The sequence below is a fragment of the Flavobacterium ichthyis genome (assembly GCF_009915155.1).
Lineage (GTDB): Bacteria > Bacteroidota > Bacteroidia > Flavobacteriales > Flavobacteriaceae > Flavobacterium > Flavobacterium ichthyis.
On record NZ_JAABLM010000003.1, the window covers coordinates 173015 to 230412 of the forward strand.

Genomic DNA, 57398 nt, shown 5'->3' on the forward strand with positions numbered 1-57398 from the left:
ATGCAGGAAATTGAAGCACTTGCAGCGGGAATGAAAGCTTACACTACTTGGAATACGCGTGATACCATTCAGGAATGTCGGGAAGCTTGTGGTGGAAAGGGTTATTTGAGCGAAAACCGGTTTGATGCATTAAAAAATGACACTGAAGTTTATACCACATTTGAAGGTGACAATACGGTTTTGATGAATTTGGTTGCCAAAAATCGCTTGTCGGAATTTTCGAAACAATTTGGAGAAATGGACACTTTCGGGATGTTTAATTATGTGATGGATCAAGCCAAAACTTCAATCACTTACAAAAATCCCCTTGCCACCAGAAATACTGACGAAAAACATATTTTGGATTCAAATTTTCATCTTCATGCATTTGAATATCGCGAGAAAGAAATTTTGGCGTCAGCCGGAAAAAGAATCAAAAAATTACTGGATTCCGGAATGGATTCGTTTGACGCGTTTAATATTGTGCAACATCATTTAATTCACGTGGCACAAGCCTATCTTGAAAACATAATTTTGAAGCAATTTCACGCAGCTGTCGAAAAAATTGACGATGTAAACTTGAAAAATGTTTTGGGAAAACTGTGTAAGCTTTTTGCTTTGCACACCATTGAAAAAAATGCAAGTTGGTTTTTAGAACAAGGTTATATGGAAGGTGTGAAAACCAAAGCCGTTCGAAAAGCTGTAAACCAATTATGTTGGGAAATTAGGCAAAATGCGGTTCCGTTAGTGGAAGCCTTTGCAATTCCGGATCAATTGTTGAGTGCTCCAATAGCTATTGCGAAAAAAAATTAGAGTAAGTCAAATTCCCAGTTTTTTGCGGTATCATATTGCAAAAAACCATTTTTAACCGTTAAAGGTGATTCAAAATTATTAGTATATAATGAACCCGTTCCCAATCCTTGTGGCATAGGGTTTTGTTGTACAAAAGTAAATTGAGCAATCGCGTTCAAGCCAATGTTACTCTCCAATGCCGAGGTAATCCACCAGCCAATTCCCATTTCTTCTGCAAGGGAAATCCATTGCAAACTGCCCTGAAAACCACCTACCAAACTAGGCTTTAAAATGATATAATGCGGTTTTATTTTCTGTAATAATTTTCTTTTTTCCGAAAGCTCAAAAATGCCAATCAATTCTTCGTCTAACGCAATTGGAATTGGCGTTTCTTTACACAAATTTGCCATCAAATGTACTTGATTTTGCTTGATGGGTTGTTCAATGCTGTGAATTCTAAAAGTTGACAAGCGTTGCAATTTTTTAAGAGCTTCGTTTGCAGAAAAAGCGCCGTTGGCATCCACACGAATTTCAATTTTTTCGGGAGGATAATTTTCTCGTATGAATTGTAGCAGTTCGAGTTCTTTTTCAAATTCTATGGCGCCAATTTTCAGTTTGATGCATGAAAAATCAGATTGAATTTTTTCTTCAATTTGTTCTTTCATAAACTGTTTGTCCCCCATCCAAACCAAACCGTTAATGGGAATATTTTTTTTGGCATTTGTAAATTCCGAAGGAAAAATTTCAAAAATATTATTAGATTGAAAAGAGCGAAAAGCGGTTTCTACGCCAAATTGTATCGAAGGAAATTCGATTAAATTTTCTAAAAGCCACTCTTCTCCAGCCTCAATATTTTGGCAAACCCAATTTAATTTTTCTTCATAATCCGGACGGTCATCGATGCTCAAACCACGCAAAATGCCGCATTCTCCAATTCCCTTTTTTCCATTTTCTTCTAAAAAAAGAAAAAAAGTTTCTTTGATTGTCATAATGCCGCGAGAAGTTCCGGAAGGTTTTTTAAAATTTAAAATGTATTTTTGGTAAGATGCTTTCATAAATTAATCTTCAAGAACTTTAATAATTTTTCCCAAATCCGGAACATTTAAATTGGCATTTTTCATTTCTTCAAAATCAGACAAGGCTTTATTTTTCCAGCTTTTAGTGGCGGAAACATTTTGATTCAAATGTTCGAGATGAATTTCTTTTGCTTTGCGAAATTCTCCTGTTAACATATAATAATGTGCCAAATTGAGGTCGATGAGCAGTTCGGCATCGTCTAATTTCTGAGCTGTTTTTAAAGTTTGAAATGCTTTATCATATTGATTAGAAAATAAATAGTAATATGCTAAATTATTGTAATCTAAAGCATTAGCATTTCCTTTCTCGATAATGATATTTTTCAGAATGTCAATTGCATCTGCAAAATTCTGATTTTTAAAATGTTCGTTGCCATCGTTTCTCAAGGCTTTTAACAAGCCATTTGACGGCTTGCTGAAACATTGGTCAGCCAATTCACTGGTGATTTTATTTTGTTCGATGTTGAGCAAACTGGTAAAGTCTTTGTAGCGATACTTTTGCTGTAATTTTTCAAGAACGCACAAAGCCAATTCATTTTTGTTGATCATTTTTTTTGAAAAACTGGCTTTTCCTAATTGATTTATAACCGATTGTCGATGAGAAACATTCCATCCGCGACTTAATTCAGCATCAACCCAAGGCACGATTTCGAGCACAATTTTTTGTTTCATAATCCAGTTTTGACTTTCAAAACCAAACCAAATATTTTCACTATCGGGAGTAAAACAGTCTGATTTTTCCGCGGTAATTCGTTTGGCGTCTTTGCTAATCGCTTTATTTTGAGCGAAACAAGCATTAGTCAATTTTCCGTATTTTTCGTAATCAGTGGCATTTTTTTCTGAAGAAAATACGCCGTATTTACATTTGTCATCGCCAGAAACTTTAGACATTAAAAAAACAGCTCCTGCTCCACCTTGACTGATTCCCGACGGATCTGGAATTGATTTTAAAAGCGAAACCAAACTACTGGCGAGTTGTTGGTTATCATCTAATAACGTAATTCTATAAACGATTTCTGTGGTTCCGGTTGGTAAGTCTTCGGATTTTATGGCGATTCTGCTTCCGGCTGTTAAAACAATTTCTATTGTGGTGGCACGATCTTTATCCCAGTAACCATTTTGCTGTGAAAAACCAGCGTGAATGTTGAGAAATACAAGGAACAATAAAATTTTTTTCATGTGCGAAACAGCGAATTATTTAGAAAACAAAATTGTGAATTACTTGCGCAATTTAAAAGATTTTAATGATAGGTATTTCTGCTTTCGCAAAATTTTTAAATACTATCTAAATTTGAATACGGCAAATAGCTTGGAAATTTCCAAAAATGCCAGAATTTTTTTCCCATAGTCCGATTGAAGGTAAAAACTTTTACCACATTTTTCTTGTGGCAAAACTTGTACCGAAAAGCAGGAAAATATCCCGACGCTTCGGGAGCTGAAAATGCCTGAACTTTTGCTTCTAAAAAAAATTATAATTCGATTGACTCGCCAATTTCCAGCAACATGAGGTCTTTTCCTGCTTGAAAAAATTTGCGTTTGGCGTTGTCATGGTCGATTTCGATGTAGCCAAAAGTGTCGTAATGACAACCGAGAATTTTGTCACATTCTATGAAATCTGAGGCGATGATAGCATCGTCAATGTCCATCGTAAAATTGTCGCCAATGGGCAAAACGGCGAGGTCCAGCTTGGTGCGAAGCGGGATGAGTTTCATGTCGAATGTAAGAGCCGTGTCGCCTGCGATATAAATATTTTTGTGTTCGCCTTCGATAACGAAACCGCCGGGATTTCCGCCGTAAGTGCCGTCTGGAAATGAACTTGAGTGAATGGCGTTCACATATTTTACCTTCCCGAAATCAAATTTCCAGCTTCCGCCATGATTCATGGGATGGGTTTTGTGTCCTTTTTTTTCGTAATAACCAGCGATTTCAGCGTTGGAAACGATGGTTGCTCCGGTATTTTTGGCAATAGTATCCACGTCTAAAGTATGATCTTCGTGAGCGTGTGTGACCAAAATAAAATCGGCTTTAAGGCTATTGATATCAATGTGAGAAGCGTTCCCATTGCCTGAAATAAATGGATCAACGATGATGTTTTTTCCGGCTATTTCAATACTTAAACTATTTTGTCCGTAATAAGTGATTTTCATAATATTATTTTTAGTTAAAACTGATTGGTAGAAAAATTAAATATTTGCATCACAACATCTTGAATAAATGATATTAAATCTAATGAAAGTAAAATTGACAATAAAAATGTGGCGATTGCGAGTTTTTTAAGTTCGGGGTCGAAGTCTTTAGGATTGGTTGCTTTTTTTACCCGAAATAAATGTTTGGTAAATGGAATGTAGGCGATTAAAAACAGGTATTGGTCCAGACGGAAATCGAGCAAAAATGAAAATACAATGCACAAAACCATAGCAGAAATAACTAAGAAGTAATGATATTTTTTAGCTGCCGCTCCACCGATTTTTACGACCAATGTGTTTTTTTGCACTTTTCTATCGGAAATTTCGTCTCTCATATTGTTGAGATTTAAAACGCCAACGCTTAAAAATCCAATGGCAAACGCTGGTAAAATTAAAACCGGATCTACTTCTTTAGAATATAAAAAATTAACGCCAAGAGTACTTACCAATCCGAAAAATACAAATACAAAAAAGTCTCCGTAACCGCGATAGCCATAAGCAGTGTTTCCAACGGTGTATCGAATTGCCGACATAATTGCTAAAGTTCCTAACACAATAAAAAACACTGAATACCCGATGTATTCCACCCCAAAAGCAAAATAAATAAGTAAAAGTGAACAAATAAAAGTTAGAAAAGAAGTAATAATGATGGCGCGTTTCATGGATTTCGCGGAAATAGTTCCACTTTGCAAAGCGCGTTTTGGACCAATTCTATCATCGTTGTCTGTACCTTTTACACCATCTCCGTAATCGTTAGCAAAATTAGATAAAATTTGTAATCCTAATGTTGTAAGTAATGCAAAACCAAACAGTTGCCAATTGAAAACATCTGTTGGAGTTAGTACATTTTGAGTAGGATATGCCAAGGCAAACATACTTCCAACGATGATTCCGGATACTGAAAGTGGTAAAGTTCGCAGTCGAGCTGCTTCAACCCAATGTCTCATTTTTAGTGTTTATAATAATGTGTAAAGTTACATCCAATTTTTTTTGGAAACCTCAACTTTGTACAGCCAATAGTTAGTTAGTTTTTTAATCTCAGAAAAATTACCAAACTTAAACTGCAAGTCTCCTGCAGCCGTATGCAGGTACACATGACCAACGTTAGATTTTTTATTCCAAAAATATTGTTTTGTAGTGATCGCTTGAATTTTATACGGTTCTATAATCTCATCTTCAACGTCCCAAGCTCCGTGGGTTTTTATTACAAATTGGTCATTCACAAAAAGAGCATTATTTTGGAAACCGTAATAAATCAATGCACCAACTAAAATTAAATATACAAAAATTAATGGGAAAAATTCCTGCCAACCCGGATAAACTTTTAAGGCATAAATGCTAAAAATACTTACGGGAATAATGATGAGCTTTAAAACTTTGCCAATTAAGTAGCGGAAATTTGGACGCAGTTTTTTTCCTTTATACGGAATTTGTCCAAAAATAATTTGCAAAATATGTTGCTTTTCTTCAGAGTTACAGCCCGGAATTTCGATAAAATTTCCAAATTTATTATTTTCTTTAACTTGCTGATCAGAAGCTTGCTTGGTATTGATGTCAAAAATTTTAAGTTTCTTTTGAAAAAAATTGCGGCTTATCGATGTGATTTGAACTTTTTTAGGATTGACCAATGTATTTTTCTTAGCAAATAAACCTGAAGTGATGGCAAAAGATTGATTTTGTTGCATCATTTGAAAATCAAAATGTTTTAAAAAAGTACGAATTATGTTCACAAAAATTATTACAATGAAAAAAGCGAAAATTAAAATCCCAACTGATAGTAAACCAAAACTTCTTTCCAGAACCGAATCAACTTCGGATTCGTCAAGTTCAAAAGTTTGTACAAAATCTTTAATGCTTTGGTACAAAGTAACGAAAAAACCCACTAAAATGGCGATTGAACGACCGTAATTCGAGGTTAAACCTATTTTTAAAAGTGTTAGATTACTTAGCTTGATAAAGGGTTTTTGACTGACAATTTCTTGCGGATTTTCTTCAGAAATTTCATCGGAAACTGTTTTATTTTCAAAATCAAAGGAAAGCAATTTGGCTTTTAAGGCTTGCGCCAAATCTTCTTTTACGGCAGAAATTTTCACTTCTTTTCCATTACTTCCAGCAGTATCGATTTCTAAACTAAAAACACCAGAAATTTTTTGAATCACATTTTGGTTAATGTTTACCTGCTGAATTTTATCCAAGTTAATAGAAATAATACTTTTTTGAAAGACGCCTTTTTTGAGGATAAATTCGCGGTTACCCTCGTCTAAATAAAAAGTAAAATTTCGGTAACGCAAATATGCAATGATAGCGCCAACAATGCAACAAAGCACCACAACTCCGCCAATCAATAAATACGCTTTGGGTTCTTTTGCCTTAAATAAAAACAATGCAAGCGGAACCCACATGGCTCTCAAAAATTTTTGAAGCGTATCAGCAAACATTACCAAAATTCCGGTAACAGATTGTCTTTGTGGTATTTGAAAATTAAAATCTTCCATTGAATTTAAGCGTGATACTGAATTTGTTGCATCAACAATGATTTTATTTTTTCGGCTTCTTCTTTGGCTAAACCCGAAATTTTTAAATCGCTCGAAGTACCTCCGGCTGTAAAAATTTGGATTTGAGCCAATTTAAAAATTCTAGCAATTGCGCCTTCATGCAAAGCCACGTGCTGGATTCTATTGTACGGAATGATGGTTGTGGTGGTTGACAACACGCCACGTTGACACAAAATATCTTTTTCCCGAACGGCAAAACCTCTATTTTTGATGGCAATTGTGTACCAAATTAGTAGAAAAATTCCAAGACCTAACCATGAACACGCTGTGATAATGATAAAAGTTTGATTTTGAAAAAATTCGTCTAAAAAAAACAAGCCCACCACAACGCCAGCCAAAATCACCAGAAAAATAGCGAGATTAATTCGTGCTACTTTTTGGTAAGCAGGATCTAATTTGGAATAAACTACTTCTTCAAACTTGGGTAAATTGTTTAAATATAGGGTTTCGTTAGAAAATTCTTCCATCATAATTTCGGGGATTTATGGAATATATTTTTTCTCAAAATTCGGTTTTCTTTTTTCCAAAAATGCGTTTCGGCCTTCTTTTGCTTCGTCTGTCATGTAGGCTAAACGGGTTGCTTCGCCGGCAAAAACTTGTTGACCTACCATTCCATCATCAGTTAAATTCATGGCAAATTTTAGCATTTTGATAGAAGTTGGTGATTTTTCTAAAATTTCCTGAGCCCATTGATATGCGGTATCTTCCAACTCATCATGCGGAATCACAGCATTTACCATTCCCATTTCAAAAGCGTCTTGAGCAGAATAATTTCTTCCTAAAAAGAAAATTTCGCGGGCTTTTTTCTGTCCCACCATTTTGGCCAAATAAGCCGAACCGTAACCGCCATCAAAACTAGTAACATCGGCATCGGTTTGTTTAAATATGGCGTGTTCTTTACTTGCCAAAGTTAAATCGCAAACCACGTGAAGTGAATGTCCGCCTCCAACAGCCCATCCCGGAACCACTGCAATCACCACTTTTGGCATAAAACGAATTAATCGTTGAACTTCCAAAATATTCAAGCGGTGCATGCCATCTTCGCCAACATAACCTTGATGACCTCTCGCTTTTTGATCGCCTCCGCTACAAAAAGAATACACACCATCTTTGGAAGACGGCCCTTCGGCAGAAAGCAAAATTACGCCAATTGATGTGTCTTCTTGAGCATCATAAAAAGCTTGGTACAGTTCACTAGTGGTTTTTGGACGGAAAGCATTTCGCACATCCGGACGGTTAAACGCAATTCTGGCAACGCCATTGCATTTTTTATAGGTAATATCTTCGAAATCTTTAACAGTTTTCCAGTCTATCGCAGTCATTTTTATCTTATTTTAGCGTAAAAATACGGGATTTTTTTAAATTGTCTCGGTAATCAATTTGAATTTATAATGAAAAAACAACAATTATTTTCTATCGCATTTTTCTCTTTAGCACTTGGAATTCAGGCTCAAAAGTATGAATTTCAAACAGTTAAAAACATTGAATGTACGCCTGTAATTTCTCAAGGAAGCACGGGAACTTGCTGGAGTTTTTCGTCAACATCTTTTCTGGAAGCGGAAATTATTCGCGCAAGCGGAAAAAAAATCGATTTATCCGAAATGTACAATGTTCGCCATACTTATCCTAAAAAAGCATGGAATTATGTGATGCGGCAAGGCAAAGCGCAATTTGGCGAAGGCGGTTTGAACCATGATGTGATTGACAGCGCAAAAAATTTCGGGTTGGTTCCGTTAACAGCTTATTCCGGATTAACAGGAAATGCCGAAAAACATGACCATGGCAAAATGGTAGAAGAATTGGAAGTTGTATTGAAAAAAAATGCAGATCCGTCGAAAAAACCAGATGCTGACTGGCAAAAACAAGTGACTGATATCTTGGACAAACATATGGGAAGCGATGTGACTGAATTTGAATTTGAAGGAAAAAAATATACGCCAAAGAGTTTTCTGGAAATGACAAAATTGGATTTAGACGATTATGTAACCATCACATCTTTCATGCACGAACCTTTTTATTCAAAATTTATCTTGGACATTCCGGACAATTTTTCGTACGGAAAATTTTACAATATGCCGTTAGAAGAATTTGTGGAAAACATTGACAACGCACTTGAAAAAGGATACACTTTGGCACTTGATGCCGATGTTAGTGAAAAAACTTTTTCAGGAAGAGAAGGAATTGCCGTGATTCCGGAAAATGTTTCGGATGAAAAAACAATTTTGACAGAAATTAAACCAGAGAAAAAAATAACGCAAGAATTTCGTCAGCAAGAATTTGAAAATTTTAATACTACAGACGATCATTTGATGCACATTGTGGGCAAAGTAAAGGACCAAAAAGGCAATATGTATTACAAAGTGAAAAATTCTTGGGGAAGCAAAAATGTTGGAAACGAAGGCTTTGTGTACATGAGTGTTCCGTATTTGAAACTGAAAGCCATATCGGTTTTGGTTCACGAAGATGCGCTTTTGAGCAAAACCAAAAAATCTTTAGACCTTTAAAAGCAAAAATCGGGAAAATGTTTCCCGATTTTTATTTTTTATATAAATTTGAACATGCAAAAAACCTTTCAATCCGATAAATATTTACCCACCAACCTCTTTTTATGGGTTACGGTAATTTTCCTGATTTCTACTCCGTTTTTCACGCCAAATGATCAGCTCGACATGATTGTTCCGTTGATTATTTGCTTGGCAACAGCAGCTTTGTTAGTCTGGATTTTATTGGATACAAAGTATAAAATCAACGGATCATTTTTGCATTATTATTCGGGACCAATTCGTGGGAAGATTGATATTTTTAGAATTACAAAAATCACCAATCACGAAGGTCTTTTTGTAGGAACCACTTTGAAACCAGCTTTGGGAACCAAAGGTTTGATTATTCATTACAGTAAATTTGACGACATTTATATTTCACCAAAAAATAAACAAGCCTTTATTGATGCTTTGTTAGCGGTTAATCCGCATATTGAGGTGAAATAACTAAATGACTATTTCCCTATCATGTAAATCATTCAAAAAAATCCGAAGCCAAGCCTCGGATTTCAGAATTATTCTTTTACAAGATAAATACCATCGTCTTTTATCTCGATTAATTTTTGTTTGTAAAGCGAACCCACTGCTTTTTTAAAAGTCTTTTTGCTCATTTGCAACACCTGTTTGATATCTTCGGGATGGCTGTTGTCGTTAAGGCGAAGAAATCCACGTGAGGCATTCAATTCGTCTAAAATTTTCTGTGCATTTGGTTCAACTTTTTCATAACCAATCGCTTCAATGGCTACATCAATTTTATGATCCGGACGAATTTTTTTGATATAACCTACAAAACGATCTCCCGGACGAATATCATCATAAAAATTATCACTTGTGTGAATCAAGCCTTTGTGTTTTTCGTTGATAATCACGTTGATTCCTAATTCGGTAATGTGTGACACAATTAAATCGGCTTCGTCACCTTGTTGAACGGTGAGATTTTCATTGTCTAAAAATTGGTTGGTTTTGCTCGAAGCTGTCAAACGATTGGATTTTTCATCTAAATAAAGATAGACCAAATACCGTTTCCCTACTTCCATAGGACGGGCTTGTTCTTTAAACGGAACAAATAAATCTTTCTCCAAACCCCAATCTAAAAATGCCCCAACATTATTGACGTGATTTACTCGCAAAAGTGCAAATTCGTGCAAAATAATTGCCGGTTCTAACGTGGTTGCCACAGGTCGTTCTTCGTGATCCAAATACACAAAAACTTCAACTTCCTGACCAAATTCAAACTGTTTTGGCACATATTTATTGGGCAAAAGTACATCGTTTTCACCATCGGTTAAATACAATCCTACTTGAGTATCGCGGTCAATTTTTAGCAAATTGAATTTTCCTATTTCAATCATTTGAACGGTTTTTATTTTAGCAAAGTTACAAACAAATTTTAGCTTAACGCTTTGAAATACTGCAACAACACTTTGTCATTTACAGTTGTTGGTGTGAAAATTTCCAGAATTGATTTCTTTCCGGAAGCATAAAACGCTGATAATTGGCTACTTAAATCAATTTCATTATCCACAGAAAAATATTGAAAGCCAAACATTTTTGCCAGATGTTTTGCCGAAAGTGAATGCGAAGTTTCAAAATAGGTATTAAAAACCGGCGTTTCGTTGTGACCTGGCAAAATCCTAAAAATACCTCCTCCTCCATTATTTACCACAATAATTTTAAAATTTTCGGGAATATATTGGTTCCAAAGTGCATTGCTGTCATAGAAAAAACTGATGTCGCCCGTGATGACAAAATTATTTTTTTTGCCAAATAATGAAGCGCCGATTGCGGTTGAAGTGCTTCCGTCTATGCCGCTGGTTCCACGGTTGCAGAAAACTTCAATTTCCGGGTGAATGTCGATTAATTGTGCATATCGAATGGCAGAACTATTCCCAATTTGCAGCATTGATTCTGTTGGCAAGGATGATAAAACTTCGTCAAAAACTTTAAAATCACAATACGGAATTTCCTTTAAATAAGCATCGTGTTTTGCTTTTCGGAACATTCTTAAGGATTGCATATTTTGGTTATAATCCGAATTTTTAAATTGAATTTTAGGTAAAAAATTTTCCAAAAATAAATTGGGTTCAAACTCAAAATGATAGGTTAACGCGCCAAAAGTATTGTAGGCTCGTAAATTGTCCACGTGCCAATGTTCGGCAGGTTTGTATTTTCGGAGAAAAGCTTTGATTCGTTTTGAAACAATCATGCCTCCAAAAGTGAGCAGAATTTCGGGCTGAAAATTTTTAAAATCTTCATCGGAAAAAGGCGTGATAATCGTGTCAATATTATTTACAAATTTCGGATGGTGAAGATTTGAAGTGGTTTCCGTCATCACCACAACAGATGGATCATTTGCCAAAAGCTCAAGCCATTTTTGGTCGATTTTTTTCGGCTCATTCACCCCAACCAATATCAACTTTTTCGCAGCATGATTCCATTGTTCTGCGAAGTTTTCGAGCGAAATTTCTGTTGATTTTTTATCTTCAAAATCTACAAATTTTGGCGTAACAATTAACTGTGAAACGGTTTCATACAACGGCTCTTCAAATGGAACATTGATATGAACCGGGCCTTTATTTATTTTAGAAAGATGAATCGCCTCTTGAATTTTTGCATCATTTTCAGCCGAAGCTTCTTCGGTTAAATTAGCACTAAAAATAATATGATTTTCAAAAACGTTTCGTTGACGTATTGTTTGACCATCGCCAATATCAATTTTTTCTGCAGGACGATCGGCAGAAATTACAATCAATGGAATTTGGCTGTAAAATGCTTCGGCAACAGCAGGGTAATAATTGAGCAAAGCCGAACCCGAAGTGCAAACCAAAGCCGTTGGTTGCTCGGTTTGTTGCGCAATTCCCATGGCAAAAAATGCCGCGCAACGTTCATCGGCAATGCTGTACGTTTTAAAAAAATCATCGTTGGCGAAACCAATCGTCAACGGTGCATTTCGCGACCCTGGAGAAATAATTATTTGTGAGATTGCTTTGGATTTACAAATGCTCAAAATGCTTTGTGCCAAAGGTTTTTTAGGATAAATCATTGTGCTATTAATAGATAACAAAGGTACAAATTAAGGAGGCTTCAGCGAAAATTTAGACATAATTTCTATCTTTGAAATTAAATTTTTCGCTAACCATGATTCGAGAAGCAACAGTTGAAGATTTGCCATCAATTTTAGAAATTGTAAACTACGAAATTGCCCATTCTACATCGATTTATGATGAAGAGCCTCGAACGCTTGAATTGCAGAAAAATTGGTTTGAAGAAAAGAAAAAAGATAATTTTCCGGTTTTCGTAGCGATTATAGATGAAATTATAGTTGGTTTTGCCACTTATGGAACATTTCGGGCAAAATCCGGTTTTCGATTTACCGTGGAACATTCGGTTTACGTAAAGGGGGAATTTTCCGGAAGGGGAATTGGGAAACAACTTTTAGAAACCTTAATCATTTTTGCGAAAGCAAAAAAATTACACCGAATGATTGGCTGCATTGATGCCGAAAACCAAAGCAGTATCGCATTTCACGAAAAATTTGGGTTTAAAAAATCCGGAGTCTTGAAAGAAACCGGATTCAAATTTAACCGTTGGCTCGACCTGCAATTTATGGCTTTAGATCTTGCGTAATTATTAAGATTTTATCCAATCCACAATTTCGGGATCAGTTGGCAATGTTCTTGGCGAAATTACTTTTACCAATTCGCCATTTTCATTTAATAAATATTTTTGAAAATTCCATTCCACATTGGAATCCTGCAAGCCGTTTTGAGATTTTTGTGTGAGAAATTGATACAACGGATGCATGTCATCACCTTTTACCGATATTTTTTCCATCATAGGAAAAGTGACGCCATAATTACGCTGACAAAATTCTCCAATTTCTTCATTGGTTCCGGGTTCTTGCGCTGCAAAATTATTGGCTGGGAAACCTACGATGACAAAATTTTTGTTTTGGTATTGATCGTAAATTGCTTGTAAATCTTTGTATTGTGGTGTTAATCCACATTTTGAAGCGGTATTGACTACGAGCACTTTTTTGCCCTTTAACGAAGAAAAATCGAATTCGTTCCCTTCTAAGTCTTTTACTTTAAATTGGTGAATGGATTGTTTTGCCATTGTTGAATTTTTTTGAGCTAAAGTTTTAGTTTTTTGCTGTTGGGCTTGATTTTGCTGGCAAGCGAAGCAACTTCCTATGATTAATAGTGCGAGTATTTTTTTCATAATCATTTTTTATAAAGGTATCATTTTGCTAAAAATCCGCAAGTGAAAATATTGTTAAAAAAAAGCCTGCATATATCGCAGGCTTCTCATTAATTTTTCAAATATTTCTTTTGTTTAAAGTAAGCTAAAATTGAAATGACGATTAAAACCGCAACAGAAACAAAAACAAAATTAGGCGTTACGACTTTGTCACCCGTTGCGTAGGAATGTAAACCTGAAAGGTAAAAATTCACCCCAAAATAGGTCATCATAATGGAATAGAAAGCAAAAACACTCAAAACGTTAAAAATCCATTTTCCTTTTAATCCGGGAACTAATCTGGCGTGAATGACAAAAGCATACACCATAATACTGATTAAAGCCCAGGTTTCTTTTGGGTCCCAACCCCAGTAACGGCCCCAACTTTCATTTGCCCATTGACCTCCTAAAAAGTTTCCAATGGTTAGCATGACTAAACCTACGGTTATGGAAAGTTCTGTAATGTAGGTAATTTCTCTGATGCTCAAATCTAATTTATTGGCATTTTTTTCATTAGCAAAAATCATTAAAATTAACGACACCAAAGCTAAAATCATTCCTAACGTAAATGGCCCATAACTTCCTACAATTACGGCTACGTGAATCATCAACCAATAAGAATTTAGAACCGGTTGAAGGTTTGCAATGGCAGGATCCATCCAGTTCCAATGTGCAATCATTAAAATCATGGAAGCTACAAATGCTGTTGACGCTACGGTTAATTGAGATTTTCGTCCGAAAGCCAAACCGAAAAACATGGTAGCCCAACCTACATAAATCATCGATTCATAAGCGTCACTCCAAGGAGCATGACCCGATATGTACCATCTGGCGATTAATCCTGCGGTATGCAACACGAAGAAAAATCCTATGAGAATGTGGCAAAATTTTACCGCGAAGTTGATGAATTTATTGTTGTAGAAAATTTTCATGATGGTAAACAAAAGCATGAAAAGTCCTGCCATCATGTATAAATAAAACAATCTTTTGAAGATGTCATATTTGTTATATAAAATTTCCGAATTGATTCTTTCATCAGATGGACGAACTTCTTTTCCGTATTTTTTCTGAAAAAGTTCGATACTGCTAACCATTTCATCGGCTTGATTGTAACCTCCTGTCGTTCTGGCTTGATTAAGATAACCCAAATATGCTGGAATAGCATTTCTGGTAAAAGTGGAGTCAATTCCGGTCATTTCCGTTTCTCCAAGTTCCAAGGGTGAAATCCATTTGTTGCCCTTGTCAAACGGTATTGGAAACACACGTAATATTTTTCCGCTCAAAGCCGAACCTAAAAGCATTACTTTTTTATCGGCGTCCATGAATTCGGTCTGGTATTTATTAGGGATGGCAGCTTTGTATGCTTCTTCTAAATAAGGAGACAACTTGTAATTTCCTTCGTTATCAAAAAAGCTTCGGAACGGAACGTGATCTGACTTTAATTCAACGCCTAAAATTTTGTGTAAACTATCATTATGTTTTTTAAGATAAACAAACGGAACACTAAACCAAACCTGTGGATATTGTGTCATCGAAAGAAAAACCTGATCCGAGTTATAACCTTTATAATGGTCGCTTTTGCTTACTTTTCGCAATAATTCTGACGAGAAAGTATTCACAGGTTTCATTCGTCCTTTTTCATCCTGAATGACCAATCGACCAAATTTTTCGGCGTGTTTGGCATCCACCATTAAAATTGATAAAAGCGAATCAATTTGTTTTTCGGTTGGTTCCTGAAATTTTGTTTGAGGCGAATGTTGGTGCGTTTCTTCTTGATGATCGTGATTATGGTCGTGACTGTGATTGTGATTGTCTTGCGCAAAATTGGTCATCGTAAAAAGCAACGCCATTGCCGTGATAATAGTTTTTGCAGCCTTTTTATCTTTCTTTTTTTTCAACTTGTCCAATTGTTTGGTCACGTAACCAAAACGAGAATTTTTATCAAACAAAATCGCCATCAAGCCAATGTATAAAAGGAAATATCCAATGTAGGTAATCCAAGTTCCCCAAAAATCTTTGTTTACCGACAAGACCGTAATGTCCGGTTCAATCATTTGGCGTTTATGATCATCAGTATATTCATACGAAGCTTGGAACAATCGATAACCTTTGTGGTCGAGAACGTTGTTCATGAATATTTCGTAGTCAAAAGGTTTTTCGTCCTGAATGGTAATTTTACTCTTGAAAGCCGAAAAACTTTGCATTGAACCTGGGTATTTGTCCGCAATAAAGTCGTTCAATTTAATTTTAAATGGCAATTCATGAGCTTTGCTTCCATAAAAAAGTGTGTATTCTAAATTCCCTAATTTAAAGGATTGTGGCATTCCTACTTTTCCACGAGAACCTACCAAAGCCACTTCTTTTTTCAAACCTTCTGATTCAACAGTTACAATTAAAACATCGTCGGTAGATTTATCTTTATAATCATTGTTTGATTCGTATGCCACTTTGCCTTTCATTGCCAATTCCGGAAAAACGAATTGAGCACCACCCACGTTGTAAAGCGACCTAAACATCAATGGCTGAACCGAATCTTTTCCAACCTTGCCACGCATTTGATCAGCCATTCGCATAAATTCACCGGCAAAAGGTGTTTCAATAGTATAACTATCACCAGTTTTTGTAATATTTATCGCACCTTTTGTAGGTTGGTTAAACGCAAAAAGCACGTTATGTAAATTTTGAACTTCACCTTCTTTTAGATAATGTTCATGTCTGGAACCACCACCTGATTCTACCATTTTTAAATACGTTTCGCCATTAGCATCTTGCTTAATCACTTCTTGCGCATTCATGATAAAATCCTTATATTCAATTTTGTAAGGAATTTCAGCAAATTTATCTTTAATCGCAAAATGATTATTCGTAACCGGCGACATTAGTAATTTTTTCTCTTCAGCCCTACGTTTCATCTCACCTTTATATTCGCCATCGACAAAAACATTTAGGTACGTATCGCTCGACATAAATTCCGACTCTGTTTCACCTTCAGCAATGCTCATCATGCCTTCGTAACTAATATATCGCGTTACAAAAGCACCAATCAAAATAAAAATAAATGCCAAATGCAGTAATAATGTGGACCATTTTTCACGTTTGTGCAACTGATATCTTTTAATATTCCCTAAAAAATTAACAAGAAAAATCAGCATAATCAACTCAAACCACCAAGTATTATACACCCAAATTCGAGCCGTATCAGTATTATAATCGTTTTCAATCAACGTCCCGACAGCCATTGCTACGGCAAAAGCCACAAAAAGCATCGCCATCAATCTTGTTGAAAATATAAAGGAGAGAAATTTATTTACCATTAAAAAGGAAAATTAGGAGGGTTTTTAAAGCCCTGCAAAAATAAGCAAAATGTTGCAAAGCAATTCATTTTCCCGCAGTTGGTTTGCTTAAAAAAAACTTAATTTTTCCAATATTTTTTTCGAGCGAAAGGTTCCCGCATTTTTGGAGTCCCTATTCCTGCTGTTCGTTTCAATTTTTTCTTTCCCCGAAAAGAGGGAAAAGAAAAAGATTTCCACTTCCATCAGGGCTAAGTGAAAATCTTTTGGCATTTTTATAATCTTCGGGATTTTTACAGAAAAGTACAAGCAGCGGCACATTTTCGGCAAGCTTCCGCACAATCTTTACAATGTTGATGGTGATTGTGTTTTTCGCATTCTTCGGCACAAGCCGTACAAATTTCAGCACAAAGCTTCATCAATTTTCCCGCAAACGCCGAATTTCGGTTGCAGAATTTTATGCACAAAACACAAATTTCGGCACAATCTCTACAAAGCGATATACATTTCAAATGGTTTTTATCGTTAAGCTCAATGCATAAAGTAGCACAAATTTCACACCAATTAAAACACGCCAAACAAGCATCGATGGCAATTTTTACATTTTTCATAACCTTTTGTTTTACAACATCTTAATAAAATTATAAAAAATAATTATTTTTCACTCTCAACATTCTGTTAAACGTAATGTCACAAACCTAAAAATATTTCAACACTGCAAACCATGGCGAGTCACATTTTTTCGGCATTTATTTTTAAATTAGCACCATGATAAAAATTGTAGTTATTGGTTCGGGGAATGTGGCAAAACATTTGGTGGAGGCTTTATCACAAGCATCTTCAATTGAATTGCTTCAGGTTTTTGCAAGGCAAAAATCATCAGTCGAAAATTGGATAGCATCACATAAAATTATTTCTAATTTTGACCAGCTTGCCGATGCCGATGTTTACATCATTGCCGTTTCGGATGCTGCGATTGCTGAAGTTTCTGCTCAAATTCCTTTTGAAAAAAAATTAGTAGTTCACACTTCCGGAACTGTTGCTTTTACGGAAATTGATCCTAAAAACCAACGTGGCGTTTGGTATCCGCTTCAAACATTCAGCAAAAATAAAAATGTAGATTTTTCCGAAATTCCGTTTTGTCTCGAAAGTGAATTTGCCGAAGATTATCCTTTGCTGGAAAAACTCACGGAAAGTTTGAACGCTACACATTATTTAATTAACGGCGAACAACGGAAAGCCTTACATTTGGCAGCCGTTTTTGTAAACAATTTCACCAATCATTTGTATCAAATGGGCAAAGAAATCTGTGATGAAAATCTCGTTCCTTTCGAAATTTTGAAACCATTAATCGCTGAAACTTCCAATAAAATAAAAAATCTTTCGCCGCTTGAAGCCCAGACAGGACCAGCAAAACGACAAGATATCGCTACCATAAACCGGCATCTTGAAATGCTTTCGGACGAAAATAAAAAATCAATTTATCAACTATTAACGCAATCGATTCAAAAAACCAATGTCAAAAAGTTATAAAGAAATCATGAACCAAATTACCACGTTTATCTTTGATGTTGACGGGGTTTTAACCGATGGTTCCGTTCATGTTACCCAAAGTGGAGAAATGCTTCGCGTGATGAATATTCGTGATGGTTTTGCCATGAAAGCTGCCGTGGAAAGCGGTTACAACGTATGTGTAATTTCTGGCGGAAGTAGCGAAGGTGTAAGAATCAGACTACGAAATTTAGGAATAACCGATATTCATTTGGCTTGTCCGGACAAAGTAGAAAATTTTAAAGAATATATTGATATTTACAATATTTTCCCAGAACAAGTGCTGTATATGGGAGATGATATTCCGGATTTTCATGTAATGAAATTAGTAGGTTTGCCCACTTGTCCGCAAGATGCAAGTCCGGAAATCAAAGAAATCAGCCAATATATTTCTCATAAAAATGGTGGTAGAGGAGCCGTTCGAGATGTGATTGAACAAGTGATGCGGGTTCAAGGAAAATGGGATACCTATTTTAATGGAAAACACGATTAGTTAATTTCTGATATTCGATTTAAAATTTATGCCAAACCGCAAGCAACGCTACGTTTTTCGCAAAGAACGCAATTCAACTTCTAACTAAAACCTCGTAATTCCTAACTAAAAATGATGTCTTTTCTAAAATTAATTCGCTACCAAAATTTACTGCTGATTGCCTTGATGCAACTGATTTTTCGTTATGGATTTTTGGCAACGCAACCTGTTCCGTTAGCAATGAAAGATTGGCAATATATTTTATTCGTTTTTGCCACCATTTGTATTGCGGCTGGAGGTTACCTCATCAATAATATTTTTGACATTGAAACAGATAAAATCAATAAGCCAGAAGATGTGGTAATTGGTAAAACTATTTCCGAACAAAAGGGCTATAATATTTATATCGTCTTAAATATTATTGGTTTCGGAATTGGATATTATTTAGCTGATGCAGTTGGAAAACCTGCTTTTGCCTCTGCATTTTTTATCATTCCGGCGTTATTGTATATTTACGCTAATGGATTGAAACAGATGATTTTAATTGGGAATTTAGTCATTGCATTCATTTTAGGAGCAAGTATTTTATTGATTGGAATTTTTGATTTGATCCCCATGATTTTCCCAGAAACTCAAGGAGGCATTAAAATCTTGATGGGAATTTTAATTGACTATGCGATTTTTGCTTTTATCATTAATTTAATGAGAGAAATCGTAAAAGATTTAGAAGATGTAAATGGCGACTATAACCTAGGGATGAACACATTACCAATTGCTCTTGGTGTTTCGAGAACTGCAAAAATTGTATTTGGCATTAGCTTCGTAGCAATGGCTTTAATCATTTATTATATCAACGAAAATTTATTTTACAACAATAGAATATACGCTACTTTATATGGACTCCTTTTTATTTTGGCACCGTTAATTTATTTTACAATCAAAATATTTTCGGCAAAAAACCAAAAACAATTTGCACATTTAAGTCAGGTTTTAAAATGGATTATTTTCTTTGGAATCCTTTCTATCGCCGTCATTAATTTCGAAATTTTATATGCTTAATCATTTAAAAAAATTTAAAGTCATCTTAGCTTCAGGATCACCCAGAAGGCAACATTTTTTGAAAGAAATGGGAATTGATTTTGAAATCCGATTAAAGGAAATTGAGGAAATTTTTCCGGAAAACTTAAAAGCGGTGGAAATCACGGATTATTTGGCAAAATTAAAAGCCGCCGCATTTACTAATTTGTCCGAAAATGAAATTTTAATAACCAGCGACACCATTGTTTGGCACGACGGAAAAGCCGTTGGAAAACCTAAGAATTACGAAGATGCCTTCGCCATATTAAAATCGTTTTCTAATGCTACGCATGAAGTTTTTACATCTGTTTGTTTCTCTGGAAAAGATTTTTGCGAAGTGATTCACGAAAAAACTCGGGTAACTTTCACTGAACTTTTGGATCATGAAATTCATTATTATTTAGAACATTATAAACCCTATGACAAAGCTGGAGCTTACGGAATTCAAGAGTGGATTGGCTTGATTGGGATTTCTAAAATTGAGGGTTCTTATACCAATGTTGTGGGTTTACCAGTTGAAAAAGTATATCATTTTTTGGCTAATTTTAAAAAATAAAAAATGTCGTTCAAAGAATTTTTACCTGAAATCATTACCACCGTATTATTAATTGTAGCGGTAATGTTGATCCGCGCTTTGATTACAAATGTTATCAAAAAATTTTCTAAACGAACGGAACTCAATGAAAACCGTGCTACTTTAATTACCAAATATATCAATATTGTTATCACTATTTTGATGGTTGGCGCGATCACAATAATTTGGGGCGTAAAAACCGAAGATTTATATATAGCATTTACCACAGTTATCACCTTGATTGGTGTGGCATTTTTTGCGCAATGGTCAATATTGAGCAACATCACAGCTGGAATTATTTTATTTTTCGCCTTTCCATTTAAAATTGGCGACACCATAAAAGTACATGATAAAGATTTTCCGCTGGAAGCTGAAATTGAAGACATTAAAACTTTTCATATAATTTTACGCACCCTGGATGGCGAAATCATCGTGTACCCCAATAATTTATTGCTTCAAAAAGGGATTAGTATTTTAAAAGTTACCCAAGACGAAAGAGAATTTCACGATTAAACTTTTTTAACAATGCTTTGGCGATTAGATTGCAAGCTATTTTCGTAAATTCAACAATAAAAGCATTTCGTAACAGATTCATTTAAATTAAATGACTAAAAAAGTTTTTCTGATTTTAGCATTTTGCATTTGTCAAATAGCATTTGCACAGGAAAAACCTGCAAAAAAAGATTCACTTCGGGGTTATCGAAAAATTGAAAAATATGCTAAAAAACGTGGTTTTACAAAATTTATACACAAATTAATTTTTAAGCCAGTCGATTCTAAAAAGCCGAAAAATAAACCACAAGATAAAGTTGAATTACAAAATTATGCGGCTTACGAAGGCAAAATTATCCGAAATATTTACATTACCACGTTAGACCCGTTTGGTTTTTCCGAAAAAGATACAACGCGAAAACCTCGAAATTGGGGAGAGCGATTGGGTAACAGAATTCACCTGAAAACGAAAGAATTTACTATTAGAAATTTATTGCTTTTTAAAAAAAACACACCCCTCGACTCACTTATAGTAAGGGAATCCGAACGTTTGGTAAGATCTCAACGCTACATTCGTTCAGTAGATATTAACCCGAAAATATCGCCAACCTCCTCTGATTCTGTAGATATTTATATTCGTGCCTTAGATTCTTGGAGCTTGATTCCAAATGCTTCGGGTTCGACTTCCAGAACAAAAATAGAATTAACGGAAAGAAATTTTCTTGGTTTAGGACACGAGTGGGATAATTCTTACATGCAACGTTTTAATAATGGTAGAAATGCTTACAGTACAGAATATACCATTCCAAATATTTCAAACACTTATATCGAAACTTCGCTGGCATATAGAATTGATGAACATCGAAATTATTCTAAAAGCGTTTCGGTTAATCGGCCTTTTTTCTCTCCTTTCGCAAAATGGGGAGCCGGAATTTATGCCGCACAAGATTTTAGGCTGGATTCACTGCCGGATTTTGAAGGCACCATTAACAACCACAATTTTAAAGTAAATACTTTAGATGTTTGGGCAGGAAAATCTTTACAGGTTTTTAAGGGTTCATCGGAAGAAGACAGAACGACAAATTTTATTGCTTCCATTAGATTTTTAAGAAGGAATTATACGGAAAAACCATTTTTCGATTTTGACAATGAAGGTTTTTTTGCCAATGAAAATTTCTATCTTGCCGGATTTGGGTTAACTTCCCGTAAGTTTATTCAAGATAAATTTATCTTCAATTACGGTATTACAGAAGATATTCCTATCGGGAAAATTTATGCGATTACAGCGGGTTACCAACAAAAAAATGATATAAACCGATTGTATATTGGCGGAAGATTTGCCTTTGGCCAATATTTTAAATGGGGTTATTTTAGTACCAATGTAGAATATGGAACTTATTTTAGAGGTGCCATAAATCAGCAATCGGCTTTAAATATCGAAGCCAATTATTTTACTAATCTGCTCAATTTAGGAGAATGGCGTTTGAGGCAATTTATTAAGCCGAGTTTGGTAATTGGAACCAATAGATTTAACACTTTCGCTGATAGAATTAATATTAATGAGCAAAATGGAATTATTGGCATCAACAGTTATTCACTTCGCGGAACAAAAAAAGCTATGCTTGCATTACAAACCCAGTCTTATTCACCGTGGAGTTTGGGCGGATTTAGGTTTAATCCTTTTCTTGGCTATACAATTGCGATGATTAATGGCAACAATAACAATCTTTTAAAGGGAAAAGCGTATTCTAAAATTAGTGTCGGATTGATTATTGCCAATGACTTTTTAGTGTTTAACCAATTCCAACTCTCATTTTCTTATTATCCTGTTTTAGCACCCGAAGGGAGTTCTTCTTTCCAAACCAACAGTTATCGAACCACAGATTTTCGAATTCCTGGATACGAATTTGGAAAGCCCGAAGTAGTGCGTTACCAATAAAAAAAATCCCAACTTTATTAGTTAGGATTTTGTGATTGACTATTTCTTTTCGTTAAGCTGTTTGCTTAATTCTAAGGATATTGCCGAACGTTCTAATTTTAGCTTTCCAGACATGGTTTCGATAATCACTGTTCTTTCTGCTAATTCCGCAACACGACCGTGAAGTCCGCTTTTGGTAATAATTTTATCACCCACTTTTAAGCTGTTTTCAAATTCTTTCTCAGCTTTCATGCGTTTTTGTTGTGGTCTAATCATAAAAAAATACATTACCACGAACATTGCTCCGAAGAGCAAAATATTTCCGTATTGTTCCATTGCTTAAGCTCCTTTTTTAGGTGATACGCCAATTCCACCCGCTTTTGGAGTGACATCGGCTTTAATCGTTAATAATTCGTTTCCAGTTGCAGTATTTGCAGTAATCGTTACTGATTTTTGTTGCTTTCCTGGTTTTCCAGTAGAATCAAAAGTAACCGTCATCGTACTGGTTTCTCCTGGCTTGATGGGTTCTTTTTTAAATTGCGGAACTGTACAACCACAGCTTCCTTTTGCATCAGCAATAAGCAAATCTCCTTTTCCAGTGTTTGTAAAACTAAAAATATGTTCCACTTTATCACCTTCTTTAATGGTTCCGAAGTCAAATTCTTTTTCTTCGAAAGTCATTACAGGTACAGCATTATTTACGGGAGTATTGGCAACATCAACAGTTTCGCCTGAAGTTGTAGAAGTTTCTGTTGATTGCGTTGCTTCAACATTTCCGGCTTGAATTTTTGACGAAGCATTGTCTTTGCAGGAAATAGTTACGGCTAATGATGCTAAAGCCAATAACGAGAGCGTTTTTTTTATCATAATCATTAATTTTTGAAATTACATTAAACCTCTTCCGGTTTTAATTAATTTATTGTTTTCTTTGAATTCTTTTACAAGATTGTCCAAAATTCCGTTGATAAAGATGCTACTTTTAGGTGTTGAATATTCCTTTGCAATTTCAAGATATTCGTTAATGGTAACTTTTACTGGAATTGATGGAAATTTTAAAAATTCGCAAATCGCCATTTTTAAAATGATGGTGTCGATTTCGGCTATCCTGTCAGAATCCCAATTGGGTGTTTTATTTACAAATTCTTTAGAAAATTCGTTTTCGTTTAAAACCGTTTTTCTGAATAAATTTTTGACAAAATCTTTATCTTCAGCATCTTTATAAACTTTTGGGACAGAAAAATCTACATCATTTTTTTCAAGCGATTTCAATTGTTTCAATATCAAAGTGTTTACTAATGGAATGTCATCAACCCAAGTAAGTTTATTATCTTCTAAAAATTCGTATAGTTTTTCGTTTGGAGCTATTATTTCGTGAAAAATAGAAATGACAAATTGTTTGTCTTCTTCGAAATTATTTACGCGATTTTGCATGTATTTTTCGTAGAAATCACTTTTTTTAATTTCTTCCAATAAAATACGGATGTACTCATCGTGAAGGTGCCAATCATTTATTTTTCTAGTTTCCAGCCCAATGCTCAAATTATTGCTTTCTAATAAAAGCTGAAAAATATGATTATTGATAAACTTTTTATTCGGATTACGTTCTTCGGCTGTTGCCAAATGCTTACGACTTGATTTTTCTATAAAATCTTCTTCCCTTTTTTGAATTTCAATTAAGGAAGAAACCATAAGAAGATATAAATCTTGCGTATTTTCAATACTGTAAAGTAGAAATTTTTCTTCTTTTTCCAGATTGTCTGAGTTATTTTGATGCATCGCATAAATGGATTGCATTACTTTTACACGAATATGTCTTCTATTTAACACCTGTAAGAACTTTTTAAAATTAACAAAGCGAAAGAGGGATTTCTTTCGCTTTGCAAAAATAATAATATATTTTGAACGGCTTTAAATTATTTTGCCAATTCTTTTTTACGATCGTCAATACGTTTTTGGGCGATTGAAAGCGCCGCTTGATGTGTTGTCACGTTGTTAACATCTGCAAAATTGAAAATTTCTAAAGTTGTATTAAAAATATTTTCGGTTCTGCGGATTGCTTCTGCGCTATCATAACCTACAATTTCGGCGTAAACATTGATGATTCCTCCGGCATTAATTAGGAAATCAGGTGCATAAGCAATTCCTCTTTCTTTCAATACTTTCCCGTGAATTTCTTCAACCGCTAATTGATTATTTGCCGCTCCAGCAATCACTTTTGCCTGAATTTTATTTACAGTTTCGTCATTAATAGTAGCTCCAAGTGCACAAGGAGCATAAATATCTACATCAGCCGAATAGATGTCTCCAGTAAAAATTTGAGCACCGTATTTGGCATTAATTTCAAGCAAACGCGCTTCGTTAATGTCGGTCATTTGCACCAAAGCACCTTCATTGGTTAAATGTTTAATAAGCGTTTCACCAACATTTCCGGTTCCTTGAACTAATATTTTCTTTCCAGCTAAATTTTCTGAACCAAACTTATACTTTGCAGCCGCTTTCATTCCCATGTAAACACCGTAAGCGGTTACAGGCGAAGGATTTCCAGAACCACCATTTTCAACAGAAATTCCAGTAACGTGTGGCGTTACAGTACGAATCAAATCCATATCAGGAGTTGTAGTTCCCACATCTTCAGCCGTGATATACTTTCCGCTTAATGAATGAATGTACTCACCGAATTTTTTAATCATTTCCGGAGTTTTATCCATCTTAGAATCACCAATGATTACGGCTTTTCCACCACCCAAATTCAAACCTGAAATAGCAGATTTAAAAGTCATTCCACGTGAAAGACGCAAAACATCGTTTAATGCTTCCCATTCATTAGTATATTTCCACATTCTGGTTCCACCTAAAGCGGGTCCTAAAACTGTGTTGTGAATACCGATTATTGCTTTTAATCCAGTATCTTTGTCGTTGCAAAAAACGATTTGTTCGTGATTATCGAAAGACACTTGCCCAAAAACGGGGTCAATTTTGTGCAATTCGCCTGCCTTTACTACCTCTGTAATCATGTTAATAAGTTATGTGGTTAATTATGGTTTTATCAAAAACTATCGGCAAAATTAGAATTTAAATCAAAACTTTGCAATCAAATTAACTTTTATTAAAAATATAATAACAAGCTACCACATTCACTTATAATACAATAATTTTATTTTAAACAAAATTTTTGACCTAAAAACAATAAAAAAATATAGAATACCTTAAAATAATGAAAGAACTTCAATATTTAAACAAATATTTCAAAAAATATAAATACCATTTTTTATTAGGAATTTTAGCAACAGTTGCTGCTCAAGTTTTCTCTCTTTACACCCCTCGCTTAATAGGAGAATCTATTAACGCTTTAAGCAACGGTCAATTAAATAAAGATGAGACCAGAGGAATTTTAATTGAAAACATCTTATTAGTAGTGGCAACCACAATTATTGCCGGGATTTTAACCTTTGTGATGCGCCAAACTTTAATCGTGATGTCACGTTTTGTAGAATTTGATTTAAAAAATGAAGTCTTTAGACAATTTGAAAATTTGTCTCAAAATTTTTACAAGCAAAGCCGAACTGGAGATTTAATGAACCGCATCAGTGAAGACGTTTCGCGCGTTCGTCAATATGTTGGACCGGCCGTAATGTATAGCATCAACACTGCCATACGTTTTGGAGTGGTAATGGTACACATGTTTATCATTTCTCCAAAATTAACTTTGTACACCGTTTTGCCATTACCTATATTATCGTATTTAATTTTTAAAATCAGTACCGAAATTAATGTGCGAAGTACAGTTTTTCAACAAAATTTATCCTTGCTTTCGAGCTACAGCCAAGAATTTTTCTCCGGAATTAGAGTAGTAAAAGCCTACAGCTTACAAGACAAATCAACCAAAGAATTTTCGGCTTTATCCGAAGACAGCCGTGCAAAAAGTATGAGATTAGCCAAAACAAGCGCTTTATTTGGTCCATTGATGATTTTGTTGATTGGGTTAAGTAATTTGGTAGTCATTTACGTTGGCGGAACGATGTACATCAATGGTTCAATCGAAAGCATTGGTGTAATTGCCGAATTTATTTTATACGTTAATATGTTGACTTGGCCAGTAGCTTCATTAGGTTGGGTTTCTTCAATGATTCAGGAAGCCGAAGCCTCACAAGCTAGAATTAACGAATTCCTTAAAATTGAACCAGAAATTAAAAACGCTTCGGAAAAAAGTTCGGTGATTGATGGAAAAATTAATTTCAACCACGTGAGTTTTACTTACGAAGACACCAATATCAATGCTTTACAAAATATTAGCTTCCACGTTAACAAAGGCGAAACCTTGGCAATTTTGGGAAAAACCGGTTCTGGAAAATCTACGATTTTAAGTTTGGTTAGTAGAATGTATGATGTTGATACTGGCGAAATTACGATTGACAACCAAAATGTAAAAGATTTAAATTTGTACGATGTGAGAAACAGCATCGCTTTCGTTCCGCAAGATGCATTTTTGTTTTCTGATTCAATTATCAACAATATTCGTTTTGGCAAGGAAAATGCCACAAAAGAAGAAGTTATAGCTGCTGCTAAACAAGCCGTGGTTCACAAAAACATTATGGGTTTTAGCGAAGGTTACGAAACCGTGATTGGCGAACGCGGCATCACACTTTCAGGTGGACAAAAACAAAGAGTTTCGATTGCCAGAGCGATTATTAAGGATTCAAAAATATTATTGTTAGACGATTGTTTATCTGCGGTTGACACCGAAACGGAAGAAGAAATTTTAGGAAATTTGATGGAAATTTGTAAAAACAAAACCACCATTTTGGTAAGCCACAGGGTTTCTTCAGCAAAAAATGCCGACAAAATTATTATTTTAGAGGACGGTGAAATCATCCAACAAGGCACTCACAATCAGCTGATAAACGAAGAAGGATATTACAAAGAATTGTATTTAAAACAACTTTCGGAAAAAGAAATGCCGTAATTTTTTTGTTTATTTCGGCTATTTTTTCGATTTTTGGTCAACCTAACACATTAAAATTTTTGAAAGAGGATTATGAGAGAAAATGACCTGTTAGAAAAAGAAGAAATTTTTTCTAAAGTATTGAGAGCCGGAAGAAGAACTTATTTCTTCGATGTAAGAGCTACAAAAGCCGATGATTATTACATCACGATTACAGAAAGTAAAAAATTTACCGAAGAAGATGGATCTTTCCATTTCAAAAAACACAAAATTTACCTTTACAAAGAAGATTTTGCCGCTTTTTCTGAAATTTTAGACGAAATGACTTCGTACGTTTTATCTCAAAAAGGCGAAGAAGTGATTTCTGAAAGACACCAAAGAGATTATAAAAAAGAATATTTTAGCGAAAAATCAGAAACTGAAATGAGTCCATCAACGGCGACTTTCACGGATTTAAGCTTTGAAGATATTTAAATTTTTTAAAATTTAAATGTTGCAACCCGCCCGAAAAGTTTTTTTGAATTTTTCGGGCTTTTTTTATCCAATCCTCAAACCGTTTTCCACTTTAAAGTCGGGCGAAAGCAGCACCACTTCCCCACCCTTTTCTATTGCTCCCAAAACCAAACATTCACTCATAAAATTGGCAATTTGTTTTTTTGGAAAATTAACCACCGCTACAATTTGACGATTTAGCAAATCTTCTTTTTGGTATTTATGGGTAATTTGTGCCGAAGTTTTTCTGATGCCAATTTCCGTTCCAAAATCAATCGTTAATTGGTAAGCCGGTTTTTTCGCTTGTGGAAAATCATTCACTTCTAAAACAGTGCCAACCCGCATTTCCACTCGGTTAAATTCGGTCCAACTCAAAAAATCTTGATCAGTTTCCATGGTAAAAAAAGTTTTTTTTCAAAGATGTAAAAAATCTGCTATATTTAAAATCTAAATCCGAACAAAAATGGCAAAAACACCCTCAAATATGTTACCGCTTGGTACCTTGGCTCCTGATTTTCGCTTGCGGGACACCAATTCCAACCATTATTTGGCTTTTGATGAAATAAAAGGTAAAAAAGGAACATTGGTGATGTTTATTTGTAATCATTGTCCGTATGTACATCACGCTTTGCCGGAAATTTTAATGATTGCCGCCGATTATCGCGTTCAAGGTTTGGGAATTGTAGCAATCAGCAGTAACGATGCCGAAAAATATCCGCAGGATGGTCCGGAACTGATGCGTGAATTTGCCTTTAAAAACAGTTTTGATTTTCCTTATCTATACGATGATACGCAAGAAATTGCCAAAGCTTATGATGCCGCTTGCACTCCGGATTTTTATTTATTTGATGCCGAAAATAAACTTTTTTACCGTGGACAAATAGACGATTCTCGACCGGGAAATGGCATACCGTTAAGTGGAAGTGATTTGCGAAACGCCATTGACGCTTTGATTTACAACCGTTCGCTTTCTAAAACACAAAAACCGAGTTTGGGTTGTAATATTAAGTGGAAATGAAAAAATATCTCATCATAATATTATTTTTTTGTTGCTCTAATTTTCAAGCGCAAAATAAAGTTATGAGTGCGAACGACAATCATTTAGTTTCAACTGAAATTGCTGAAAAAATCTACAATAAAACTAAAAACCTTCAATTAAGTGTTGAAGTCAAAAATGATACAATTTATTATGTTTCGGTAAAAAATAATTCTGAAAAAACAATCGAACTGTTAACGCAAGACAACCAAATCTTCATTATTCAAGAAGCAATTGATGAATCAGGAAAATGGAAACCAATTGAATATTGGCAGTATTCAACTTGTGGAAACAGTTATAATTCGATAGAGATTTTACCAAAAAATAAAATTTTAACCGAAACTACCCGATACGATGGCGATTTCAAAACGAAAATCAGGTTTAAACTTTTACACAAAAACAAAGAATTTTATTCAAATGAAGTTGAAGCAAAAATCAGTTTGCAACAATTTAAAATTCCTGAAAAATTAGACCATCATTTGTATCGTAGCGCAAAACGTTGGGACAAAAACAATGCGGAAAACATTATTTTTTTAAAACCAAAAGCAATTAAAATTCACGCAAAAGCTGAAAAAAAATATCTTGAAGATATGGCGAAAAAGAGAAAAAATAATCTAAAAAAACAAATTACTTCTTCATCATAACAATCTCAATTGGCCGGTTCATTTTAGGACCAAATTGTGTCTCACGGGCTTTTCCGGCACATAAAACATACATATTAAAGTTGTAGAGTTTTACGATTTGTGTGGCAAAATTTCCGCCATTTGCATCACCATCAATGTCTTCTACCTTAATACTATATTCGTCTGCTGGAAAAGTATTTTTTACTGAAAGCAAATAATTTTCTTTGGCAAAAGGAAAAAACCAGCGTTCTTTTTCGGCGTTTTCACCAGGCTGTAAGCGTTGGTTCTGGTCGTCAATTTTGTAATTTTCGGTAAAAATTAAAGGTTTGCCCCCATCAGTCCAACTGAACATATTGTTAATATTAGCCACTTCTGTCCCAAAAATATTGACGACAGAAATTTTTAATCCGGGAATGTGTTTTTTGGAACCATCTTCATGAACATTCAATACAAAATACGAAGTAAAATCATAACCGCAATGTTGCCCCACTTGTGATTTGGCGGAAAAAGAAATCAGGAGAAAGAAAAACAGAAATTGCTTCATAAACACAAATTTATACAAAAAATAAAAAGCATCCGACGCTTACCGAATGCTTTCTCAAATTTTATTCCAAAAAAAATTATTTTACGTCCATAAGTTCTACATCGAAAACCAAAACGGCATTTGGCGGAATCACGCCTCCAGCTCCACGAGAACCGTAACCTAAATGCGAAGGAATCACGAATCTGGCTTTGTCACCCACTTGAAGTAAGGCAATACCTTCGTCCCAACCTTCAATTACGTGACCTTGCCCTAAAGGAAATTCAATTGGTTTTTTACGTGGATAAGAAGAATCAAAAGTTTTTCCGTTGTCTAACTGTCCGGTGTAATGAACCGAAACCGTTCTGCCTTTTTCGGCTTTTTTTCCGTTTCCTTTTTGAATAATTTTATAACGAAGTCCGCTTTTAGTTTTATCAAAACCTGCTGCTAATTCTTGCATTTTCGCTTCCGAAGCAGCTTTTTCAGCTTCAATTTTTTTCAATCTTGCACCTTCAAAAACCCTGAAAGCTTCAATGGCATTCCATTTTTTTGCTTCTTCACCTTCGCGGATAATTTCGATACTTTCAATTTCATCACCTTGAGCAATTGCATCTACAACATCTTGTCCTTCAACAACATGACCAAAAACGGTATGTTTGTTATCCAACCAATTTGTTGGAACATGTGTAATAAAAAATTGCGAACCGTTAGATCCCGGACCAGAATTTGCCATTGACAAAACGCCTGGTTTATCGTGTTTTAATTCTGGATGAAATTCATCGTCAAATTGGTAGCCAGGTCCACCTGTTCCTTGTCCTTGAGGACAACCACCTTGGATCATAAAATCTGAAATTACACGGTGAAATTTTAATCCGTCATAAAAAGGTTTTCCCTGCGGACGAGCCGAATTTTCAAGGTTTCCTTCTGCAAGACCTACAAAGTTTCCTACTGTACCAGGGGTTTTATCGTGCGTTAATTTCACCAAAATTGCACCTTTTGAAGTGTTGAATTTTGCGTAAATTCCGTTTTCCATCTTATATTTATTTGAATGATTATTTTAAAAGGTGCAAAATTACAAATTATTTATGTGAATATAATCACAATTTATAACAGCAGTAATGCAACTAAAACTGAATTTGTATAATTTTGCTATGTTAAAAAACTTAACATTCTTTTTTAGCCAAAATTTTTATGGAAACGCTGTTCAGTCCTGAAGGAAGTCGCCAAATCATTGACAGAATTAATTCTTTGAAACCTATTTCTCAAAATGAATGGGGTACGATGAATGTAAGCCAAATGTTGGTACATTGTCAGCAACCAATAAAAGTTGCCTTTGGCGATTTAAAAATAAAAGTGGGACTTTTGGGATATATTTTTGGAAGATTAGGCAAAAGACAATTAACTCAAAACAATTTTCGATTTAAAAAAGATTTGCCAACGGCGAAAGAATTTAGAATTTCTGGGCAACACGATTTTGAGCAATCCCGAACCACACTAATTAAAATGATTGAAAAATTTTCAACTGAAGGCCCTGATTGCATCGCGAATAAAAAACATCCTTTTTTTGGAACTTTAACTGATGAGCAATGGGGCTCGATTCAGTGGAAACATTTAGACCATCACTTAAAACAGTTTGGGGCATAAATAAATATTTCAATTGATTTCCAGCCACTTTATCTCTTAGAATATTCTTTCATTTTTAAATCTTTATCAAAAGGGCTTTTAGTGAACGGATAAATCGCTTGTTTTAAATAGCCTTTTGGATAATCGGCTTCGAGTAAACCAGTATCCTCCGGCCATTCATTGTTAGGCAAATAATAGGTTCCAAATATTTTATCAATAAATGGAAAAATTGTAGCAAAATTTTTACCGTAATACTCGGGATTTTTACAATGATGCCAATGATGGTATTGAGGCGTTGCAAAAATATATTTGAAAAAGCCAAAATTAATCCGAGTATTTGAATGAATTAAAACTGCATGAACCGCCATAAATATCACATAAACCTGAAAGGTTATCGTAGAAAAGCCAAAAACATAAAGTGGAATAAACGCCATTGAACGCGTCACAAAAATATCGACAAAGTGTGTTCGAGATCCCGCCAACCAATCCATATTTTCGGTAGAATGATGGATAGAATGAAATCTCCATAGAAAAGAATGTCGATGAAAAAATCGATGAGTCCAATATTGAAATAAATCGGTCAGAAAAAATGCTAAAAATAATTCGACTACGAAAGGTAAACTTTGAATATACGCCTGAATTTCTGATAATCCCATCCATCCAAAAAAAACTTGTGCTGGCTTTTGTGTAATTACGCCAAAAAATTGAACCAACAAATGGCTGATTACAAAATAAACCAAATCCGTTCGCCATTCTTCATGAAATGTTTTTTGATCTTTTCGCTTGGGAAACACCATTTCTATTGGAACAAAAATCAAAGCCATTAAAAACAAGTCTAAAAGTAGCCAATCCAGCCCTAAGTGAAAGCGTGTTGTTTTAACAGCACGAGCATCTACCTCGAAACCACCCAAGACAATAGTAATGATACAAAATATTATTCCAATTAAGGCCCATTTTTTCTGCTTGCTTAACAAAAAGCTCACTACCCCAAAAAATAATGAGGCAATAATAACTCCGGTGAGTAAAATTTTCATGGATTCACCTGTATAAACCTCACGAAATTCTGGAGTCGTCAAAATTTCCGGATATTTAAAGCAAAATACACCGCAGAAAGACATCAATCCTAAAAAAATTGAAATTATTCCACTCACTTTACCCTCTCCAAATTTAACACTTGTTTTTGTATTCATAAATTTTTACAACAAAAGTACATTTTTAAAACAAATGTAAAAAAATTTTGAAAGGTCAAGCCGCCATATATTTTTTTTTATTTTTTTAAATTTGCAACTCAATTTAAAGTATGAGAATCGACATTATTACCGTTTTACCCGAATTATTAAAAAGCCCATTTGAAGGCTCAATTATGAAAAGAGCCATAGAAAAGGGATTGGTAGAAGTTCATTTTCACAATCTTCGTGATTACACGACCAATAAACAGAAAAGTGTGGACGATTATCAATTTGGCGGTGGAGCTGGTATGGTCATGATGATTCAACCCATAGACGATTGCATTACCAAATTAAAATCGGAAAGAGATTACGACGAAATAATTTACATGACGCCAGACGGCGAAACCTTAAATCAAAGAATGGCAAACAGAATGTCTTCCTTGAAAAATATCATCATTTTGTGCGGACATTATAAAGGTGTTGATCAACGTGTTCGCGATCAATTCATCACCAAAGAAATTTCTATTGGAGATTACGTTTTATCCGGAGGAGAATTGGGAGCTTTGGTTTTATCCGATGCTTTGATCCGGTTAATTCCTGGAGTTTTAAGCAACGAAACTTCCGCATTGACAGATAGCTTTCAAGATAACTTATTGTCTCCACCAATTTACACAAGACCCGCAGAATATAAAGGGTTAAAAGTCCCCGACATACTATTAAGTGGAAACTTTGCCAAAATTGACCAATGGCGCGAAGAAAAAGCCTTCGAGCATACCAAAAACAGAAGACCTGATTTGTTGGATTTATGATTTAGGATATATGATTTAGAATTTTAAATTGAAGAAGGAAACCTGAAACTTAAAACTTTTCATCCTTCCAATAAAAAAATACTCCTTTTTTCACATAATTCACAACTTTATATTATCTTTGCGCACTATTTCGGACTAACCTCTGGCGAAAATCGTGAATGTTGCTCTGATAATCAACAATTTAAATCAAACAAAATGGCAGATTTGATGCAATTCGTGAAAGACGAATTTATTACAAAAAAAGACTTCCCAACGTTCGGAGCTGGTGACACAATCACAGTTTATTACGAAATTAAAGAGGGTGAAAAAACTAGAACACAGTTCTTTAAAGGTGTAGTAATCCAAAGAAGAGGTTCTGGTACAACCGAAACTTTTACAATCCGTAAAATGTCAGGTTCTGTAGGTGTTGAGCGTATTTTCCCAATCAACATGCCTGCTTTACAAAAAATCGAAATCAATAAAACCGGTAAAGTTCGTAGAGCTCGTATCTTCTACTTCCGTGAACTTACAGGTAAAAAAGCAAAAATCAAAGACAGAAGAATCTAATTCAAACCGTCTTTTCATACCAAAATCCCGAAGCAATTCGGGATTTTTTTTTAATCTAAAATTCTTTCAGATTCCCATCACAATTTCAAAGAGCAAAAGGCTCGGGCATTTTCAGCCATCGCCATTCCTGCTTTCCGCTACAATCTTTTTTTAATTCCCCTTCGGGTTGAAACCCGAGGCAATTAAAAAAAGGATATCCGCTTCAATCAGGGCTATTAAAAAAATCCCTATTCTTACTTGCAAAGGTTCAGTGTAAAACCAATCAGCCAAAAAAAATTATCAAATTCACAAATCTTCCCAAAAAAAATTTAAAATCCTCAAATCAAACGATTTCGCTACAAAAACACTTCTAAAATCGGCTCCAATTTCTTATATTTGCAATCCTTGACAAACAAAATAAACAAGCATTTACAAACAAATAAACCACACAATAATGTCTGAAAAAGCAAAAATTATTTACACCATTACAGACGAAGCTCCAATGCTCGCCACACATTCATTTCTCCCAATTATCGAATCATTTGTCGCTCCAGCCAAAATAGATGTTGAAACCCGCGATATTTCCCTCGCCGGAAGAATCATCGCCAACTTCCCAGAATTTCTTTCAGCAGAACAAAAAATAAACGACCACCTTACAGAACTAGGTCAAATGGCCACCACTCCGGAAGCTAATATTATCAAACTTCCTAATATTTCTGCATCAATCCCTCAGTTAAAAGATGCCATAAAAGAGCTACAAGCTTTAGGTTATGCCCTTCCCGAATATCCGGAAGACGCCAAAACCGATGAGGAAAAAAACATCAAAGCAAAATACGCAAAAGTGCTAGGCTCTGCAGTAAATCCCGTTTTACGCGAAGGAAACTCAGACCGTCGTGCTCCGAAAGCGGTAAAAAATTACGCAAAAAAACACCCACATTCTATGGGAGCTTGGTCTTCTGATTCCAAAACCCACGTGGCATCCATGAGCGAAGGTGATTTTTACAGCACCGAAAAATCAGTAACCCTCAATGAAGCAGATACTTTTAAAATTGAATTTGTAGCCAATAACGGTTCTTCCAAAACATTAAAAGAAACTACAAATTTAAAAGCTGGAGAAGTAATTGACAGTTCGGTTTTAAATTTAAAATCGCTTAAAAATTTTATTTCAAAAGAAATTGAAGATGCCAAAGCCAAAAATGTGTTGTTTTCGGTTCATCTAAAAGCAACTATGATGAAGGTGTCCGACCCCATTATTTTCGGAGCCATCGTAGATGTATTTTTTGCAAATGTGTTTGAAAAACACAAAAACCTGTTTGCAGAACTTGGCGTTGATACCAAAAACGGTTTGGGAGATGTTTACGCCAAAATTTCTGGTCATGCTAAACAAGCAGAAGTTGAAGCAGATTTGGATGCTGCCATGCAAAACGGACCAGCAATTGCCATGGTAAATTCAGATAAAGGAATCACCAATCTTCACGTACCTTCAGATGTAATTGTCGATGCTTCAATGCCGGCAATGATCAGAACTTCGGGACAAATGTGGAACAAAGAAGGAAAACAGCAAGATACAAAAGCCATTATTCCGGATCGTTCTTATGCAGGAGTTTACGTTGCAACAATAGATTTTTGTAAAAAACATGGCGCTTTTGACCCAAAAACCATGGGAAGCGTTCCAAATGTGGGATTAATGGCTCAAAAAGCTGAAGAATATGGTTCTCACGATAAAACTTTCCAAATCGAAACTGAAGGTGTTGTAAAAGTTATTAACAGCAAAGGCGAAGTTTTAATGGAGCAAAATGTGGAAGAAGGCGATATTTTTAGAATGTGTCAAACCAAAGATGCTCCAATCCAGGATTGGGTAAAATTAGCCGTAAACCGTGCGAGATTATCCGAAACCCCTGCTGTTTTTTGGTTAGATGAAAAACGTGCCCACGACAGAGAAATTATTAAAAAAGTTCAAAAATATTTAAAAGACCACGACACTAACGGATTGGATATTAGAATTTTAAATCCTGTTGAAGCTACTCAATTTTCGTTAGAAAGAATTAAAGAAGGCAAAGACACGATTTCGGTAACAGGAAACGTTTTACGTGATTATTTAACCGATTTATTTCCAATTTTAGAATTAGGAACTTCTGCAAAAATGCTTTCAATCGTTCCATTGATGAACGGCGGAGGTTTGTTCGAAACTGGTGCCGGAGGTTCTGCTCCAAAACACGTGGATCAATTTTTGGAAGAAGGCTATTTGCGTTGGGATTCTTTGGGTGAAATTTTAGCTTTAGGTGTTTCGCTCGAACATTTAGGGCAAACCCAAAACAATGCAAAAGCCCTAATTTTAGCCGATACTTTAGACCAAGCTACCGAAAAATTCTTGGACAACGATAAATCTCCTGCAAGAAAAGTAGGACAAATTGACAACAGAGGTTCGCATTTTTACACAGCTTTGTATTGGGCTCAAGCTTTGGCTTCACAAGAAAGAGATGCCGATTTAAAAGCTGTTTTCCAACCCATTGCAGCAGAGTTAACTGCTAACGAAGAAAAAATCAACAGCGAATTAATTGGTGCTCAAGGCAAAAGTCAAAACATTGGAGGGTATTATAAACCAAATCAAGAAAAAACTTTTGCAGCCATGCGTCCGAGTGAAACACTGAACGGCATTTTGGCGAAGCTGAAATAATTTTTATAAATAATTATACAACTTTTAAAGTTTGAAGTTTTTGGTTTTCGCAACCTGAAACTTTGAACTTTAAACTTTTAAAACCTAAACTAAAATGTCATCTCACCACATTGTTCGAGACGATCAGGAACCGGCTTTAATTATCGCCAACGGTGCTTCGTGTAACAACGAATTATTGGGACAACTGTTAGAATGGTCGCCATTGGTAATTGTTTTGGACTCTGCGATTGATAGGGTTTTGGCATTAAACATTAAGGTCGATGTGCTGCTCGGAGATTTCGATCGGGATTTTGATCCGGAAATGTATCGTAAAAAAAATTATCCGTTAGAAATTGTTCATACACCAGACCAAAATAAAACCGACCTCGAAAAAGCGTTTGATTATTTGATTGAAAAAAATCACAAAGCCGTCAATGTGGTTTGGGCTACCGGAAAAAGAGCCGATCATACCTTTACCAATATTACCAACATTGTTCGCTACCAAAACCAACTGAAAATTGTAATTTTAGACGATCATTCGAAAATTTTTCAGTTGCCCAAAATATTTCAAAAATGGTATCCAAAAGATTTCCCTATTTCGCTAATACCTATTGGCCAAGTAAGTGGAATTTCGACAGAAAATTTAACTTACCAACTTCAAGATGAATCACTTAAAATAGGCTACAGAACCGGAAGCTCTAACAAGGTGTCTTCAGACGGAATCGTGAAAATAGAACACAAGCAAGGCGATTTATTATTGATGGAATGTTTCGATTGATTTTTTTTTCACTGAAAAATAAAGTGTCCGTTTACTGACAATTGCAGTTAAAATTTTACTTTTAAAAGAAATTTGAAATATGAAAAATCCACAAATCGAAATAAAATCAGAAGAAATTCTATCACAAAAACATTATACTTACAAAAAAGTTACCCTTCAATATACCGACGAACAAAAGTCGGAGACCCAAACCCGAGAAGTTTTAGACCGTGGAAATGGAGCTACAATTTTGCTTTATAATAAAGAAAATCAGTCGGTTGTACTGGTGAAACAATTTCGTTTGCCAACTTTTTTAAACAAAAATAAAACGGGAATGTTAATCGAGGCATGTGCAGGAATGTTAGAAGAAGAAAATCCAGAAGACACGATTAAGCGGGAAGTTCAGGAAGAAACTGGTTATACAATTCATTCAGTTAAAAAAATTTTTCAGGCCTATATGTCGCCTGGAGCTGTGACTGAAATTATTCATTTTTTTGTGGGAGAATATTCTAACGAGATGAAAACCGGAAAAGGTGGAGGACTTGAATCTGAACATGAAAATATTGAAATTCTAGAAATAAAATTTGAAAAAGCAATGAAAATGATTATTTCCGGCGAAATTGAAGACGCTAAAACAATTATGCTTTTACAATATGCGAAAATTCAAAATCTTTTAGCAAACTGAGAAAATTTGGCGAAAGCCACACAAAAAGTTAACACAATTCCGTAGTAAAAATAGATTCTCTACCTTTGTAATCCAACGCAAATCTTATGAAATTTCAAGTTGTTTCCGATTACAAACCTATGGGCGATCAGCCACAAGCGATAGAAAAACTGAGCAAAGGAATCAAAAGTGGCGAAAAATTCCAAACGCTTTTGGGCGTTACCGGTTCCGGGAAAACTTTTACAATGGCAAATGTCATTCAGGAAGTACAAAAACCGACACTCGTTTTGGCGCATAACAAAACTTTGGCTGCTCAATTGTATTCAGAATTTAAACAATTTTTTCCCAATAATGCTGTGGAATATTTTGTTTCCTATTATGATTATTATCAGCCCGAAGCCTTTATTCCCGTTACCGGAACCTACATCGAAAAAGATCTTTCTATCAACGAAGAGTTAGAAAGAATGCGACTTTCCACCACTTCTTCCCTACTTTCGGGACGTCGTGACATCATTGTCGTTTCGTCGGTTTCGTGTTTGTACGGAATTGGAAATCCAGTGGAATTTCAAAAAAATGTGGTTTCACTTGAAAAAAATCAAGTCATTTCCCGAACCAAATTATTACATCGACTTGTGCAAAGTTTATATGCCAGAACCGAAGCCGATTTTACTCCGGGAACCTTCCGCATTAAAGGTGATACCGTAGAAGTTTTTCCAAGTTATGGAACTGAACCTTTCCGGATTCATTTTTTTGGTGATGAAATTGAAGAAATTGAAGCTTTTGACGCGATTTCTTCGAAAGTTTTAGAAAAATATACAAGTCTTAATATTTATCCAGCTAATATGTTTGTGACTTCGCCCGATGTTTTAAATGGAGCGATTTGGGAAATTCAGCAGGATTTGGTGAAACAAACAGAATATTTTAAAGAAATTGGTAAACATTTGGAATCCAAAAGATTAGAGGAAAGAACTAATTTTGATTTGGAAATGATTCGCGAGTTAGGATATTGCTCGGGAATTGAAAATTATTCCCGTTATCTCGACGGAAGGCTTCCGGGAACACGACCTTTCTGTTTATTAGATTATTTTCCAAAGGATTATTTGATGGTGATTGACGAAAGTCACGTGACGATTTCGCAGGTGCATGCGATGTACGGAGGCGATCGCTCTCGTAAGGAAAATTTAGTGGAATACGGTTTCCGACTTCCCGCGGCAATGGATAATCGACCGTTGAAATTTGAGGAATTTGAAGCCTTGCAAAATCAAGTGGTTTATGTTTCGGCAACTCCTGCAGATTACGAATTGGAAAAATCCGAAGGCATTTATGTGGAGCAAGTCATTCGCCCTACAGGTTTGTTGGATCCGATTATTGAAATTCGGCCGAGTGCCAACCAAATTGACGACTTAATCGAAGAAATCCAGCAACGTGTTGAATTAGACGAGCGTGTTTTGGTGACCACTTTAACCAAAAGAATGGCAGAAGAATTGACGAAATATTTAACAAAAGTTGCCATTAGATGTCGTTACATTCACAGTGAAGTGGATACTTTGGAACGTGTGGAAATTATGCAGGATTTACGCAAAGGTTTGTTTGACGTGTTGATTGGTGTCAATTTACTTCGTGAAGGTTTGGATTTACCTGAAGTTTCGCTTGTGGCGATTTTGGATGCTGACAAAGAAGGATTTTTGCGAAGCAACAGAAGTTTGACGCAAACAGTGGGTCGAGCCGCCAGAAACGTAAATGGAAAAGCCATTATGTATGCCGATAAAATTACCGACAGCATGCAAAAAACCATCGACGAAACCAATTACCGCCGAGAAAAGCAGATGAATTATAATTTGGCGAATAATTTGGTACCGCAAGCATTGAATAAAAAAATAGAAAGCACTTTGGCGAAAAATTCTGTTTCAACGGCTTATGTAGAAAGACAAGCCTTAAAAGCCGCCGAACCGGAAAGCCAATATTTATCGAAACCGGAAATCGAGAAAAAAATTCGCGAAGCCAGAAAAGCGATGGAAAAAGCCGCCAAAGAATTAGATTTTATGCAAGCTGCCAAGTTTAGAGACGAGATTAAAGCTTGGGAAGAAAAGCTAAAATAAATGCGCTGTTTATTTTTTTAAATGACTTTCAATCAATTTTACGGTTTCCAAAGAATCTAATTGTCTTTTTTTGGTAAAAATGATTTTTCCATTTTTTACAAAATGAGTGAATGGCAATTCGTTTACGTTTAAGCTTACGATTCCAACATTTTCATTGAATTTACTTTTAATCGACTGTTTAAATTGGTAATCAAACAACGTAATTTCTTTCCAATTGAAGTGATGTTGTTTGATGGCTTGTACCGTAGCAGACGTATCTTTATCATGAGAAAAAGACAAAAAATGAACCTGCGTTCCATATTTTTCTTGTAACTGATTTAAAAAAGGAATTTCTGCAATACAAGGAGTACACCATGAAGCCCAATTGTTGATGACAACCAATTAATCGGTATCAATAAACTGTTTATAAGTCTTACTGTTTTCGTATTTTTCTGTAGAAACATTTACATTCAATTTATCTCCAAAAAAAATCAGGAATAAAACAAAAATTGAAAGCAGGATTGCGATGGTAATGAGGAGTTTTTTCATGGGAAAATATTTTAGGATTTTTCAAATGTATATACCGCTATTAGTAATGTATAGCGGTATAATGAAGTCATTTTGTTTAAGTCTGCATATCAACCTCTAGGTATCTTCCTTCTTTATCACTTAATATAGGATACTCTCCATCAACAATCTTAACTTCTTCAGAAACAGATGATTTTTTCAAGAATAATTTTTTTTGCACCTGTTTTCTCTCATCTCATAATGCTCTCATCCTTCAAATCTAATCCATTAATGGACGATTTTTCACATATTACGTAAGATCTTCAAATTGTTTCTCATTACCTTGTACTCCAACAGAAAAACACATTAAAAGCACAAAAACTAATAAATTTTTCATAATTGTTAATTTTAAGATTATTTAACAATATTAATCAAAAAAAAAAAAAAAAACGTTTGTTAAGATTAACAAATAATTAAAATTTAATATTTTTAATTTTTCTGCTCCATAAAAATACTCCATAAGACGTCTGGAGTAACTGTTCCCTGCGGATTATTTTCCATTAAGTTTAAAAGCCGTTTGGTAGCAAAAGGATCAAGTCCCATATTAATCCCCAATTGTTGAATAGCAATTTGTTCTTGGTTATGCGAGATACCGTCAGCTTTCATCAGCAATGCCATGCGGTAAAAGTGTTGCACACGCTCGAACTCGTTTTTAGGTTTTGCGGAAGGCAATTCTTCCCTGAACAAGTTGTTTAATTCAATCTCTGAAACGTTTAATGCTTGTGCTACAATTTTTAAAAATAAATATTCACGGGGGTGCAATTCTCCATCGATCATAGCAAAAGCAATCATATCTGCAAGCAATTGTAATTTTTCTGTGTGATGTGGCATAAAATAAGTATTTTTAGCTAATGTATTATTTTAAAATTAATTTAACGAAAAAATTGAAATATCTCCTTTTATTCCTGATTCTTCCAATATCTTTTTTTGCTCAAAAAGGAACCGTTTCGCAATTTGAACTTGAAGCGCCACAACTTTCCACAACCAAAAAAATCTGGTTGTATCTGCCCATTGGTTATGAAAATTCCACGAAAAAATATCCTGTGATTTACATGCACGACGCTCAAAATTTATTTGATGCCAAAATTTCTTTTGCAGGTGAATGGCAAGTGGACGAAACGCTTGATAGTTTGAAAACAAAGGCAATTGTAGTGGGAATCGAACATGGAAACGAAAAAAGAATTGATGAATTAACCCCTTTTCCAAATGAAAAATATGGTGGCGGAAAAGCCGATGTGTATTTAGATTTTATCGTCAATAATTTAAAATCTCACATCGATAAAACATACCGAACCAAATCTAATGCAAAAAACACCGTCATTTTCGGGAGTTCTCTTGGTGGATTAGTTTCGTATTACGCGGTTTTAAAATATCCAGAAGTTTTCGGAAAAGCAGGCGTTTTTTCCCCATCTTTTTGGTTTTCTGAAGAAATTTATTCGCTTACGCAAAAGTCAGAAAAAATTAAGGCGAAAATTTTCTTTTTGTATGGCGATAAGGAAAGTAAAAATTTGGTAAATGAAATGCAACGAATGAAAAAATTACTCGACGAAAACCGTTGTTATTGCTTAAAACTAGACAAATTTGTAGAGATAAAAGGTGGCGAACACAACGAAAAATTATGGCGGGAAGGATTTGCAGAAGCGGTACTGTGGTTGATGTAATTTTTTCACTCCATGTTCGCCAATCAATTTTATTATTCTAAAAGTTCTAGATAAAAAATAAAAAAGTTCGCGCTTTTTACTATGTGCACTTTGTGATTAAACAGAGATAAAATCTATCTTTGTAAAAAATAAAGTCATGTCTAATAACGATATATTTAAAAAGTTACGTGTTGCGTTACAATTGCGAGACGATCAAATTGTAGAAATCTTAGAACTGGTAGATTTCCGGATTTCAAAGGCAGAATTAGGCGCTTTTTTCCGTTCGGAAGATCATCCTAATTATAAAAATTGTGGCGATCAAGTGTTGCGTAATTTCTTAAACGGATTGGTTATTCATTTGAGAGGCACTAAAGAAAATCCTACAAATGCGAAAGATGTTTTGGAAAAAAATAAAGCGCAAATAAAAGCACCGGCAAAAGGTGTGAAACCCAAAGACGATGCTAAGAAGCCGGCCGCAAAAAAACCATTTGCCTCAAAAAGTCCGGCGAAAAATTTCAAACCAAAAAAAGCGGAAGCCAAACCTTCGGTGGTAGAAAAAGTGAAATTTAACAACGGCAAAAAGAAAAAATCAGAGTGATTGATTTTTTGTCAATAGCATATTTAAAAAACGGAACAACGCTTCAGCAAGAAGCGTTTTTTGTTTTGGAAAAATACGAAGTAATGCAAAAACTGAGTCGCTTCACCCCTGTTTTGGCTGGAACCATTCCGCTGAATATTGCCACAGCAACCAGCGATTTAGATATTTTGTGCTGTTGTGATGATGCCGAAATTTTCATGAACCACATCCGAGTACATTTTGCGAAAGCGGAAAAATTTTCTTTAGAAAAAAGAATTGTAAACGGCATTTCAACTGTCATTGCTAACTTTTTTTTGGACGGTTTTGAAATAGAAATTTTCGGACAAAATGTTCCCGTTCAACAACAAAACGGCTACCGACACATGATTGCCGAAGCGAAAATTTTGGCGGAAAAAGGAGAGAATTTTCGGCAGGAAATCCTTCGACTTAAAAAATCCGGATTGAAAACAGAACCCGCTTTTGCTAAATTATTAAACTTAAAAGGCGATCCTTACCAAGCTTTGCTCGACTTTTTCCCATAAAAAAATCCCGCTTTTTCAAACGGGATTCTTTATATAACTAAGATTGTTCAATTAAGATAAAGCAGCTTTCACTTGGTCTGCAGCTTCTTGGAATTGCACCGCAGATAAAATCGGCATTCCAGAATTGTCAATCATTTCTTTTGCTAATTCGGCATTTGTACCTTGCAATCTCACGATAATTGGCACTTTAATGCTGTCGCCCATATTTTTGTAAGCGTCGATAACTCCTTGCGCCACACGGTCACAACGAACGATCCCACCAAAAATATTAATCAAAATTGCTTTTACGTTAGGGTCTTTCAAAATAATTCTGAAAGCCAACTCAACGCGTTTTGCATCAGCAGTTCCACCAACGTCAAGGAAATTTGCAGGTTCAAAACCAGCATATTTAATCAAATCCATCGTTGCCATCGCAAGACCAGCACCGTTAACCATGCAACCTACGGTTCCGTCAAGATCCACATAGTTAAGTCCGGCAGCTTTCGCTTCAACCTCAATTGGGTTTTCCTCACGAACGTCGCGCATTTCAGCTAATTTCGGATGTCTGTACAAAGCATTGTCGTCAAGATTTACTTTGGCATCAACCGCAATAATTTTATTGTCAGAAGTTTTTAAAACCGGATTAATTTCAAACATCGAAGCGTCGCTGCCCACGTAAGCTTTGTAAAGTGCGTCCACAAACTGAACCATTTCTTTAAAAGCAACACCGCTCAAACCTAAGTTAAACGCCACTCTTCTCGCCTGAAAACCTTGTAATCCAACAAGCGGATCAATTTCTTCTGTAAAAATCAAATGAGGTGTTTTTTCGGCAACTTCCTCAATATCCATTCCACCTTCAGTAGAATACATGATCATATTTTTTCCTTTTCCTCTGTTCAAAAGCACCGACATGTAAAACTCAGAGGTCTCGCTTTCGCCCGGATAATATACATCTTCGGCAATCAAAACCTTGTGTACCTTTTTACCTTCGGCAGAAGTTTGAGGCGTAATCAACTGCATTCCAATAATTTGCTCTGCAATTTCCTCAACTTGTTGTAAATTTTTAGCCAATTTTACACCACCGCCTTTTCCGCGACCTCCCGCATGAACTTGCGCTTTAATCACGTGCCATCCTGTTCCGGTTTCAGCAGTTAATTGTTTTGCCATAGCTACTGCTTCCTGCGGATTATTTGCAATATGCCCGCGTTGAACTTTCACGCCATAGCTGGCCAAAATTTCTTTTCCTTGGTATTCGTGTATATCCATTTTTATGAAGTTTTTGTCTGTTTCATCTCCCAAAAATTCGGGTGCCACAAAAATAACAAATACTATTTAACCAGCGAAACAATATTTTCAAATATTTACATTCTGTTTTTTAGGAGCTATTCCGGCTATTCGCTACAAGCTTTTTCCCAAAAAACTTTTTTCCAAATCCGGCAACGGGAGCTTCCGCAGGTCGCTCCGTTTCCGGAGGAAAAAATTGTTTTTTGGTGCAAAAGGCTTTTCGCTGCTATCCGGGCTATTCTAAAATGTGTTGTAAAATAATCCTTTTAAATAATATTTAAGAATTAAAATAACAATATGTTGTTTTTTGTTATTTCAATACATTTTTTTTTTAGAGTCGAATTTTGCAATTTAATTTTGCCAAAAAAAAAGAAAATCAACATGCAACATTCTCAATTATTACAAATTGCGCGAGACTTTCAGGCGCCAATTTATGTTTACGATTCGGCAAAAATACAATCACAATATTTTCGACTAGTTTCCGCGTTTGGCAAAGTAGCCAATCTTCAAATCAATTATGCCGTCAAAGCCAACTCAAATATTTCCATACTCAAACTATTCAAATCAATTGGTTCAGGTTTAGATACTGTTTCCTTGCAAGAAGTACAGTTGGGATTACATGCTGGTTTTTCGCCAGAAAAAATTATTTATACCCCAAACGGTGTTTCCTTTGAAGAAATTGAAGAAGTAGCACATCTTGGTGTTCAAATCAACATCGATAATCTTTCGGTTTTAGAACATTTTGGCGCCAAATATCCCGAAATTCCGGTTTGCGTTCGCATCAATCCACATGTTATGGCTGGTGGAAATGCCAATATTTCTGTAGGTCACATTGATAGTAAATTCGGAATTTCCGTACATCAATTGCCACATATTTTGCGTATCGTGGAAAATACCAATATGCACATTAACGGTATTCACATGCATACAGGTTCGGATATTTTGGATATTGAAGTTTTTCTTTATGCGGCCGAAATTTTATTTGACGCCGCAAAACATTTTCCAAATTTAGATTTCATCGACTTTGGTAGCGGTTTTAAAGTGCCTTACAAAAAAGACGACATTGAAACCGATATTGAAGAATTAGGCAAAAAATTGTCGAAAAGATTTAATGCCTTTTGCAAAGAGTATGGGAAAGACCTTACCTTGGCTTTCGAACCAGGAAAATACTTGGTAAGCGAAGCAGGTTATTTTTTAGCCGAAGTGAATGTGGTAAAACAAACTACTTCAACCGTTTTTGCACAAATCAACAGCGGTTTTAATCATCTCATCCGTCCAATGTTTTATGGTTCATCTCACGAAATTTTAAATATCTCCAACCCAAAAGGTAAAGAACGATTTTATTCGGTTACGGGATACATTTGCGAAACCGACACTTTTGCCACCAACCGCAGAATTGCGGAGATTAAAGAAGGTGATATTTTGTGTTTTAAAAATGCCGGAGCTTATTGTTTCACAATGGCCTCTAATTACAATTCCCGACTCAAACCAGCCGAAGTTTTATGGCACGAAAACGAAGCGATTTTAATTCGCAACCATGAAACGATTGATGACATTTTAAGAAATCAAGTGGCATTTAATTTTGAAAATAGTACAATCGTTTAAATCAATCGAAATCGGCAAAAAAAGCCATTATAGATTTTGTTTATAATGGTTTTTTCTACAAAATAAATACATATTTAAATATTTATAAACCAGATATTTGATTAAATTCATATAAACATTTTATTTAAACATTAAAAACAAGATTACTACCGGTTGATGATTATCAAACAAACATAAATTCTTGGTGAATTGTACCTCAGATAACAATTTCTTAAACAAAAACTCGTTGTGAAAATACCTACCTTTGTCGCAAACACAATTTAATTTTCCAATGAACAGAAGGAAATTTTTTCGCAACGGATCGCTCTTTACTTTAGGAGCTGCAGTGATGAATCCGTTTCAGGCTTCGGCATCAATTTTAGACATAGAATCAGTTGGCCGAAACAAAAAAGCTAAAAATATTATTTTTATGGTAAGCGACGGTATGAGCTCCGGAACGCTTAATATGGCAGATTTATTTTTGAACAGAAAATACGGTAAAGGTTCTAATTGGCTACAATTGTACAGAGACAATAAAGTTTCCCGTGCTTTAATGGATACCGCTTCGGCAAATTCTATTGTGACAGATTCTTCTGCCGGAAGTTCTTCTTGGGGAGGCGGATTTCGCGTCAACAATGGTTCGCTAAATGTTGGACCTAATGGCGAAGAACATTTACCCATTCTCCAAAAATTTAAAAAAGCCGGAAAAATGGCGGGTTGCGTAACAACTGTTGCCATTACTCACGCCACTCCAGCAGGTTTTTGTGTAAACAGCAAAAAACGTAGCGCCATGGATGACATTGCCGAAATGTACCTAGATTTAGAGTTTGATGTGATGCTTGGCGGCGGAAAAAATCATTTTGATGCTTCGCTTAGAAAAGACAAAAAAGATTTATTTTCAGGATTTTATGCCAAAGGTTACCAAGTTGCCAAAACACGTGACGAACTTTTGGCTACTAACAATAACCAACCTATTTTGGGTGTTTTTGAAGATGATGCCGTTCCATATTCTATTGACAGACAGAATGATGCAAATCTTCAGAAAAAAATTCCTACTTTAGCAGAAATGACCCAAAAAGCGATTGACCGAATGAAAGACCACAAAAAAGGTTTTGTCCTTCAGGTTGAATCCGGAAAGGTAGATTGGGCCGCACATGCCAATGATATTGCGGGTTTAATCCACGATCAGATTGCTTTTGACGATGCCATTAAAGTAGCAATGGATTTTGCCGAAAAAGACAGAGAAACTTTAGTCATCATTACCACTGATCACGGAAATGCAAATCCTGGTGTGATATATGGCAAAAAAGCGAATGATAATTTTGATGTCATTCAAAAATATACACAGACGAACGAAGCAATTTTAAATAGTTTCAATGCCAACACAACTGTTTCTCAAATAAAAGAAAAATTTAAAACCAGCAATAGTCATGCGGTTTCAGATGAAGAAGCGAAGGAGATTTTATCGTATTATAACGGTTTGCACAAGTCTGAAGATGGTTTGTATAATTATAAAAAATTGCCGTTTAAAGCCCTTTCTGACATTCAACAAAAATACAACTCTGTAGGTTGGATAAGCATGGATCATTCTGCAGATTATGTGGAATTAGCGGCTTATGGACCGGGAAGTGCATTATTAAAACCTTTTGTAAAAAATACTGATATGCATTATTTGATGCTTCAGGCTGCAGAAGTGGAAAATAAATTTTAGAAAATTTCGGTAAAAAACTTTGAAGCGGTAATCTGGGGAAGATTATCGCTTTTTTTTATAAAATATTTTGCTTGATAGCTTTAGAAACCGCTTCGTTCATAGAATGTACTTGAAGTTTATCGTAAATATTTCTGATAAATTGCCGAACGGTATTAATCGAAATATCCAACTCAGAGGCAATCATTTTATAGCTATTTCCATCAACCAACGACTGCAAAACCGCTTTTTCACGAAGCGTTAACTTATAATCAGGTTTAATCATTTTCTTTATTGAAGCGAAGGCAGTCATGACTTTTCTGGCGATTTCCGGACTAATTGAAGAACCTCCATTTAAAGTATCATGAATGGATTCAATAATTTTTTCCGGCGAAGATTTTTTCAGCAAATATCCTTTGGCACCCAAACAAATGCTCTCAAAAACATTTTTGTCATCCTCAAAAACAGTAAGCATAATTACAGGAATTTTAGGCTTATTTTGCGAAATGTATTTTAGCCCTACAAAGCCGTCAGCTTCAGGCATATCGATATCCATCAACACAATATCCGGTTGATAATGCTGGATAATTTTTTCGACTTGGAGACAATTTTCCCAACCTCCAACGCAAGTCAATTTGTTTTGAGGCTGATGGAGTAAAAGCATCAATTGTTCGCGCAAAGCAATGTTATCTTCAAAAACTGCAACTTTAATCATTGGAGAAAATTTTAAAGTAAAGTAACATATTGTAGCTCAAGAAAAAAATAGCATTTTTATGCGTGTGGAAAATGTAGATTAATTTCAGTTCTACCAAAACTACTAGTAATCAAAAATTTACCATTGTGTTTTTCGGCACGATGCTTCATGTTTTTGAGTCCATTTCCGGAATTTTTTTGGTTTACATTAAATCCTTTTCCGTTATCCACAATTTTAAAAATGATGTTTTTATTACTTTTTTTAATGCTAATTTTAACCAAAGATGCTTGTGCATATTTTGCCAAATTATTCATCGCTTCTTTAAAAATCAAATAAAAGTCGCGGCGTTTTTCGGGGGAGAATTTAACTGTTTCCAATCCGTTTTCTATTTGAAATTGAAAATCAACATTTTGCGGCTCGAGTACATTGACGGCAAATTCCTTCATTCGGATAATCATTTTATCAAAAGTATCATTGTCTGGATTCATACTCCACACGATGTCACTGATACTTTCCATAACAGATTGCGTGTTTTCGGAAATTTTATGAAGCTGAATTTTTGATTCAGGTTCTGATATTTTATTCGCTGTGGAATAAGACATTAAATTAATAGCCGTCAATGTACTTCCGACTTCATCATGAAGTTCAGAGGCAATCCTCGACCTTTCAGAAAGTAAAATTTTCTTTTGTTCTAATTTTTTGCGAAGCAACATTCTATTATACAAAAAAGCAAAAATTATTCCCGAAATGACGAATAAAAGGATGGCTAAATTGCGATTGAGTTTTTCGTTTTTCAGTTTCGCCTGATTAAGCAAAACTTGTTGTTTGGCAATTTTTTTCTCTTGAACAAAGTTCAAAACTTGTGCTTCACGCAAGCTAATTGTTTTCCTTTGCTGTTCTACTTTTAGTTGAGCCAAAGTATTTTGCGTAGTTAAAAGTTCAATTTCTTTTTGTTTTTCGTTGGCTTCCAATAAATTTCCTCGTAAAAGCGCGTTTTTTCTTTCAATTTCTAACTCTTGAATTTTTTCGTTTCGCGCCAATCTTTCAATCTCTGCTTGTTTTTTTTCGGACTGATATTTTATTTCGAGTTCATTAAAATCTTTTCGTGATTTCTCGTTTAAAATACTGTCTTTGTAGGCATGAAATTTTTCTAAAAACGGAAAAGCTTTCGCTTTATCATTTTTAACATTGGCATAATAGAAACTCTGCGAACCGTTCCAATCCCGAAGCGCATCTTTATCCTTAGCTTGTTTTGCCAAAATAAAACTCTCTTCGTATAATTGGTTCATCAATGCTTCATCACCAACATATCCGGCGAACATCGCCCCCATTCTAATATAACGATATAATTTTGGACGATTCATTTTTTTGCCTTCGGTGATGGCTTGTTGCATAAATTTTAATGCGTTCGGGCGGTCTTTTTTGGCATGATAAACCAAAGCCAAATCTACCAAACTCACAAAAATTGTTTCCTTGCTTTTTGACTTTGAAGCCAATTCAGCCGATTCTGAAAAATAAGGAATTGCTGACTCAAAATCGCCTTCTAACTGATAAATTCTACCTAAATTACTCAACTGAATAATTAACTCTTCGCGATTGTCAAACTCTTTGAGTATCTCAATTCCTTGCTTTGCGTATTCTTTTGCCCTGGATTTTTCACCCATTAAAAAAGAGGTGTTTGCCAGTTCGCCATATATCGTTCCTTCTGAATTTTTGTCGCCAATCTTTTTAGCCAGTTGCAGCGCATTCAAGAAATAGGAATTGGCCTCAACATATTCAGATTCTTTGGCCTTTAATTGTCCGTATAACAAATAAATTTCGCCTAAAATATCGGCATTGTCTTTTATTTTGCCAGAAGTTTGAAGCGCTTGGTCTAAATATTGAAATGCTTGTGATAGGTTGTCTTGCTTTTGTGCCAAGCCAGATTTGAGCAGCAATAATTTAGCATTGAAAATATTTTTCTCGGGCTCAGTTTCGGGTTGTAATTTTTCAATTGTTTTCCAATCGATATTGTTAGCGAAATTTTCATCAAGAACAATTTGATAAGCCGTCTTTTTAATCAAAGCTATTCCGGCAACGAGCTGATTATTTTCCTGCAAAGCTTTGTTGTACAAATTATCTAAAACCGCAAATGACTGATCATATTCAAACTGACGGTTTAATTTACTTGCCTCTTCTAACTTTTGATTGATATAATTGTCGTCAAGTTGCTGCGAATTGACAGCGAAATTGTTTAACAAGAAAAGAAAAAAAAACAATCTTTTCATGGCTCATCATGTTAATTGTTGACTAAAAAGATACGCATTATTATGCTATTACAAATTAACACTTTTTAACCAAACTTTGTTACTATAAAAATAAAATATTATGAAACGATTATCTTTTTTATTAAAAATAACCTGCATAGTGTTATTTACGGCATGCAACAGTGATGATAATAGCAATAATAATGTTGCATTAGATCCTTACATTAGTTTTAATGTGTCGGGATTTTTTTGGAGTAGTAATTCGGCGGTAATTGGAAGTTCGGTTACGGACGGTCAACACAATTTTACCGTTGCAGGAACTGACGAAACTTTTAATGGAGAAATTTCTTCATTTTCGGCAATTTTTTCAACGCCAGAACAAATCTCCATCGGAACTTATATTTTAAACGATGACAATGACGGTGGGGTAGCACTTACAAAACTCAATAACAAAACCTATTTAGGAGGAATGTCGTCCACAACTTTTACCCTAACAATTGAAGAAATCGAGGGTTCTGGTAGTAATAGAAGATTCAGCGGAAGTTTTGCAGGTACATTAGTCGGTCCAACTTCCGGAGACATTGTAACCATCAGTAACGGCTATTTTTCAAATTTCCCTATAGAAGTTGCTGACTAAATAATTATAAATTTAATACAATACAATCATGAAAATATTAAACAAAACATTCGCTACAAGATTTTTAATGCTTTTTTTATTTGGAATTGCCTTATCCGGATTTATTTCTTGCAACAATGATGATGACCAATCCGAACCTTCCACTATGGAATTGCTCACTTCTGGCCGTTGGTATTTTCAATCGAGTACTATTATATCAATAACTTCTTGCGACAGACAAGAATATTTTGATTTTTCTGAAGATGGATTATTAATTCTATTCATCACTGAAATGGTCGAAGGTACTTGTGAAAATCAACCTTTACAAAATCTCAATTTTGAATTATTGTCCAATAACAATCTTTTACTTAGGGACGATGCCGGAAACACAAATTCGCTTCAAATTGTCGCCATTAGCCAAAATACAATGGTTTTGAGACAAATTATGGACGATGGAACCAATCATGATTTAACTTTTGACAAAACCGCAGGTTAATTAAATCTCTAAAATCATGAAAACTCTAATTTTAGAATTCAGATTAATTACTGCTATTTTGATTTTATCGCTTACGCAAATTTCATGCAGCAACGACGATCGCGAACCAGAAACCACTTTCCAAGACTTATTAACCTCCGGAAAATGGTATTATCAAAGCAGTGGCGACACCTATCCCTACTGCATGAGACAAACCTATTTTGAATTTTTTTCAAACGGTACTTACCATCGACAACAAACTTATACTTTGGCAGGCGATTGTTTGCAAATGCCAGTTGAAACCGCAAATTACACACTCATTGGCGAAAATGCTTACTATTTACAGGAAGATTCTGCTCATCCGTGGGTGGTGACAAACATTACTACTGAAGTGATGGTTACCGAGTTTATGGGAACCGAAATCACTTTTGACAAAACGCCTGACTAACAATAAAAAAAATATCATGAAAAAAATTCATCTCATAATCGGCGGGTTTTTATTTTTTGCTTTCGCAAATGATACTCATGCCCAATTTTTGAAAGGACTAGGCGACAAAGCCAAAAAAGCTGCCGAACGAACCGTAGAACGTAGAGTAGAACGAGAAAGTTCAAAAAAAACGGATGAAGCGATAGACGGCGTTTTAGAAGGAAAATCAAAGAAAAAATCTAAAGATTCTAAAAATGATAAAACTGAAAAAGATTCCGGACGCAAATCCGGAAATAAAACCAATTCAGACTTTGAACCAGGAAACAATATCATTGTTCAAGAAAATTTTAAACTAGGAAACGAAGGCGATTTTCCACCCTTTTGGAATACCAATGCATCCGGAAAAATTGTTACTCTTCACAATGACCGTTGGCTCGAAATGAGTTCGCCCGGCGTTTTTTTGATGGAAAATGTAAAACAACTACCAGAAAATTTTACTTTAGAATTTGATGTATTTGTCCCTGATACTTTTTCCTATTACGATTATCCACTTTGGATTGTTTTTGCCAATTTAAAAAACAAAAAGGATTTCAATATTTGGAACAAATACAAAGAAAAACAAGGAAAAGACAAGCGAAATGGTCTGCTGCTCATGCTTCATCCGCAAGAAGAAGGTGGAAAAAAATTAGGTTACAGCGAATATGAATTATGGGAAAACAGCGAGAAAATTTCGTCAAACAAAATCAAATCACTGAACAGTTTTAATGTTAATAATAATCAAGTTAGGGTACAAATTTGGCGACAAAACCAGCGGTTAAGAGTATATCTCGACGGTGATAAAATTTGGGATTTGCCTACAATTTTTAACGAAAACCAAAAATTCAATACCTTGTTATTTAGTCGCTACGAATCAAAAGCTGAAAATAATTTTCACATTGCGAACATTCGTTTGGCTTCTTCCGGCGAAGATATTCGGTCAAAGTTAATGAACGAAGGAAAATTTAGTACCAATGCCATATTGTTCAATACCAATTCTGCTACAATTTTACCCGAATCCAATGCCACGATTTCTGAAATTGCCACAATTTTAAAAGAAAACAATTCTCTTTCCCTAACCATTATAGGTCATACAGATGCTGACGGAAATAAACAAAAAAACATAAGCCTGTCATTACAACGAGCACAATCAGTTAAAAATGAGTTAGTTTCAAAATATAAAATTTCCGAACGCAGACTAAATGTTGACGGTAAAGGCGACAGCCAACCAATTGCTGACAATCAATCTTCCGAAGGAAAAGCACAAAACCGTCGCGTGGAGTTTATCAAAAATTAAAGTTTCATAGGGTTTATTTTGAGTTAAGGCTTGCTGTATCTATTTCAATACAACAAGCTTTTTTTTTATAAATAAGTGTTTTATCACAAATATTATTCAAAACATTATTTTTCGATAGCACTTTTATATTTTTACTGCTCAATTTTTTTCACCTTAAAAAAGTCAAGATGAACGCAGGAAGAAAATACAGTTTAAAAGAATTTATCATTTGGACCCGAACCGAAATTTATAAAATAATTCCCATTGCCGTCATTCCAACTGTTGTTTATCAAATTTTCGATTGTACTTTCATTGCTTTCCCGTGGATTCCAATTGCTTTGATTGGAACTGCAGCAGCTTTTATCGTGGGCTTTAAAAATACCCAAACCTATAACCGTCTGTGGGAAGCCCGACAAATTTATGGCGCAATTATCAATTCCAGTAGGAGTTTTGGGATTATGGTCAGAGATTTTATTGTTGATGATGAAAACACCCGTTTGGCATTTATAAACCGTCATGTTGCTTGGTTAACCGCTTTACGATTTCAGTTGCGCGAACCCCGAACTTGGGAAAACATGGACAAATCTTACAATAAAGAATATGCCAAATTTTACCGAACTGAGGAACGACAAACCAACCTCAATGAAGAATTGGCAAAATACCTTTCGGATAAAGAACTGCAAGTTATTTTGACCAAAAAAAATAAAGCGACCCAAATTATCGCGCTTCAAAGCGAAAATTTGAAACATTTGTCAAATGAAGGAAAAATCCGTAACTTCGAATATGTGGAGCTTTCTAAGCGATTAAGTGATTTATACGACCAACAAGGCAAATGCGAACGAATCAAAAATTTCCCGTATCCACGGCAATTTGCTTCAATCAATTCCATTGTCATCTGGTTGTTTGTATTGCTTATCCCGTTTGGAATGTTAAACGAGTTTCAAAAATTAGGCGATTCATTCGTATGGCTTACCATTCCTTTTACCATTGTGGTGGGATGGGTTTTTGTCACCATGGATCGTGTGGGTGAAAGTACCGAAAATCCTTTTGAAGGTAGCGCAAACGACGTACCAATAACCGCTATTTCCCGAACAATTGAAATTGATTTACTTGATATGTTTGATCAAAATAATTTACCTGAACCAATTACTCCTTTTAATAATATTTTAATGTAAAACTATGAAATTAGAAAAAGTATTTCAAAACAACGAAAAATGGATTTCCGAAAAATTAGAAAAAGACCCCAATTATTTTAGCGAATTATCCAAGGGGCAAAATCCAGATATTCTCTACATTGGATGTTCCGATAGTCGTGTTACAGCAGAAGATATGATGGGTGTTCAACCCGGCGAAGTTTTTGTTCATAGAAATATTGCTAATATGGTGATTAGTATCGACTTGAACGCTATGTCAGTTTTAAATTATGCAGTTGAACATCTTAAAGTAAAACACGTAGTGGTTTGCGGACATTATTTTTGTGGAGGTGTAAAAGCCGCCATGCAAGCCCAAGATTTAGGCGTATTAAATCCTTGGTTGCGAAATATACGTGATGTTTATCGTTTACATAAAACAGAATTGAATGCGATAAATGACGAAAACCAACGCTACAACCGCTTGATAGAATTGAACGTTCAGGAACAATGTGTGAATCTAGTAAAAACTGCCGAAGTGCAAAAAGCTATCATTGAGAGAGATTTAAAAGTTCACGGATGGGTTTTCGACATTCATTCCGGGAAATTAATTGACTTAAATATTAATTTTGACAAAACCCTCGAAAACATTAGAGAAATTTATAATCTCGGACATGAATAACATATTAAAAGTTCGCCGTAATGGCGAACTTTTTTTTATTTCTAAAAAGTAAATTTCGAAACTTCATTTTGCGCTTTTTCAAATCCCGAAATCAAATCCGTCATGATATCGCTTACTGGTTTTACCTCATGAATCAACCCCGAAACCTGCCCAATTTCCAATTCACCATCATCTAAGTCACCTTCAAACATTCCGCGTTTGGCACGAGCCCTACCTAACAAAATTTTCAAATCCTCAACTGAAGCACAATTAGCGTAAGCTGTTTGCACTTCTTCATAAAATTTATTTTTGATTAAACGAACAGGAGCCAATTGTTTAAGTGTCACGTGCGTCTCGCCTTCGCCAATTGCCACCACTTTTTGCTTAAAATTTTCATGAGCAGAACTTTCTACCGAAGCCGCAAATCTACTCCCAATCTGTACACCATCAGCCCCTAAAACCATTGCGGCAAGCATCGCATTTCCGGTAGCAATTCCACCAGCGGCAATCAACGGAATCGAAATTTTTTCCCGCACCATAGGAATCAATGTCATAGTTGTCAATTCTTCCCTACCGTTATGTCCTCCAGCCTCAAAACCTTCGGCAACAACCGCGTCAACTCCTGCTTCTTGGGATTTCAATGCAAATTTAGAACTGCTCACCACATGAACCACCGTAATACCTTTTTCCTTTAAAAAATTCGTCCAAGTTTTAGGATTTCCAGCAGAGGTAAACACAATTTTTACACCTTCGTTCACAATAATCTGCATAATTTCCTCAATATTCGGGTACAACATCGGCACATTCACACCAAAAGGTTTGTCCGTTGCTTTCTTACATTTTTGAATATTTTCACGCAAAATCTCAGGATACATTGATCCAGCTCCAATCAAGCCCAAACCACCGCAATTACTCACGGCACTCGCAAGTTTCCAGCCACTGTTCCAAATCATTCCTCCCTGAATTACAGGATATTTTATTTTAAAAAGTTCGGTTATTTTGTTCATTTTTTATTATTTATGAATCGAATCGTCCCTGCGTTTTTGGCTTCCGAAGCTTCGGGACATTTTTCCGCTTTCGGCTTTAGTATTTTGCTCCGAAAATCTCCACAAAATAGCTATCACCTCTCCCGACGCTTCGGGACGTGGCTATGGGAAAAACGTCTTTTTTATCAGGAAACTTTCGGCTATTGCCAAACTTACAAATTTTTGTACAGAAGCTATCTTTAAAACACAAAAAAACCGTTACAAAGTTTTAAGTAACGGCTCCACACATTAATACAAAATCTTACTTCTTCACAATTTTGCCATTTTCAAAAAAACCGCCACTTTCTATTTGGTAC

The 57398-nt window shown here is 35.2% G+C and carries 61 protein-coding genes (2 of these 61 running past the window's edge); 33 read left to right on the forward strand and 28 right to left on the reverse strand.

What is annotated here, in order from left to right; genetic code table 11:
- Window positions 1-792 carry the final stretch of an acyl-CoA dehydrogenase family protein gene (locus GV828_RS03695; RefSeq protein ID WP_166536128.1) on the forward strand. Its footprint begins 1497 nt before the window's first position, so only the last 792 of its 2289 coding nucleotides appear in the window; the start codon falls outside the window, past its left edge; it ends in the stop codon at window positions 790-792.
- Here the strand turns inward: GV828_RS03695 and menC are convergent.
- The 7 genes from menC to GV828_RS03730 form a co-directional block, all read right to left on the reverse strand.
- Window positions 789-1826 carry an o-succinylbenzoate synthase gene (gene menC, locus GV828_RS03700; RefSeq protein WP_166536129.1) on the reverse strand — a complete coding sequence of 346 codons (1038 nt, stop codon included), beginning with the start codon at window positions 1824-1826 and terminating at the stop codon, window positions 789-791. The two genes, GV828_RS03695 and menC, sit on opposite strands and share 4 nt — an antisense overlap.
- 3 nt (window positions 1827-1829) lie before the next feature.
- Window positions 1830-3026 carry a tetratricopeptide repeat protein gene (locus GV828_RS03705; RefSeq protein ID WP_166536130.1) on the reverse strand — a complete coding sequence of 399 codons (1197 nt, stop codon included), beginning with the start codon at window positions 3024-3026 and terminating at the stop codon, window positions 1830-1832.
- 290 nt (window positions 3027-3316) lie between these two features.
- Window positions 3317-3994 (reverse strand): metal-dependent hydrolase, encoded by a 678-nt coding sequence (locus GV828_RS03710; protein ID WP_166536131.1) that lies wholly within the window; start codon window positions 3992-3994, stop codon window positions 3317-3319.
- 14 nt (window positions 3995-4008) lie between these two features.
- A complete protein-coding gene (gene menA / locus GV828_RS03715; protein ID WP_166536132.1) occupies window positions 4009-4980 on the reverse strand; it encodes a 1,4-dihydroxy-2-naphthoate octaprenyltransferase in 972 nt (323 codons plus the stop codon).
- Between the two features lie 27 nt (window positions 4981-5007).
- A complete protein-coding gene (locus GV828_RS03720; RefSeq protein ID WP_166536133.1) occupies window positions 5008-6528 on the reverse strand; it encodes a PH domain-containing protein in 1521 nt (506 codons plus the stop codon).
- A gap of 5 nt (window positions 6529-6533) precedes the next feature.
- A complete protein-coding gene (locus GV828_RS03725) occupies window positions 6534-7058 on the reverse strand; it encodes a PH domain-containing protein (protein WP_166536134.1) in 525 nt (174 codons plus the stop codon).
- Window positions 7059-7070: 12 nt separating this feature from the next.
- Entirely contained in the window at window positions 7071-7910 is an 840-nt protein-coding gene (locus tag GV828_RS03730; RefSeq protein ID WP_208103133.1) for a 1,4-dihydroxy-2-naphthoyl-CoA synthase, read from the reverse strand.
- Between the two features lie 69 nt (window positions 7911-7979).
- Between GV828_RS03730 and GV828_RS03735 the strand changes: the two genes are divergently transcribed.
- Entirely contained in the window at window positions 7980-9092 is a 1113-nt protein-coding gene (locus tag GV828_RS03735; RefSeq protein ID WP_166536135.1) for a C1 family peptidase, read from the forward strand.
- 54 nt (window positions 9093-9146) lie between these two features.
- Window positions 9147-9575, forward strand: a complete 429-nt coding sequence (locus GV828_RS03740; RefSeq protein WP_166536136.1) for a PH domain-containing protein — start codon at window positions 9147-9149, stop codon at window positions 9573-9575.
- A 68-nt stretch (window positions 9576-9643) separates the two neighbouring features.
- Here GV828_RS03740 and GV828_RS03745 read toward each other — a convergent pair whose 3' ends face one another.
- Both GV828_RS03745 and menD read right to left on the reverse strand, forming a co-directional pair.
- Window positions 9644-10480: a CvfB family protein gene (locus tag GV828_RS03745; RefSeq protein WP_166536137.1), complete on the reverse strand. Its 837-nt coding sequence runs from the start codon at window positions 10478-10480 to the stop codon at window positions 9644-9646.
- A gap of 38 nt (window positions 10481-10518) precedes the next feature.
- Entirely contained in the window at window positions 10519-12171 is a 1653-nt protein-coding gene (gene menD / locus GV828_RS03750; protein WP_166536138.1) for a 2-succinyl-5-enolpyruvyl-6-hydroxy-3-cyclohexene-1-carboxylic-acid synthase, read from the reverse strand.
- Between the two features lie 95 nt (window positions 12172-12266).
- On the opposite strand from menD, the gene GV828_RS03755 reads away from it, so the two are divergent.
- Entirely contained in the window at window positions 12267-12755 is a 489-nt protein-coding gene (locus tag GV828_RS03755; protein ID WP_166536139.1) for a GNAT family N-acetyltransferase, read from the forward strand.
- A 3-nt stretch (window positions 12756-12758) separates the two neighbouring features.
- On the opposite strand, the gene GV828_RS03760 is transcribed toward GV828_RS03755, so the two are convergent.
- The 3 genes from GV828_RS03760 to GV828_RS03770 form a co-directional block, all read right to left on the reverse strand.
- Window positions 12759-13349 (reverse strand): glutathione peroxidase, encoded by a 591-nt coding sequence (locus GV828_RS03760; RefSeq protein WP_166536140.1) that lies wholly within the window; start codon window positions 13347-13349, stop codon window positions 12759-12761.
- Window positions 13350-13438: 89 nt separating this feature from the next.
- Entirely contained in the window at window positions 13439-16681 is a 3243-nt protein-coding gene (gene ccsA / locus GV828_RS03765; protein ID WP_166536141.1) for a cytochrome c biogenesis protein CcsA, read from the reverse strand.
- A 269-nt stretch (window positions 16682-16950) separates the two neighbouring features.
- Entirely contained in the window at window positions 16951-17268 is a 318-nt protein-coding gene (locus GV828_RS03770) for a four-helix bundle copper-binding protein (RefSeq protein ID WP_166536142.1), read from the reverse strand.
- 157 nt (window positions 17269-17425) lie between these two features.
- Here GV828_RS03770 and GV828_RS03775 point away from each other — a divergent pair, with 157 nt between their 5' ends.
- The 6 genes from GV828_RS03775 (at window position 17426) to GV828_RS03800 (ending at window position 22762) form a co-directional block, all read left to right on the forward strand.
- Window positions 17426-18190, forward strand: a complete 765-nt coding sequence (locus tag GV828_RS03775) for a Rossmann-like and DUF2520 domain-containing protein (RefSeq protein WP_166536143.1) — start codon at window positions 17426-17428, stop codon at window positions 18188-18190.
- The gene (locus tag GV828_RS03780) at window positions 18174-18701 is read left to right on the forward strand and encodes a KdsC family phosphatase (protein WP_166536144.1); all 528 of its coding nucleotides are present in this window, start codon (window positions 18174-18176) and stop codon (window positions 18699-18701) included. Before GV828_RS03775 ends, GV828_RS03780 begins: the two co-directional genes overlap by 17 nt.
- Before the next feature lie 111 nt (window positions 18702-18812).
- Window positions 18813-19739, forward strand: coding sequence for a geranylgeranylglycerol-phosphate geranylgeranyltransferase (locus GV828_RS03785; RefSeq protein WP_317163808.1), 927 nt, complete (start codon window positions 18813-18815; stop codon window positions 19737-19739).
- Window positions 19732-20313 carry a Maf family nucleotide pyrophosphatase gene (locus GV828_RS03790; protein ID WP_166536145.1) on the forward strand — a complete coding sequence of 194 codons (582 nt, stop codon included), beginning with the start codon at window positions 19732-19734 and terminating at the stop codon, window positions 20311-20313. Before GV828_RS03785 ends, GV828_RS03790 begins: the two co-directional genes overlap by 8 nt.
- Before the next feature lie 3 nt (window positions 20314-20316).
- The gene (locus GV828_RS03795; protein ID WP_166536146.1) at window positions 20317-20844 is read left to right on the forward strand and encodes a mechanosensitive ion channel domain-containing protein; all 528 of its coding nucleotides are present in this window, start codon (window positions 20317-20319) and stop codon (window positions 20842-20844) included.
- Between the two features lie 91 nt (window positions 20845-20935).
- Entirely contained in the window at window positions 20936-22762 is a 1827-nt protein-coding gene (locus tag GV828_RS03800; protein WP_166536147.1) for a BamA/TamA family outer membrane protein, read from the forward strand.
- A gap of 39 nt (window positions 22763-22801) precedes the next feature.
- Here the strand turns inward: GV828_RS03800 and yajC are convergent, their stop codons facing one another.
- The 4 genes from yajC to GV828_RS03820 all read right to left on the reverse strand — a co-directional run bounded on the left by yajC (window position 22802) and on the right by GV828_RS03820 (window position 25755).
- Window positions 22802-23077: a preprotein translocase subunit YajC gene (gene yajC, locus GV828_RS03805; RefSeq protein WP_166536148.1), complete on the reverse strand. Its 276-nt coding sequence runs from the start codon at window positions 23075-23077 to the stop codon at window positions 22802-22804.
- Between the two features lie 3 nt (window positions 23078-23080).
- Complete coding sequence (locus GV828_RS03810) at window positions 23081-23608, reverse strand: DUF1573 domain-containing protein (RefSeq protein WP_166536149.1); 528 nt, start codon at window positions 23606-23608, stop codon at window positions 23081-23083.
- 18 nt (window positions 23609-23626) lie between these two features.
- Window positions 23627-24535 carry a transcription antitermination factor NusB gene (nusB, locus tag GV828_RS03815; protein WP_166536195.1) on the reverse strand — a complete coding sequence of 303 codons (909 nt, stop codon included), beginning with the start codon at window positions 24533-24535 and terminating at the stop codon, window positions 23627-23629.
- A 119-nt stretch (window positions 24536-24654) separates the two neighbouring features.
- Window positions 24655-25755, reverse strand: coding sequence for a Glu/Leu/Phe/Val family dehydrogenase (locus GV828_RS03820; RefSeq protein ID WP_166536150.1), 1101 nt, complete (start codon window positions 25753-25755; stop codon window positions 24655-24657).
- A gap of 200 nt (window positions 25756-25955) precedes the next feature.
- Here GV828_RS03820 and GV828_RS03825 point away from each other — a divergent pair, with 200 nt between their 5' ends.
- Entirely contained in the window at window positions 25956-27704 is a 1749-nt protein-coding gene (locus GV828_RS03825; protein ID WP_166536151.1) for an ABC transporter ATP-binding protein, read from the forward strand.
- Window positions 27705-27776: 72 nt separating this feature from the next.
- Window positions 27777-28157 carry a PUR family DNA/RNA-binding protein gene (locus GV828_RS03830; protein ID WP_166536152.1) on the forward strand — a complete coding sequence of 127 codons (381 nt, stop codon included), beginning with the start codon at window positions 27777-27779 and terminating at the stop codon, window positions 28155-28157.
- 63 nt (window positions 28158-28220) lie between these two features.
- Here the strand turns inward: GV828_RS03830 and GV828_RS03835 are convergent, their stop codons facing one another.
- Complete coding sequence (locus GV828_RS03835) at window positions 28221-28571, reverse strand: tRNA-binding protein (protein WP_166536153.1); 351 nt, start codon at window positions 28569-28571, stop codon at window positions 28221-28223.
- A 67-nt stretch (window positions 28572-28638) separates the two neighbouring features.
- On the opposite strand from GV828_RS03835, the gene GV828_RS03840 reads away from it, so the two are divergent.
- A complete protein-coding gene (locus GV828_RS03840; protein WP_166536154.1) occupies window positions 28639-29193 on the forward strand; it encodes a thioredoxin family protein in 555 nt (184 codons plus the stop codon).
- Window positions 29194-29255: 62 nt separating this feature from the next.
- Entirely contained in the window at window positions 29256-29855 is a 600-nt protein-coding gene (locus GV828_RS03845) for a hypothetical protein (RefSeq protein WP_166536155.1), read from the forward strand.
- Here GV828_RS03845 and GV828_RS03850 read toward each other — a convergent pair.
- Window positions 29839-30378 (reverse strand): hypothetical protein, encoded by a 540-nt coding sequence (locus GV828_RS03850; protein WP_166536156.1) that lies wholly within the window; start codon window positions 30376-30378, stop codon window positions 29839-29841. The two genes, GV828_RS03845 and GV828_RS03850, sit on opposite strands and share 17 nt — an antisense overlap.
- A gap of 76 nt (window positions 30379-30454) precedes the next feature.
- Complete coding sequence (locus GV828_RS03855) at window positions 30455-31387, reverse strand: peptidylprolyl isomerase (RefSeq protein ID WP_166536157.1); 933 nt, start codon at window positions 31385-31387, stop codon at window positions 30455-30457.
- Between the two features lie 158 nt (window positions 31388-31545).
- Here GV828_RS03855 and GV828_RS03860 point away from each other — a divergent pair, with 158 nt between their 5' ends.
- Entirely contained in the window at window positions 31546-31998 is a 453-nt protein-coding gene (locus tag GV828_RS03860; RefSeq protein WP_166536158.1) for a DUF1569 domain-containing protein, read from the forward strand.
- 29 nt (window positions 31999-32027) lie between these two features.
- On the opposite strand, the gene GV828_RS03865 is transcribed toward GV828_RS03860, so the two are convergent.
- Window positions 32028-33167: a sterol desaturase family protein gene (locus GV828_RS03865; protein WP_166536159.1), complete on the reverse strand. Its 1140-nt coding sequence runs from the start codon at window positions 33165-33167 to the stop codon at window positions 32028-32030.
- A gap of 110 nt (window positions 33168-33277) precedes the next feature.
- On the opposite strand from GV828_RS03865, the gene trmD reads away from it, so the two are divergent.
- The 6 genes from trmD (at window position 33278) to uvrB (ending at window position 40656) form a co-directional block, all read left to right on the forward strand.
- A complete protein-coding gene (gene trmD / locus GV828_RS03870) occupies window positions 33278-33955 on the forward strand; it encodes a tRNA (guanosine(37)-N1)-methyltransferase TrmD (protein ID WP_166536160.1) in 678 nt (225 codons plus the stop codon).
- A gap of 195 nt (window positions 33956-34150) precedes the next feature.
- Complete coding sequence (rplS, locus tag GV828_RS03875; RefSeq protein WP_166536161.1) at window positions 34151-34501, forward strand: 50S ribosomal protein L19; 351 nt, start codon at window positions 34151-34153, stop codon at window positions 34499-34501.
- Between the two features lie 433 nt (window positions 34502-34934).
- Window positions 34935-37157, forward strand: a complete 2223-nt coding sequence (locus GV828_RS03880) for an NADP-dependent isocitrate dehydrogenase (RefSeq protein WP_166536162.1) — start codon at window positions 34935-34937, stop codon at window positions 37155-37157.
- Between the two features lie 94 nt (window positions 37158-37251).
- On the forward strand, window positions 37252-37914 hold the full coding sequence (locus GV828_RS03885) for a thiamine diphosphokinase (protein WP_166536163.1): 663 nt from the start codon (window positions 37252-37254) through the stop codon (window positions 37912-37914).
- 79 nt (window positions 37915-37993) lie between these two features.
- Window positions 37994-38578 carry an NUDIX domain-containing protein gene (locus tag GV828_RS03890; protein WP_166536164.1) on the forward strand — a complete coding sequence of 195 codons (585 nt, stop codon included), beginning with the start codon at window positions 37994-37996 and terminating at the stop codon, window positions 38576-38578.
- A gap of 86 nt (window positions 38579-38664) precedes the next feature.
- Window positions 38665-40656, forward strand: coding sequence for an excinuclease ABC subunit UvrB (uvrB, locus tag GV828_RS03895; RefSeq protein WP_166536165.1), 1992 nt, complete (start codon window positions 38665-38667; stop codon window positions 40654-40656).
- A 9-nt stretch (window positions 40657-40665) separates the two neighbouring features.
- Here the strand turns inward: uvrB and GV828_RS03900 are convergent, their stop codons facing one another.
- From GV828_RS03900 to GV828_RS03910, 3 genes are all read right to left on the reverse strand, one after another.
- The gene (locus GV828_RS03900; RefSeq protein ID WP_166536166.1) at window positions 40666-41037 is read right to left on the reverse strand and encodes a TlpA family protein disulfide reductase; all 372 of its coding nucleotides are present in this window, start codon (window positions 41035-41037) and stop codon (window positions 40666-40668) included.
- Complete coding sequence (locus GV828_RS03905) at window positions 41038-41184, reverse strand: hypothetical protein (RefSeq protein WP_166536167.1); 147 nt, start codon at window positions 41182-41184, stop codon at window positions 41038-41040.
- 447 nt (window positions 41185-41631) lie between these two features.
- A complete protein-coding gene (locus GV828_RS03910; RefSeq protein ID WP_166536168.1) occupies window positions 41632-42033 on the reverse strand; it encodes an excinuclease ABC subunit B in 402 nt (133 codons plus the stop codon).
- Between the two features lie 53 nt (window positions 42034-42086).
- On the opposite strand from GV828_RS03910, the gene GV828_RS03915 reads away from it, so the two are divergent.
- From GV828_RS03915 to GV828_RS03925, 3 genes are all read left to right on the forward strand, one after another.
- Entirely contained in the window at window positions 42087-42863 is a 777-nt protein-coding gene (locus tag GV828_RS03915; protein ID WP_235935410.1) for an alpha/beta hydrolase, read from the forward strand.
- A 136-nt stretch (window positions 42864-42999) separates the two neighbouring features.
- Complete coding sequence (locus GV828_RS03920; RefSeq protein WP_166536170.1) at window positions 43000-43440, forward strand: DUF1456 family protein; 441 nt, start codon at window positions 43000-43002, stop codon at window positions 43438-43440.
- Window positions 43437-43961, forward strand: coding sequence for a DUF4269 domain-containing protein (locus GV828_RS03925; protein ID WP_166536171.1), 525 nt, complete (start codon window positions 43437-43439; stop codon window positions 43959-43961). The genes GV828_RS03920 and GV828_RS03925 overlap by 4 nt, the downstream gene beginning before the upstream one ends.
- Window positions 43962-44012: 51 nt before the next feature.
- Here GV828_RS03925 and sucC read toward each other — a convergent pair whose 3' ends face one another.
- On the reverse strand, window positions 44013-45206 hold the full coding sequence (sucC, locus tag GV828_RS03930; RefSeq protein ID WP_166536172.1) for an ADP-forming succinate--CoA ligase subunit beta: 1194 nt from the start codon (window positions 45204-45206) through the stop codon (window positions 44013-44015).
- A 315-nt stretch (window positions 45207-45521) separates the two neighbouring features.
- Between sucC and lysA the strand changes: the two genes are divergently transcribed.
- On the forward strand, window positions 45522-46829 hold the full coding sequence (lysA, locus tag GV828_RS03935) for a diaminopimelate decarboxylase (protein ID WP_262885807.1): 1308 nt from the start codon (window positions 45522-45524) through the stop codon (window positions 46827-46829).
- Window positions 46830-47100: 271 nt separating this feature from the next.
- Entirely contained in the window at window positions 47101-48519 is a 1419-nt protein-coding gene (locus GV828_RS03940) for an alkaline phosphatase (protein WP_166536174.1), read from the forward strand.
- Between the two features lie 55 nt (window positions 48520-48574).
- On the opposite strand, the gene GV828_RS03945 is transcribed toward GV828_RS03940, so the two are convergent.
- Together GV828_RS03945 and GV828_RS03950 are read right to left on the reverse strand one after the other, a co-directional pair.
- A complete protein-coding gene (locus tag GV828_RS03945; RefSeq protein ID WP_166536175.1) occupies window positions 48575-49210 on the reverse strand; it encodes a response regulator transcription factor in 636 nt (211 codons plus the stop codon).
- 56 nt (window positions 49211-49266) lie between these two features.
- Window positions 49267-51456: a tetratricopeptide repeat-containing sensor histidine kinase gene (locus GV828_RS03950; RefSeq protein WP_166536176.1), complete on the reverse strand. Its 2190-nt coding sequence runs from the start codon at window positions 51454-51456 to the stop codon at window positions 49267-49269.
- Window positions 51457-51556: 100 nt separating this feature from the next.
- Here GV828_RS03950 and GV828_RS03955 point away from each other — a divergent pair, with 100 nt between their 5' ends.
- The 6 genes from GV828_RS03955 (at window position 51557) to GV828_RS03980 (ending at window position 56077) form a co-directional block, all read left to right on the forward strand.
- Complete coding sequence (locus GV828_RS03955; RefSeq protein WP_166536177.1) at window positions 51557-52072, forward strand: hypothetical protein; 516 nt, start codon at window positions 51557-51559, stop codon at window positions 52070-52072.
- 28 nt (window positions 52073-52100) lie between these two features.
- The gene (locus tag GV828_RS03960; protein ID WP_166536178.1) at window positions 52101-52547 is read left to right on the forward strand and encodes a lipocalin family protein; all 447 of its coding nucleotides are present in this window, start codon (window positions 52101-52103) and stop codon (window positions 52545-52547) included.
- 16 nt (window positions 52548-52563) lie between these two features.
- Window positions 52564-52974, forward strand: a complete 411-nt coding sequence (locus tag GV828_RS03965) for a hypothetical protein (RefSeq protein WP_166536179.1) — start codon at window positions 52564-52566, stop codon at window positions 52972-52974.
- Window positions 52975-52990: 16 nt separating this feature from the next.
- Entirely contained in the window at window positions 52991-54286 is a 1296-nt protein-coding gene (locus tag GV828_RS03970; protein WP_166536180.1) for an OmpA family protein, read from the forward strand.
- 167 nt (window positions 54287-54453) lie between these two features.
- Window positions 54454-55440 (forward strand): bestrophin family protein, encoded by a 987-nt coding sequence (locus tag GV828_RS03975; RefSeq protein WP_166536181.1) that lies wholly within the window; start codon window positions 54454-54456, stop codon window positions 55438-55440.
- Window positions 55441-55444: 4 nt separating this feature from the next.
- Window positions 55445-56077: a carbonic anhydrase gene (locus GV828_RS03980; protein ID WP_166536182.1), complete on the forward strand. Its 633-nt coding sequence runs from the start codon at window positions 55445-55447 to the stop codon at window positions 56075-56077.
- Window positions 56078-56118: 41 nt separating this feature from the next.
- Here GV828_RS03980 and GV828_RS03985 read toward each other — a convergent pair whose 3' ends face one another.
- Window positions 56119-57063, reverse strand: coding sequence for an NAD(P)H-dependent flavin oxidoreductase (locus GV828_RS03985; protein WP_166536183.1), 945 nt, complete (start codon window positions 57061-57063; stop codon window positions 56119-56121).
- 12 nt (window positions 57064-57075) lie between these two features.
- On the opposite strand from GV828_RS03985, the gene GV828_RS03990 reads away from it, so the two are divergent.
- On the forward strand, window positions 57076-57285 hold the full coding sequence (locus tag GV828_RS03990) for a hypothetical protein (protein WP_166536184.1): 210 nt from the start codon (window positions 57076-57078) through the stop codon (window positions 57283-57285).
- A gap of 58 nt (window positions 57286-57343) precedes the next feature.
- Here the strand turns inward: GV828_RS03990 and GV828_RS03995 are convergent, their stop codons facing one another.
- Window positions 57344-57398: the end of a S8 family serine peptidase gene (locus GV828_RS03995; RefSeq protein ID WP_166536185.1), read on the reverse strand. The gene runs 1559 nt beyond the window's last position; the window shows 55 of its 1614 coding nt (coding positions 1560-1614); its start codon lies beyond the right edge, outside the window; the stop codon is at window positions 57344-57346.

Coding starts and splice junctions, on each gene's coding strand:
- GV828_RS03835 (WP_166536153.1), bottom strand. CDS start 28,571: ATGGAAACTGATCAAGATTTTTTGAGTTGGACCGAATTTAACCGAGTG.
- GV828_RS03820 (WP_166536150.1), bottom strand. CDS start 25,755: ATGATTACAGAGGTAGTAAAGGCAGGCGAATTGCACAAAATTGACCCC.
- GV828_RS03950 (WP_166536176.1), bottom strand. CDS start 51,456: ATGAAAAGATTGTTTTTTTTTCTTTTCTTGTTAAACAATTTCGCTGTC.
- lysA (WP_262885807.1), top strand. CDS start 45,522: ATGTTGTTTTTTGTTATTTCAATACATTTTTTTTTTAGAGTCGAATTT.
- GV828_RS03880 (WP_166536162.1), top strand. CDS start 34,935: ATGTCTGAAAAAGCAAAAATTATTTACACCATTACAGACGAAGCTCCA.
- GV828_RS03775 (WP_166536143.1), top strand. CDS start 17,426: ATGATAAAAATTGTAGTTATTGGTTCGGGGAATGTGGCAAAACATTTG.
- GV828_RS03970 (WP_166536180.1), top strand. CDS start 52,991: ATGAAAAAAATTCATCTCATAATCGGCGGGTTTTTATTTTTTGCTTTC.
- menD (WP_166536138.1), bottom strand. CDS start 12,171: ATGATTTATCCTAAAAAACCTTTGGCACAAAGCATTTTGAGCATTTGT.
- uvrB (WP_166536165.1), top strand. CDS start 38,665: ATGAAATTTCAAGTTGTTTCCGATTACAAACCTATGGGCGATCAGCCA.
- nusB (WP_166536195.1), bottom strand. CDS start 24,535: ATGCAATCCATTTATGCGATGCATCAAAATAACTCAGACAATCTGGAA.
- GV828_RS03865 (WP_166536159.1), bottom strand. CDS start 33,167: ATGAATACAAAAACAAGTGTTAAATTTGGAGAGGGTAAAGTGAGTGGA.
- GV828_RS03860 (WP_166536158.1), top strand. CDS start 31,546: ATGGAAACGCTGTTCAGTCCTGAAGGAAGTCGCCAAATCATTGACAGA.
- GV828_RS03795 (WP_166536146.1), top strand. CDS start 20,317: ATGTCGTTCAAAGAATTTTTACCTGAAATCATTACCACCGTATTATTA.
- GV828_RS03975 (WP_166536181.1), top strand. CDS start 54,454: ATGAACGCAGGAAGAAAATACAGTTTAAAAGAATTTATCATTTGGACC.
- GV828_RS03830 (WP_166536152.1), top strand. CDS start 27,777: ATGAGAGAAAATGACCTGTTAGAAAAAGAAGAAATTTTTTCTAAAGTA.
- GV828_RS03705 (WP_166536130.1), bottom strand. CDS start 3,026: ATGAAAAAAATTTTATTGTTCCTTGTATTTCTCAACATTCACGCTGGT.
- GV828_RS03850 (WP_166536156.1), bottom strand. CDS start 30,378: ATGAAGCAATTTCTGTTTTTCTTTCTCCTGATTTCTTTTTCCGCCAAA.
- GV828_RS03840 (WP_166536154.1), top strand. CDS start 28,639: ATGGCAAAAACACCCTCAAATATGTTACCGCTTGGTACCTTGGCTCCT.
- GV828_RS03845 (WP_166536155.1), top strand. CDS start 29,256: ATGAGTGCGAACGACAATCATTTAGTTTCAACTGAAATTGCTGAAAAA.
- GV828_RS03710 (WP_166536131.1), bottom strand. CDS start 3,994: ATGAAAATCACTTATTACGGACAAAATAGTTTAAGTATTGAAATAGCC.
- GV828_RS03980 (WP_166536182.1), top strand. CDS start 55,445: ATGAAATTAGAAAAAGTATTTCAAAACAACGAAAAATGGATTTCCGAA.
- GV828_RS03770 (WP_166536142.1), bottom strand. CDS start 17,268: ATGAAAAATGTAAAAATTGCCATCGATGCTTGTTTGGCGTGTTTTAAT.
- GV828_RS03790 (WP_166536145.1), top strand. CDS start 19,732: ATGCTTAATCATTTAAAAAAATTTAAAGTCATCTTAGCTTCAGGATCA.
- GV828_RS03745 (WP_166536137.1), bottom strand. CDS start 10,480: ATGATTGAAATAGGAAAATTCAATTTGCTAAAAATTGACCGCGATACT.
- GV828_RS03985 (WP_166536183.1), bottom strand. CDS start 57,063: ATGAACAAAATAACCGAACTTTTTAAAATAAAATATCCTGTAATTCAG.
- GV828_RS03885 (WP_166536163.1), top strand. CDS start 37,252: ATGTCATCTCACCACATTGTTCGAGACGATCAGGAACCGGCTTTAATT.
- GV828_RS03740 (WP_166536136.1), top strand. CDS start 9,147: ATGCAAAAAACCTTTCAATCCGATAAATATTTACCCACCAACCTCTTT.
- GV828_RS03735 (WP_166536135.1), top strand. CDS start 7,980: ATGAAAAAACAACAATTATTTTCTATCGCATTTTTCTCTTTAGCACTT.
- GV828_RS03755 (WP_166536139.1), top strand. CDS start 12,267: ATGATTCGAGAAGCAACAGTTGAAGATTTGCCATCAATTTTAGAAATT.
- GV828_RS03725 (WP_166536134.1), bottom strand. CDS start 7,058: ATGATGGAAGAATTTTCTAACGAAACCCTATATTTAAACAATTTACCC.
- GV828_RS03945 (WP_166536175.1), bottom strand. CDS start 49,210: ATGATTAAAGTTGCAGTTTTTGAAGATAACATTGCTTTGCGCGAACAA.
- GV828_RS03920 (WP_166536170.1), top strand. CDS start 43,000: ATGTCTAATAACGATATATTTAAAAAGTTACGTGTTGCGTTACAATTG.
- GV828_RS03990 (WP_166536184.1), top strand. CDS start 57,076: ATGAATCGAATCGTCCCTGCGTTTTTGGCTTCCGAAGCTTCGGGACAT.
- GV828_RS03905 (WP_166536167.1), bottom strand. CDS start 41,184: ATGAAAAAACTCCTCATTACCATCGCAATCCTGCTTTCAATTTTTGTT.
- GV828_RS03730 (WP_208103133.1), bottom strand. CDS start 7,910: ATGACTGCGATAGACTGGAAAACTGTTAAAGATTTCGAAGATATTACC.
- GV828_RS03855 (WP_166536157.1), bottom strand. CDS start 31,387: ATGGAAAACGGAATTTACGCAAAATTCAACACTTCAAAAGGTGCAATT.
- menC (WP_166536129.1), bottom strand. CDS start 1,826: ATGAAAGCATCTTACCAAAAATACATTTTAAATTTTAAAAAACCTTCC.
- GV828_RS03890 (WP_166536164.1), top strand. CDS start 37,994: ATGAAAAATCCACAAATCGAAATAAAATCAGAAGAAATTCTATCACAA.
- GV828_RS03785 (WP_317163808.1), top strand. CDS start 18,813: ATGATGTCTTTTCTAAAATTAATTCGCTACCAAAATTTACTGCTGATT.
- ccsA (WP_166536141.1), bottom strand. CDS start 16,681: ATGGTAAATAAATTTCTCTCCTTTATATTTTCAACAAGATTGATGGCG.
- GV828_RS03910 (WP_166536168.1), bottom strand. CDS start 42,033: ATGCCACATCACACAGAAAAATTACAATTGCTTGCAGATATGATTGCT.
- yajC (WP_166536148.1), bottom strand. CDS start 23,077: ATGGAACAATACGGAAATATTTTGCTCTTCGGAGCAATGTTCGTGGTA.
- GV828_RS03965 (WP_166536179.1), top strand. CDS start 52,564: ATGAAAACTCTAATTTTAGAATTCAGATTAATTACTGCTATTTTGATT.
- GV828_RS03825 (WP_166536151.1), top strand. CDS start 25,956: ATGAAAGAACTTCAATATTTAAACAAATATTTCAAAAAATATAAATAC.
- trmD (WP_166536160.1), top strand. CDS start 33,278: ATGAGAATCGACATTATTACCGTTTTACCCGAATTATTAAAAAGCCCA.
- GV828_RS03810 (WP_166536149.1), bottom strand. CDS start 23,608: ATGATAAAAAAAACGCTCTCGTTATTGGCTTTAGCATCATTAGCCGTA.
- GV828_RS03800 (WP_166536147.1), top strand. CDS start 20,936: ATGACTAAAAAAGTTTTTCTGATTTTAGCATTTTGCATTTGTCAAATA.
- GV828_RS03760 (WP_166536140.1), bottom strand. CDS start 13,349: ATGAAAAAAATACTCGCACTATTAATCATAGGAAGTTGCTTCGCTTGC.
- rplS (WP_166536161.1), top strand. CDS start 34,151: ATGGCAGATTTGATGCAATTCGTGAAAGACGAATTTATTACAAAAAAA.
- sucC (WP_166536172.1), bottom strand. CDS start 45,206: ATGGATATACACGAATACCAAGGAAAAGAAATTTTGGCCAGCTATGGC.
- GV828_RS03940 (WP_166536174.1), top strand. CDS start 47,101: ATGAACAGAAGGAAATTTTTTCGCAACGGATCGCTCTTTACTTTAGGA.
- GV828_RS03955 (WP_166536177.1), top strand. CDS start 51,557: ATGAAACGATTATCTTTTTTATTAAAAATAACCTGCATAGTGTTATTT.
- GV828_RS03720 (WP_166536133.1), bottom strand. CDS start 6,528: ATGGAAGATTTTAATTTTCAAATACCACAAAGACAATCTGTTACCGGA.
- GV828_RS03780 (WP_166536144.1), top strand. CDS start 18,174: ATGTCAAAAAGTTATAAAGAAATCATGAACCAAATTACCACGTTTATC.
- menA (WP_166536132.1), bottom strand. CDS start 4,980: ATGAGACATTGGGTTGAAGCAGCTCGACTGCGAACTTTACCACTTTCA.
- GV828_RS03960 (WP_166536178.1), top strand. CDS start 52,101: ATGAAAATATTAAACAAAACATTCGCTACAAGATTTTTAATGCTTTTT.